Source organism: Pseudomonas morbosilactucae, from assembly GCF_023241715.1.
Taxonomy (GTDB): Bacteria; Pseudomonadota; Gammaproteobacteria; order Pseudomonadales; family Pseudomonadaceae; genus Aquipseudomonas; species Aquipseudomonas morbosilactucae.
The window spans coordinates 1-56,444 of record NZ_JALQCW010000023.1 but is presented as its reverse complement, the minus strand read 5'-3'; the positions used below and the strand labels follow the sequence as shown (position 1 = coordinate 56,444).

The following is a 56,444-nucleotide window of genomic DNA, read 5'->3' as shown; positions in this document are numbered from 1 at the left end:
GCGAAAAAATCTGCGATCAGGCTGGATTTCAGGGCATTACGCCCCTGGCTGGTGCGTAATGCCGAACATAAACAGTGCGCGGAGGGGGCGGTAGACGGGCTGCGTGGTGCTTGGGTTACGCCGGTGCACGCTGCCGGTTGGGTAAAAAAGTCCCGTTAACAGGGCAAAAAAAACCGTTCCCGGACTTTCTGCACTTTTTTTGTTCGCGCCAGGGTTGTGCAGGGCCCTGGCGCGGGCCCCTGGACTTAAACGGTTCAGTGCTTCACCCCTGGCGTGTCGCCTAATCGAAATAAAATGTCGCCTTATCAATGACTTTGAGCGCTGGGCGACTTTCTTCACGGCGATCCGGGTTTTGGGCATAGTGATTGCTAACCCTCTATCAGGGCTTGGGAAATTTCTTGCCAGCCCTCCCTGGCATTCAGGCCCCAGGCGGGCCCGCCGCGATCTTTCAAATCGACGTTCCCATTCAATCCCAAGGCTGACCCCTGCCATGCACCCATGGCGGTCAGGGCGCCCAGGGCTTGCCGGAAAAAAGGCGCACACCCTGCACCTTGTCCAGGGCGCCGATTCGCGGGGATTTTTCAGGCTGGATATCGACTACGCACAGTGAGGTGCTTCATTACCGGGTAGCAGACAAGCACGTAAGGCCGAACCTATTGGAATAGAAAAGTGTGCATAAAAAGCCGTTTAAACCACGGCGAGGAGTTGGGGTATGTCCCGTGCTTTTTTTAATGAAATGTATGACGCCAGCGGGGGCTGCCGCCCGCATTATCGAGAGTTCGCCCGCTGGTTGGCGGACACCCCTCTGGAGCTGCTGGAGCAGCGTCGCCGCGAAGCCGACCTGTTGTTCCATCGCGCTGGCATCACCTTCACCCTGTACGGCGACGAGCAGGGCACCGAACGCCTGATCCCCTTCGACATCATCCCCCGCAGCATCAAGGCCAGCGAATGGCAGAGCGTGGAACGCGGCTGTATCCAGCGAGTCCAGGCCCTCAACATGTTCCTCGCGGACATCTACCACGGCCAGCGCATCCTCAAGGAAGGCATCATTCCCGCCGAACAGGTGCTGGCCAACGAGGGCTATCAGATGGCCATGCGTGGCCTGGACCTGCACCGCGGCATCTACGCACACATTGCCGGGGTCGACCTGGTGCGTGATGGCGACGGCAGTTACTACGTGCTCGAAGACAACCTGCGAACGCCCAGCGGCGTGAGCTACATGCTCGAAGACCGCAAGATGATGATGCGTCTGTTCCCCGAGCTGTTTGCCGCCCAGCGCGTGGCGCCCATCGACCACTACCCGAACCTGTTGCTGGACACCCTCAAGAGCTCCAGCCCCCTGGACAATCCCACGGTGGTGGTGCTGACCCCGGGCCGCTTCAACAGCGCCTATTTCGAACATGCGTTCCTGGCCCGGGAGATGGGCGTGGAGCTGGTGGAAGGCGCCGACCTGTTTGTGCGTGATGACCGGGTGTTCATGCGCACCACCTCCGGCGCGCAAGCGGTGGACGTGATCTATCGCCGCCTCGACGATGCCTACCTCGACCCGCTGTCGTTCAATCCCGACTCCATGCTCGGGGTGCCGGGGCTGATTGCCGCCTACCGCTCGGGCAACGTGGTGCTGGCCAACGCTGTGGGCACCGGGGTCGCCGACGACAAGTCGATTTACCCCTATGTGGACGAGATGATCCGCTTCTACCTCAGCGAAGAGCCGATCCTCAAGAACGTGCCCACCTGGCAGTGCCGCAAGCCTGCCGAACTGTCCCATGTGCTGGCCAACCTGCCAGACCTGGTGGTCAAGGAAACCCAGGGTTCCGGCGGCTACGGCATGCTCGTGGGCCCAGCGGCCACGGCGGCGGAGATCGAGGATTTCCGCGCCCGGCTCAAGGCCCGCCCCGAGGCCTACATCGCCCAACCGACCCTGTCGCTGTCCACGTGCCCGACCTTTGTCGAAAGCGGCATTGCCCCGCGGCACATCGACCTGCGCCCATTCGTACTTTCAGGCAGCGAAACCCGCCTGGTGCCCGGCGGCCTGACCCGCGTGGCCCTGCGCGAAGGCTCGCTGGTGGTGAACTCGTCCCAGGGCGGCGGCACCAAAGACACCTGGGTAGTGGAGGACTGACACATGCTTTCAAGAACCGCTGCGGACCTCTATTGGATGTCCCGTTACCTGGAGCGCGCGGAGAACCTGGCGCGCATGCTCGAGGTCAGTTATTCCCTGTCGCTGATGCCCCAGGCCGGGCGGGGCGACGGTCGCGCCGAGCTGGCCATGTCGCTGCTGGCGGCCGGCACCCTGGATGACTACAACCAGCGTTACGGTGAACTCAACACCGAGCGCATGCTGCATTTCTTCGCCCTCGACGAGACCAACCCGGGGAGCATCTATTGCTGCCTGCGCGCGGCGCGCAGCAATGCACACGCGGTGCGCGGGCGCATCACCGCCGACATGTGGGAGAACATCAACGCCACTTGGCTGGAGATGCGCAACATCGCCAGCAACGGCCTGGGGCGCTACGGCATCAGCCAGTTCTGCGAGTGGGTCAAGGAGCGTTCGCACCTGTTCCGTGGCGCCACCTCGGGCACCATCATGCGCAACGATGCGTATTGCTTCATTCGCCTGGGGACCTTTATCGAGCGGGCCGACAACACCCTGCGCCTGCTGGATGCGCGTTATGAAATGTTCGGCGAGGAATCCGAGGAGGTCAGCGACAACTCGGCCCGTGGCTATTACCAGTGGAGCGCCTTGCTCCGCGCCTTGTCGTCGTTCGAGGCGTTCAACGAAATCTACCGCAACGCCCCGGGGGCCGAGCAGGTGTCCGAGATGCTGTTGCTGCGCGCCGATGTGCCGCGCTCCCTGCACGCCTGTGTCGAGGAGCTGGACCACATCCTCGCCAGCCTGCCGGGCAACAACGGCCGTCCGGCCCAGCGCCTGGCCGCCGAGCTGAACGCGCGGCTGCGCTACACCGGGATCGACGAGATCCTGGCCTCGGGGCTGCACCTGTGGCTCACCGAATACATTGCGCAGATCCGCCACCTGGGTCAGACCGTGCACGAATCCTATCTGGAGGTCGTATGAAACTTTCCATACGTCACGACACCACCTACAGCTACGCCGATGAAGTCTGCACCAGCATCCAGTTCCTGCGCCTGACGCCGCAGAACAGCGAGCGCCAGCGCATCCTTCAGTGGCACCTGGAGCTGCCGCGCCGGGTGCGCAGCCAGCTCGACCCTTACGGCAACATCCTCCATGTGCTGACCCTGGATGAACCCCACGGCGCGATCGTGCTGACGGCGTACGGCGAGGTGGAAATCGACCCGCTGCGGGACGTGGAGGGGGACGAGCAATCGCCGCTGCCATTCCTGCGCACCAGCCGCCTGACCCAGGCCGATGAGGCGCTGACGGCCTTTGCTGTGCAGCACTGCGGCGAGCGTCGGGACCGCCAGGCGCTGACCGAGCTGATGCAGGCCCTGGGCGCGCACATGCCCTACAGCCCGGGCGCCACCGAAGTCAGCAGCAGCGCCGCCGAGGCCTTTGCCGGCCGCGCCGGGGTCTGCCAGGACCACACCCATGTGTTCCTGGCCTGCGCCCGCAGCCTGGGGATTCCGGCGCGCTATGTGTCCGGCTACCTGTGCACCGAAGATCAGAGCCACCTGGCCAGTCACGCCTGGGCCGAAGCCTGGCTGGATGACGGCTGGTACAGCTTCGACGTGACCAACCAGCTGATCCGTCCGGAGCGCCACTTGAAGCTTGCGGTGGGCCTGGATTACCTCGACGCCTGCCCGGTACGGGGCATGCGCCGCGGCGGCGGGGCGGAGCAGATGCTGGCACGGGTCCAGGTCAGTTCCATGGTCCAGGTGCAACTGCAGTAGAACTTTGAGCGCCGCCTGCAGCCAGCACGGCGGCGCAACCCTCCACCTCGGCACTGCCGGGGTCATCAGGCGCCACAGGAGTAGCGACGATCAGCGTTCACGAACACCGCCAGCGTCTGGCATTGCAGGCCTATGTCGAGGCCCGGCCGGCTCTGCGTCAGCAGTTGGCCACACTGCCGCTGGCGCAGCACGCGGCCTACGTGCAGCAGGCCCTGGATGAGGAGGCCGCGGCGTTGCACATCGCGCCGTGGGAATTGCACTTGCAACTGCTGGCCAGCAGCCCCGAGGAACTGGCGGCCTTGCAGTTGGCCGCCCACCGCGAGATTGCCGAATTCGCCAATATGCCGTGGGCCGAGTACTGCGCCCTGACCGGGTGCAAGGCCTAGTCGCGGCTCAGCTCGCCCTGGGGTCTTGATAGTCCCGGCACCAGGAGCTGCCGTAACGGTCGAGCAAGGCTTGGCTCAACAGCTCGGTATCGGCAGCGTCGCTGAAGCGGAACAAGGTCCAGACCAGGGGCCGCACCAACTGGTCGCGCGTGCGGTACTGGGGGATATCGACAATGTGCTCGGCGTGCTGGTTGAACCACTGTTCGAGCAAGCGTTGAGAGGCGTCGTCCGCACCCAGCAGAAATACCCACAACACCCCCAGCAGGTCCAGGTCCCAACTGAGCATAGGGCGGTCGAAATCCACCGCCGCCAGAGGCACGCGATGCAGCAGGCCGGCCAGCTCGGCATGCAGCCAGGGGTCTTCGGCGAACTCGCTCTTAAGCTTGGCTTTTTTGCTCAGCATGCCCGGCTGGTGCGAGAAGCGCCTGGCCTGATTGAGCAGCGCCAGCTTGCGCGAGTACCCCGGCAACGACAGCTCGCCGTCGAACAGCAGGCGCATGACCCAGCGCTTGAGCCGGCAGCGCGGGTAGCTTTCTTGCTCCAGCACCACGGCGACCCGCGCGGCGGCCTGCGTCAGCAACGGCCAATGGAACGGCTTGTTGATGGGCGGGGTCTGGCCATCGAGCAGCAGGTAGTAATAGAAGTCTTCCAGGGTGCTGTCAGGCAGGTCCTTGGGGGGCTTTCTGCTCAGTGGGGTGATTGCCGGGTGATGCATACAGGCGTAGTCGTTGTAGCTCAGTCCTTGCTCGAAACTGGCTTGGCCGGAGGCGATAAAGCGCTCCACGGTCTGCGTGCTGGAGGTCATGGGCCGTCCTGGGCGAGAGGGGGCGCCAGTATAAGAAAAAACCGCCACGCCGTGGCCGCTCAATGTGGGGTCAGGTAGGCCTTGCGGTATTCGTCGGGGGTGTTGCCCATCATCTTGCGGAACATGCTGATAAAGGCCGAGGCGCTGCTGTAGCCAAGGTCCAGGCCGATGGTTTCCACGCTCTGGCCCTGTTCCAGCAGGGCCAGGGCCTGCACCACCCTCAGCCGTTGGCGCCATTCACTCAAGGACATACCCAGGTCGCGCTGGCTGCGACGCATCAGGGTGCGCTCGGTGGTGTTGGCGGCGTGGGCCAATTGCGGCAGCGAACGCGGGTCGCCGGGGTTGGCTTTCAGGGCCTCCAGCACGGGCCCCAGCAACGGGTCCACCGAGGACGGCAGGTAGCTGCCGGCGCACGAGGTGCTGGACAGCTTGTCCACCAGTACCTGCAACAGGCGCTGGTGCTGGGGGCTTTGCGGCAGCCCTGGCGGCGCCTGGCGCAGGTCATTGAGCAGGGCCAGGATCAGCGGGCTGACGGTCAGCGCGCAATGCTTGGCCGGCAACGCATCGCACAGCTCGACGGCCAAATACAGGGAGCAATGACAGGCCTGCTGGTGATTGAAGCCGATATGCTCGACATTCGGCGGCAGCCAGATGCCGTATTGGGGTGGCGCCAAGTAGTGGTGGTCATCGAGCTGGATCTCCATCACGCCGCTGTAGGAATAGACGAACTCGCCCCAGGCGTGGCTGTGCCGGGGGTAGGTGGCGTGGGCCGGCAATTGCGCGCTGCGAAAGAAAATCGGCGCCGGCAAGGCATCGTTGTACGGTGCAAAGTGCAGGTAGTGGGCAAGGTTGTTCACGATGGGCACCGGCTTGGCGGATAAGTGCGATGGATTGTCGGATTGGCACTATATCTAGAAAAACTGTCAGCCTGACAATCCCCCATCACGTTCCCCCGACCAAGGACCCACCATGGCACCCCGCCAGACACTCGATGGACCCGCCTTCGGCCTTATGGTGTTGCTCTGCGCCCTTTGGGGTTTTCAGCAGGTAACGCTCAAGGCCACCGCGATGGACATTGCGCCCATCCTGCAGATTGCCCTGCGCTCCGCCGGAGCTGCGTTGCTGGTGGGGTTGCTGATGAGCGTGCGCCGCGAAACCCTCGGCCTGGCCAGCGGCCATTGGCGTCCGGGGCTGGTGGTGGGCGGCCTGTTCGCCCTGGAGTTTCTCCTGGTGGGCGAGGGGCTGCGGCACACCACGGCCTCCCACATGGTGATCTTTCTCTACACCGCGCCGATCTTTGCCGCCCTGGGCCTGCACTGGAAACTGCCCTCTGAACGCCTCAAGGCGGCGCAATGGCTGGGCATCGCCGTGGCCTTCGCCGGGGTGGTGGTGGCCTTCACCCGTCCTGCCAGCGCGGCACCGTCGGCGAGCAGCCTGTTGGGCGATGGCCTGGGGATCCTCGCCGGCGCCGCCTGGGGCGCCACCACCGTGGTGGTGCGCTGCTCGCAACTGGCTACCAGCCCGACCACCCGCACCTTGCAATACCAATTGCTCGGTGCCGCCCTCTGGCTGTCCCTGGCGGCGCTGGCCACCGGACAACTCACGGTGCATTTCACGCCCGTGGTGTGGGGCAGCCTGGCGTTCCAGGTGCTGCTGGTGTCCTTTGCCAGCTTCCTGATCTGGTTCAGCCTGCTGCGCCGCTACCTGGCGTCGCGCCTCGGCGTCCTGTCATTCATGACCCCGCTGTTCGGCGTGGGGTTTGGCGTGTGGCTACTGGATGAGCCCCTGGAACCCAACTTCATCGTCGGCGCCTTGCTGGTGCTGGCAGGCATCGTCCTGGTGAGCGGCTATGAATGGCTGCAGCAGCGCCTGTCCACCCGCCGCGCCAGCACCAGTGACCACGCCAGCTGCGGACTGGCCGACGATAAAGGCCGTGCGGGGCGTTTGTAGGTGGGGTAGGGCGAAGACAACCCAGGCGTCACTCGCCCTGCCTGCAGTGGGCAGGCGCTTGCATGGTGCATCCCCGAGGATTGCCGTAGCCTTGCGGGCTTTGCACCGTTTGAGGGAGCTGCATGTCATCCGCTGTTGTGATTACCCCGGTCCAGCCTGACGAAATCGCCGCCACTCGGGATTTCGTCATGGCTGCCCGGGCGCAGATGTTTCCCTGGCTTGAGGCCGGGACGCTGCCCGTCGATCTGGCGGACTTTTCCGCGCATTACTTGACGCCGGGGCAGGGGCGTTTCCTGATCGCCCGCTGCGACGGCGAGAGGGTCGCTGCGATCGGTTACCTGCCGTATGACGGTCGTTTTCCCCAGCTCGATTTTGCCGGGCGCAAGGTGGTGGAAGTGGTGCGTTTGTTCGTCAGCCCCGAGCAGCGGCATGGGGGGCTGGCGGCGCGCTTGTATCAGGCGCTCAAGGTGTTGGCCGAGGCCGATGGGGTGCAGGTGCTGTACCTGCACACCCATCCATTTCTGCCGGGGGCCATCGCCTTCTGGCACAAGCAGGGTTTTACCACGCTGTGCGTCGATAACGACCCGCCGTGGCACACCACCCATATGCAGTGCGTGTTGGCCCAGGGCTGAAGGCCCGTCCCTTCAGTGGGGCGCCAGTGCTCGCTGGATAATCGCGCCGAGGCGCTCCCTGGCCCGTGGCGCCAAGCCTTCGGGCAGCTTCGGCATGGTCTCTATGGGCGTGCCCACCTGGATCAGCATCACCATGCCCATGGCCACATGGGGGCTGCACTGAATGCCGTAGAAACCGGGCACCTCGAAGGTCTGCTCCACGGGCTGGTTGAGCTGGCTTTTGAAGGCGCTGGCGCCGGGCGGCAGCAGGCCGTTGATGGAGGCGGCGTTGTGGCCGTTCTGGGTGGGGATGAAGCGCACGCTGTCACCGGGGGCCAGGCGCAGGAAGTCCGGCTCGTAGACCATGCTCCCGGCCGCGCCGCGATTGAGCATCTTGACCTCGTGCACGTCAGCCAGGGCCGAGGTGCCAAGGAGCAGGGCCAGCCAGGCCAGTTTGGGCTTGAGCAACATGCAGGGCTCCAGGCGTCAGTGGGAACGCAGGCGCAGGAAGCGGCTGCCATCCAGGGGGTCGATGATGAAGTGGCCGCGCACGCCGAATACGCTGTGCAGGCGTTCCGGGGTCAGCACCTCGGTGGGGCTGCCGAGGGCCACCAGGCGGCCGCCCTGCATCAGCGCCAGGCGGTCGCAGCCTAGGGCCTGGTTGAGGTCATGCAGGGCGATCACCGTGGTCACCGGCAGGTGCTGGACCAGTTGCAAAATGCTCAGTTGTTGCTGGATATCCAGGTGGTTGGTGGGCTCGTCCAGCAGCAGGACCCGCGGCCGCTGGGCCAGGGCCCGGGCAATGTGCACCCGCTGGCGTTCGCCGCCGGACAGACTGTGCCACCTGCGCCCTTGCAGGGGCAGCATGGCCACCGCCTCCAGGGACTCGCGGACAATTGCGTCATCCTCGGTGCTCCAGGGGGTCAGGGCCGACAGCCAGGGCGTGCGTCCCAACTCTACGGCGTCGCGCACGCTGATGGCGTCGTCGGTGCTGGCCTGCTGCTCGACCACCGCCAGCCACTGGGCGATCTGCCGCCGGCCGAGCCGGGCCAGGGGCTGCTCCATCAACCGCACTTCGCCCGCCTGGGGCCGCTGAATGCCCGACAGCAGCTTGAGCAGGGTGGATTTGCCGGAGCCGTTGGGGCCGACGATGCCCAGGGTTTCGCCAGCGCGGACGCTGAGGTCGATGTCCTGTAGCAGCGGTCGGCCCTTGATGGCATAGCTCAGGCCCGAACAGGCCAGCACCGTGGTCCGGGATTGGGGGTTCAAGGCGTTCATCGGGCGTGGCTCCCGCGGATCAGGATCAGGGCGAAGACCGGGGCGCCGATCAAGGCGGTGATCACGCCGATCGGCAACACCTGGCCCTTGATCAGGGTGCGTGACAACACGTCGGCGGCCATCAGGAACAGGGCGCCGCTGAGGGCGCTGAGGGGCAGCAGCCGGCCATGCCGCGGGCCCACCAGCAGGCGCATGGCGTGGGGGATCACCAGGCCGACAAAACCGATGGAGCCGACGATGGACACCAGCACCGCGGTCATCAGCGCGGCGCTGGCGATCAGCAGGATCTGCACCCGACGCACCGGAATACCCAGGGCCGCGGCCGAGTCGGCGCCAAAGGTGAAGGCGTCCAGCGCGCGGCGATGCCACAGGCACAGCACCAGGCCCAGTAGCACCACCGGCAGCGCCAGGCTGACCGATGACCAGCGCACGCCGCTGAGGTTGCCCAGCAGCCAGAACATGATGCCCCGGGCCTGTTCCGCGCTGGCCGACTTGGTGATCAGGAAGGAAGTCAGGGCGTTGAACAACTGCGAACCGGCGATGCCGGCGAGGATGATTTGCCCGGCCGCCGCGCCACCACGAGCGCTGCGGGCCAGCAGGGTGACCAGGGTAAACGCCGCCACGGCCCCGAAAAAGGCCCCGGCCGACAGTGACAGCGCGCCGGCCCCCAAGCCGAGAATCGCCACCAGCACGGCGCCGGTGGACGCCCCGGCGGAAATCCCCAACAGGTAAGGGTCAGCCAGGGGATTGCGCAGCAGGGCTTGCAGCACCACCCCGGACAGCGCCAGCCCGGTGCCGCAGGCGGCGGCCACCAGGGCCCGGGCCAGGCGGTAGTTCCAGACGATGCCTTCATCGATGGGATCCAGCACGTGGCCGGCGTCCCAGAGTTTGTTGGCCAGGACCTGCAGCACCACCTGCAGGTCGATGTGGGTTTCGCCGATGCTCACCGCCGCCAGGACTGCCAGCAGCAACACCAGGCTGACCCACAGGCCGTGCCCGAGCAGCGGCGCGCATGCCCGGGCGACGCCGAGGGCACTCATGGGTGCGACTGGAGGCGCTGGCTGGCCTGGGCCAGGGCGTCGATGCCGTCGAACAGGCGCAGGCTGGCCTGCATGGCGTGGGCGTCAATGATCAGGATGCGGTCGTGTTTCACCGCGTCCATGTTGCGGGTCACCGGGTCGTTCTTGAGGAATTGCAACTTCTTCTGGTAGTCATCGGCCGGGAAGCGACGGCGGTCCATGCGGGCGATGATCAGGAAGGTCGGGTTGGCCTTGGCGATGGTTTCCCAGCCGACAGTGGGCCATTCCTCGTCGGATTCGATGACGTTGCGCATGCCCAGGGTGTTGAGCATAAAGTCGGGAATGCCCTTGCGCCCGGCCACGTAAGGGTCGATATCGAGGTCGGCGCTGGAGAACCAGAATACCGCGGAGGGCGCCTGGCCCTGAGCCGGTGCCGCTTTGGCCACGGCGGCGGCGAGGCGGGCCTTGAGCTGGCCCACCAGTTGTTCGCCGCGCGCTTGCACGTCGAAGATCTGCGCCAGTTGCTCGATGCTCTTGTACAGGCTGTCGATGCGGAAGGTTTCCAGGCGCGTGCCGTCGGCGCCGCTGAGGTTGTCCTTGCCTTCGCAGTCCGACGGCATCAGGTACACCGGGATTTTCAGTTCTTCAAACTGCTCCCGGGTGCCGACCACGCCTTGGGCGCCGACCATCCATTCGAACTGCACCGCCACCAGGCCAGGGCGCTTGCCGATCACCGACTCGAAGCTCGGGTCGTTGTCCGCCAGGCGCTCCACGGCGTCGTTCTGCGTCTTGAACTCGGGCAGCACGTCGTTGAACCACAGGGAGGTGCCAGCCAGTTTCGAACCCAGCCCCAGGGCGTAGAGCATCTCGGTGCCGGACTGGCCGATGGTCACGGCGCGGGCCGGGGCCTGGTTGAAGGTCAGGCGGGCGCCGCAGTTTTCCACGGTCAAGGGGTACTGGGTCGCCGGGGCGGCGAGGGCCAGGGAGCTGAAGCCGGCAGCGGCCAGCAGGGTGGCAAGGCGGGGCAGGGACATGAAAGGCGATCTCCATTCGAACGCGTGCACAGGCGGAGCGCACAGGTTTGGAAAACACATCCCACGCCGCGGGCGAAAAAAGCCCGGGTACAGCGGATCGAGTCGTTGCAGACCGGCCGACGGATGTCCTTCCCGGACACCCCGCCGGTTAGTTGATGACGCTGGCCGGCAGGTCTCCTGACTGGCGCGTCATCACCTGGCTCCAGCCTTCCCGGGGTGACCCAGTGGCATGCTTCGGGAGCAGGCTCGGCGCCTACAGTTGCGGGGGCAGTTCCGTTTCAGCGCTCGCTTGGAGGCTGACGGATTCCCTATTATTTCCTTGCGGAAACCGGCGGGCAGCATGGTAAAGGATAGGCAGACGTCAGACCACGCTTGTTTTTGGCCAGCGGCGGCTGCGCTGCCGCACGGCTGAGTAAAAGGCGTTGAGAATCGCTACGAATTGCCACTGAAATGTTATAGAGTAACCGCCGTTTGCCCCTGGCCGCTCCGGCGGGGCGTCTTAATCCACCCTCTGCGTTGCGAAACCCCCATGACACACGCTGCTGTCCCTCACTCCGGCACCGCTGCCGGCCGCCTGCTTTCCATTGATGCATTGCGCGGGCTGGTGATCGTTTTCATGCTGCTTGACCATGTCCGCGAAACCTTTTTCCTGCATCGCCAGGTGATCGACCCCATGGATGTCACCAGCACCGAGCCGTCGCTGTTTTTTAGCCGGACCCTGGCCCACCTGTGTGCGCCGGTGTTTGTCTTGCTCACGGGGCTGTCGGCGTATCTGTTCGGTGAGAAGTACGCGGGCAAGGCGGATGTCTGCGCCTTTCTGTTCAAGCGCGGCCTGTTCCTGGTGCTGCTGGAAATCACGTTGGTGAACTTTGCCTGGACCTTCCAGCTACCGCCCACGGTGATCTACCTGCAAGTGATCTGGGCCATCGGTCTGAGCATGCTGGCCCTGTCGGCCATGGTCTGGCTGCCCCGGGCGCTGTTGCTGGTGCTGAGTGTGGGGATCATTGCCGGGCACAACCTGCTGGACGGCCTGCACTTTCCCCTGGAGTCGGCCCTGCATGTGCCGTGGGCGGTGTTGCATGACCGCGGTTGGATCGAGTTTTCCGACACCTTGCGCCTGCGCACGTCCTACCCGGTGCTGCCGTGGATCGGCGTGATCGGCCTGGGTTATGCCCTGGGCCCGTGGTTTGCTCGCGGGGCGGACGCGGCCCTGCGTCAACGGCGTTTGTGGCTGTGCGGTGTGGCCGGCCTGCTGGGCTTTATCGTCCTGCGCCTGGTCAACGGTTATGGCGAGAAGCCCATGGCCCAGGCGGACAGCGCGATGCAGGCCCTGATGGGCTTCTTCAACATCACCAAGTACCCGCCGTCCTTGCTGTTCATCACCCTGACCCTGAGCGTCGGCCTGTTGCTGTTGCTGTGGTTAGAGCGGCGCCAGGGCAGTGCCTGGATGCGGCCGTTGACGGTGTTCGGGTCGGCACCGATGTTCTTCTACCTGCTGCACCTGTATGTGCTCAAGGTCCTGTACCTGCTGAGCGTGACGCTGTTTGGCCTGAACCAGGGCCAGTACTTCGGCTTCGACGGCATCTGGGCCGTGTGGCTGGTCTCGGCCTTGCTGGCGGTGGCGCTGTACCCGCCGGTGCGCTGGTTCTCGGCGTTGAAGGCACGACGCCGGGACATCGCCTGGTTGAAGTACCTGTAGCCCCTGACCGCCCATCGCCCTTTGGGGCGCTGGGCGGTTTTTTTTGCCGAGCCAGGCAATGCTCGCTTGAACGGCCCAGTGCAACTCTTTACTGTATATAAACCCAGTATCGAGAATCGTCATGCAGCTGATCGACAAGTTGAGCATCCTCGCCGACGCGGCCAAATACGACGCCTCCTGCGCCAGCAGCGGTGCGCCAAAACGCAGCTCCGCCGGCCAGTCCGGGCTGGGCTCGACCAATGGCATGGGCATCTGCCACAGCTACACGCCAGACGGTCGTTGCGTCTCGCTGCTGAAGATCCTGCTCACCAACTTCTGCCTCTACGACTGCCAATACTGCGTCAATCGCCGTTCCAGCGACGTGCCCCGGGCGCGCTTCAGCCCTGAGGAGGTGGTGACCCTGACCCTGGATTTCTACCGGCGCAATTGCGTCAGCGGGCTGTTCCTCAGCTCCGGCATCATCCGCTCGGCGGACTACACCATGGAACAGTTGGTGCGGGTCGCCAAGTTGCTGCGTGAAGAGCACGAGTTCCGCGGTTACATTCACCTGAAAACCATCCCCGAAGCCGACCCGCTGCTGATCGCCGAAGCGGGGCGTTACGCCGATCGCCTCAGCGTCAACATCGAACTGCCCACCGACCAGGGGCTGCAGAGCCTGGCCCCGGAAAAACAACTGGGCTCGATCAAGCGGGCTATGGGCACCATCTACACCGGCGAGCAAACAGTGCTCAATGAGCCGCGGGCCCCGCGTTTTGCCCCGGCGGGGCAGAGCACCCAGATGATCGTGGGTGCCGACGACACCGACGACAGCACCATCCTCCACAGCGCCGAAAGCCTGTACGGCGACTTCCGCCTGCGCCGGGTCTACTACTCGGCCTTCAGCCCCATTCCCAACAGCCCGAAAAGCGTGCCTCTGGCCGCGCCGCCGCTGATGCGCGAGCACCGCTTGTATCAGGCGGATTTCCTGCTGCGCAGTTACGGCTTCAAGGCCGACGAGCTGCTCAAGGGGCCGGGGCACCTGGCCCTGGACATGGACCCCAAGCTGGCCTGGGCCCTGGACAACCGCAGCGTCTTCCCCCTGGACCTGAACCGCGCCGAGCCGAGCCTGATCGCGCGCATCCCCGGCATCGGCCTGCGCACCACCCAGCGCCTGGTGGAACTGCGCCGGGAGCGGCGAATTCGCTACGAAGACCTGGCCCGCATGCGCTGCGTGCTGAGCAAGGCCAAGCCGTTTTTCATCACCAGCGATTACCACCCGCAACAGGCCGAAACCAGCAGCACGCTGCTCTATCAGCAATTGCGCGAGCGGCCGCAACCGCAGCAAATGGGGCTGTGGGGATGATTCGCCTGGACTGCGACGAGCTGTTCGCCACCTGGCGCCAGCAAGCGCGCTGGTTGCTCAGCCATTCCATTGACCCGAGCCGGGTCAGTTGGTCCGATGCCCAGGTGCAGGACCTGTTTGCCACCGATGAAGAATGCCCGCCCGGGATGGGGCCGTTCCAGGCGCGAATTCCCCAGGCCTTGCTCGGCCTGCTGGAGCGCGCCGCCTGTTATCGCGGTGAGCAGCGCTGGAGCCTGTTGTACGAGGTGCTGTGGCGGGTCAGCCACGGTGATCGCACGGCCATGCTCAGCGGCGATCAACTGGGCAGCGAGTTGCAGCGGCGGATCAAGCAGGTGAGTCGCGAGGCGCATCACCTGCATGCGTTTGTGCGTTTTGTCGCGGTGCCACCCTGTCCGCAAATGCTGCAAGGGGCAGAGGTCGAGCTGGTGCAGCCGCACTACGTGGCCTGGCATGAGCCGGCCCATGACATCCTGGCCAGCGCCAGCGAGCACTTTATCGGGCGCATGGGCCGGCATCGCTGGATGATCGCCACGCCCCGGGACGGGGTGTATTACGACGGCCATGAACTGATTGTGCACCGCCAGTGCCCGCAGGCCTGGCAGCAGCTTGCACAAAGCGTCGAAGACCCCGGCGGCGAGATGTGGCTGGCCTACTACAGCCACATCTTCAACCCCGCACGGCTCAACCCCAAGGTCATGCAAGGGCATTTCCCGGCACGCTTCTGGAAGAACCTGCCGGAAGGGCCGCTGATTCCCGGGCTGATCAGCGAAGCCCGCCACGGCAAGCAGCGGGATGGGCAGGCCAGCCAGGTGGTCAACCGCCGTGGCAAACGTATTGGTAGCGGGCCCCAAGGGCCGATTTGAAATGGACGATCAAGGAGCGTCACGGATGGATGATGGCAAGGGCATTACCGAGGAGTTCTGGTCGAAGACCGTGAGCGACGACGCCAAGATGCTGTGGCGTGTGGGGAGTCGCGGGATGACGTTCCTGGCGGCGTTGCTGTTGCCCAAAACGGGCTTCAAGGGGGTAGATATCGCGGTCGGGGTACTGACCATGCTCATCCCCTTGCTGGTGATTGAAACGCAGCGGGCCTACTCGAAGTTTTCTCCGGGCTTTCTCGCTCGGGTGATCCGCGCCTGTGTCTTTGCCAGCGGCATCGCCATGGCCTGCCTGGGGCTGCTGATCTATTTCGGCATCGTATTGCCCCTGGTTTCGGGGATTGGCCTGCACTTTTTTCAGCAGAGCGTCAGCCTCAACGAAGATCCGCACAATAACGTGCAGCTCATGATGTTTTGGTGGATGGCCGGGTTGACCGTGGTGGCCCTGGTGTACAGCGTGGTCAGCAACTTTCGCGAGACGAAGATTTTCGAGATCGTCTATCACCTTCCACGCAACAAGGTGGAAGAGCTGATGCGCGGGCGACCCTTGCGTGCCAGCAACTGGCCGATGTTCGTCTGGTTCGAACTCTCGGTGCTGGTGGTCAGTTGTCTCTATACCTTCATGGCTGCGCAGACGGCGCTTCTGGTCGTCAATGGCTTGCAACAGGTGCTGGAGCTGCTGGAGGGGCGGTTGTAGCCTGGCAAGCCCGCCTTCGCCGGGGCGAAGGGCGGGACTGCAGTATGACCACTCAACTTGCCTGGGGCCGGGCCGGCCTCAGAAGCTGTACTTGAAGCTGGTCATCAGGTTGCGCGGTGCGCCGTAGTTCCCGTAGAGGCCGGCGTTGCTGTAGTACTCGCGGTCGAACAGGTTGTTCAGGTTGAGCGAGGCACTGAGGTTGCGGCTGATGTCGTAGCGGGCCATCAGGTTGGTGACGGCGTAGCTGCCCTGGGTAAAGGTGTGCAGGTCGTTGCCGACCTTGCTCTGCCAGTTGACCCCGCCGCCCACGGTCAGCTTGTCCAGCGGTCCGTGCAGGCGGTAGCTGGTGAAGGTCTTGAAACTGTTGCGCGGCAGGCCGGTGTTGATGCGCTGGTCATCGGCATCGGTGGTCACCGAGTAGGTGTAGCCCGCCGAAGCTTGCCAGCCTTCGGCCAGTTCGCCGTTGAATTCCAGCTCCACCCCCTTGGAGGTGGTGTCTTGCTCGGCGCTGTAGACGTTGTCGTGTTGCCAGATCGCCAGGTTGTCCTGTTGCAGCTTGTACAGCGCCAGGCTGGAATTCAGGCGGCCGTCGAAGTGGCTGCCCTTGATCCCGAGCTCATAACCCTTGCCTTCCATCGGGTCCAGGGGCTTGTTCTCTTCGCTGCGAACCCAGGACGCCTGGGGGTTGAAGATGCTGGTGTAGCTGGCGTACACCGACCAGGTGTCGCCCAGGTCGTAGACCACCCCGGCGTAGGGAATGAACACGCCGTTCTCTTCGCGATTGACTTGGGTTTCGGTGCCGCCGTACGGGCTGTCGGTGGTGTCGCGTTTCCAGTCGATGACCCGGCTGCCGAGGATCAGGCTCAGGTCGTCGGTCAGGCGAAAGCGCGAGGTCAGGTAGGCCGCGTACTGGTTTTCATCCATCGCCGACTTGCCGCTGACGGTGAACTCCGGTTTGGGCGAGTGGCCGTCCCAGTCGTTCAGGTCGTCGATGACCCCGGCCGGGGAGCCGGCGTAGTCGTAGCGCCAGCCGCCCCAGTTGGGCGTGCGCTCCTTGTACTGGGACAGGGTCACGCCGCCGATCAGCTCGTGCTCGCGGCCGAACAGGCTGAAGGGGCCAGTGACGTACAGGTCGAGGTTGTCCTGGCGCGGGGTGCCGGAGAAGCGCACCGGCAACTGGGTGGCGCCGCTGCCGTCCTTGTTGACGTCGCCCATGGCGAAGTTGAACACCTCGTCGAACTGGTTCTCGGCGTGGGTGAACTCGATCTTGCCGCTCCAGCCGTTGCCCAGTTGCTGCTCGATGGAGGCGAAGTAACTGCTTTGCTGGTGATCGTTGTAGGACCAGGTCGGCGCGGTGTTGGTGGAGCGCTTGAAGTCGGTGCGTTCACCGGTGCTGAAGCGCGTGGGCAGGCCGGTGCGCAGCGGCGAGTCGACGTCGGTGCGCTGGTAGCTGAAGCCCAGGGTCAGCAGGGTGTCTTCGGTGAGGTCGAACTCGCTGATGCCGTACATCAGTTGGGTCTTTTGCTTGAAGCGGTCGACCCAGGCGCTTTCGGTCTTGTAGTCGGCCACCAGGCGCCCGCGCACATTGCCACTGTCGGTCAGTGGCCCGGAGACGTCGACGCCGCCGCCATAGCGGTCCCAGGTTCCGGCCTGGCCGGTGATGCTGGCTTGGGCCTCGCTGGTGGGGCGCTTGCGGATCAGGTTGATGGTGGCCGACGGGTTGCCCATGCCGCTGATCAGGCCGCTGGCGCCGCGCACCACTTCCACCCGGTCATACATCGCCATGCTTTGGGAGTAGTTATCGAGGCGGGTGTTGGTGGGCACGCCGTCGATCTCGTAGTTCTGGATGGCGAAGCCGCGGGACCAGTAGCTGTCGGTTTCCGCGCCCAGGCCGTCGCGGGTGACGATGATGCCCGGGGTGGCTTCCAGGGTGTCGGTCAGGGTGCTGAGGTTCTGGTCGTCGATGCGCTGGCGGGTCATTACGGTGATCGACTGTGGGGTTTCCCGGGGCGTCAGGTTGAGCCGGGTCGAGCTGCTGGAGGAGTAGGTGGTGTACTCGCCGGTGCCTTCGGTGATGGAGCCTGGTGCCTTGCCTGAGATCGACACCGGGTTCAGTTCCAGGCTGCCGTCTGCGCTGCGGGCTTCCAGGGAGTAGTTGCCATTGGCGCCGCGCACGGCTTGCAGGCCGGTGCCGGCCAGCAGCAGGGTCAAGCCGCTGTCGACTGCATACCGGCCCTTGAGGCCGGGGCTGCTGCGGCCTTCGGTCAGGGTCGCCGGGTAGGACAGCAGAATGTGCGCGGTCTGGCCGAAACGGGCGAGGGCGCCGGCCAGGTTGCCCGGCGCAATGTCGAACTCCACTTGGGCCTGTTCGGCCGCCTGGGCCCAGGCCGGCAGCAGCACGGCGGTGCTGGTGGCGGTCAGGCAGACCAGGCCCTGGGCTACGGCGCCGGCGAGGTTTTGCTTGAGTGAAAAGGGCCGGTTGCGGCGTGGCTGTGCGGCGAATGACATGGGTTGCTCCCCCTGCAAATGAATGTTCTGGGGGTTAAGTCTCGCGAGCACGAAAAACAGACCACCTGTAGGCAAAAATATTTTTAACCCAGGTCGGTGCGGGGTTTCAGGGTCACCCAATAACGTGTGAATTGACGGACCTGCAGGTGCAGGGTCTCGGCCACGGCGAACAGCACGCGGTCGGTATCGCCCAAGGGAAAGGTCCCCGAAACCGGCAGCCTGGCCAGGCTCGGGTCGCAGGCCAGGTGGCCCGGGCGGTAACGCCCCAACTCCTCGAGAAACTCCGCCAGGGGCTGCCCCTGGGCCACCAGCATTCCCAGGCTCCAGGCCGGTTGCGGGTTGTTTTGGGCCTGGCGCAGCAGCAGGCCGTGACGATTGAAACGGGCCAACTCGCCGGCTGCCAGGGACAAGCTCGCGTGCCCGGTATCCCGCGGGCGCAGGGTCAGGTTGCCCTGGTAGACCACCAGTTCGGTGTGCCCGGCTTGTTGGCGCACACTGAAGCGCGCCGACGCGCTGTCGATCCAGCCTTCGGCGGTTTCAACGCTCAGGGGCAGGGCCGAGGTTTGCCGCGTCAATGTGAGCAGCAACTCGCCGCGCAGCAGTTTGATGCGCCGCTGCTGCTGATCGAAGCGCACCGCGATTGCGGTATCCGTGTTGAGCTGCACCTGGGTCTGGTCGGCCAGGGTGACGCGTCGTTGTTGGCGACCTGGGTGCTGTAGTCGGCGCTCCAATCCTGCATCAGGGCGGTGTCCCGTGCGGCCCAGGCCCCGGCACCGGCCGCCAGCAGCAGGCCCAGTTGCTTGAGGGCACGGCGGCGGCCGAGGTTCGGTGCCAGGGTGGCGCGGGCCAGTTCGCTGTGGCCCTGGCTGCGCACCTGCTGCAGGCGCTGGGTCAGGGCCTCGGCCCGTTGCCAGGCTTGCTCATGCTGCGGATGGGCCTGGCGCCAGCGTTGCCAGGCGGCGAGGGTGGCGGAACTGACCTCGGGTTCTTGCAGGTCGAGCTGCCATTGCATGGCCTGCTCGGCCATATCCAGGTCGAGGGCTTGGGGCGCGGTGCTCAAGGACGGTTTCACGAGAGCCCCAGGCTGTCGTCGAAGAGGATGCACTGGGCCCCGGCCTTGACGATGTAGCGCTTGACCGTGGTGACCGAGATTTGCAGGCGCTCGGCGATCTGTTCATGGCCCAGGCCATCGAGCTGCGACCAGAGAAAGGCCTGGCGTACTGCGGGCTCCAGGCGTTCGAGCACGGCATCCAGCTGGGTCAGGGTTTCCAGGAGGATGGCCTGGGTCTCCAGGTCTGGCACGACATGGGCGGGCAACTGCTGCAACGCTTCAAGGTAGGCCCGCTCCAGCTTCTGGCGCCGGTAGTGGTTGCTCAGTACGCTCTGCGCCACCTTGGCCAGGAAGCTCCGCGGCGCCTGGATCTGCACCGGCTCGGGCTTGGCCAGCAGCCGCACAAAGGTGTCCTGGGCCAGGTCGGCGGCGCTGTCGGAGCAGTTCAGCCGCAGGCGCAGCCAGTTCTTCAGCCACTGATGTTGCTGGCGATACAGCTGGGTCAGATCGCTGGCACTGGCTTGAGCAGGTGAAGGCATGGCGAAAAGATACCGGGGCAGGAAAGGCGCGAATGATAACGCTTATCATATAGATCGCTACCCTGGCTCGGCAAGATAAGTCTGATGCCCCTCGGAAATAGGCTGACAGTTGGGCTTGTCGGCATAAAAAAGCCCGCCCCTGGCAAGCAGGGGCGGGCTGGGTGGAGCCGGGCGCGATCAGACCTTGACGATCCAGCCCTCTGGCGCTTCCACGTCGCCGGTCTGCACTCCGGTCAGCTCTTTGTAGAGCTTCTGGGTGATCGGGCCGACTTCTTTTTCGCTGAAGAACACGTGCAGTTTTTCCTGGTACTCGATGCCGCCGATCGGCGTGATCACCGCAGCGGTACCGCAGGCACCGGCTTCCTTGAAGTCCGAGAGCTTGTCGATCAGCACGTCGCCTTCGATCACTTCCAGGCCCAGACGGGTCTTGGCCAGCTCGATCAGCGACAGGCGGGTGATGCCCGGCAGTACCGATGGCGAGTTCGGGGTGACGAATTTGTTGTCGTGGGTGATGCCGAAGAAGTTGGCCGAACCGACTTCCTCGATCTTGGTGTGGGTCAGCGGGTCCAGGTAGATGCAGTCGGCGAAGCTGGCCTTCTTGGCCTGGGAGCCGGGCATCAGGCTGGCGGCGTAGTTGCCACCGACCTTGGCGGCGCCGGTGCCTTGCGGTGCCGCACGGTCGTAGCTGGAGATCAGGAAGTTGTGCGGGGTCAGGCCGCCCTTGAAGTAGGCGCCGACCGGGATGCAGAAGATCGAGAAGATGAACTCGGGGGCGGTGCGCACGCCGATGTTGTCACCCACGCCGATCACGAACGGACGCAGGTACAGGGCGCCGCCGGTGCCGTAGGGCGGGATGAAGCGCTCGTTGGCACGAACCACTTCCTTGCAGGCTTCGATGAACTGCTCGGTGGACACCTGGGGCATCAGCAGGCGTGCGCAGCTGCGTTGCATGCGGGCGGCGTTCTGGTCCGGGCGGAACAGGTTGATCGAGCCGTCCTTGCAACGGTAGGCCTTGAGGCCTTCGAAGCATTGCTGGCCGTAGTGCAGGGCGGTGGAGCCCTCGCTGATGTGCAGCACATTGTCTTCGGTCAGGGAGCCTGAGTCCCAGGCGCCGTCACGCCAGTGCGACAGATAGCGTTTATCTGTCTTGATGTAGTCAAAACCCAACTTGTCCCAATTGATACTTTCGTTACCCATGACACCCTCTATCGCTTAACAACCGCCGCAACGGCTCAAGGCTTCTGACGTTTTTTTGGATGGGCACAACAATACTGCATTCCAGGGGTAAATCGCAGCCCGGGCGATGGGGGGAACGGCAAAAATCTTAGCCTGCTCACGATCTTTCCTCCTCCGCCACGGGGTGCCGATTCACGCCGCCGGTTTTTCTGTCTACAGATGCAAGGCGTGGCCCAGTGCGCGCAGCGCCGCTTCCTGTACCGCTTCACCCAGTGTGGGGTGGGCGTGGATGGTGCCGGCGATGTCTTCCAGGCGTGCGCCCATTTCCAGGGATTGGGCAAAGGCCGTGGACAGCTCGGACACGCCGACCCCCACCGCCTGCCAACCGACAATCAGGTGATTGTCACGGCGCGCCACCACCCGCACGAAGCCGCTTTTCGACTCCAGGGTCATGGCTCGGCCGTTGGCGGCGAAGGGGAAGCTCGACACCAGGCAGTCCAGCCCGGCCGCCTTGGCCTCGTCCGGGGTCTTGCCGACCACCACCAGTTCCGGGTCGGTGAAGCATACCGCCGGGATCGCCGCCGGGTTGAACTCGCGGTGCTGGCCGGCGATCAGCTCGGCGACCATCTCGCCCTGGGCCATGGCCCGGTGCGCCAACATAGGTTCGCCGCTCAGGTCGCCGATGGCCCAGACGTTGCGCATGCTGGTCTGGCAGCGGTTGTCGATCTTGATCGCCGCGCCCTGCATGTCCAGGTTCAGGGCTTCCAGGTTCCAGCCCTGGGTGTTGGGCTTGCGGCCGACCGCCACCAGCACCTGGTCGGTTTCCAGGTTCAGGGTCTCGCCGTCGGGCGCGCTGACCTGCAGGGTGCTGCTGGCGGCATCGAACCCCTGGACGCTGTGCTTGAGGTAAAGCTTGATGCCCAGCTGTTTCACCGACTCCAGCACGGGCTGGGTCAGCTCGGCGTCATAGGCCGGAAGCATGCGTTCCTGGGCCTCGACCACACTGACGTCCGCCCCCAGCTTGCGGTAGGCGATGCCCAGCTCCAGGCCGATGTAGCCGCCGCCCACCACGATCAAACGCTTGGGCAGGGCCTTGGGCGCCAGGGCTTCGGTGGACGAGATGATCGGCCCGCCAAGGGGCAGCATCGGCAGGTTGATGCTTTTCGAACCCGTGGCCAGCAGCAGGTGCTCGCACTGGATGCGGGTATTGGCGCTGCTGACCTCGACGGTCTTGCCATCGATCACCTGGGCCCAGCCCTGGATCACCTGGACCTTGTGTTTCTTCAGCAGGGCGGCGACCCCGGTGGTCAGGCGGTCGACGATGCCGTCTTTCCATTCCACGCTCTTGCCGATGTTCAGGGTCGGCGCTGCCACTTCGATGCCCAGGGCCGAGCCCTGGCTGTGATGGCGGGTCTGGTGGAACTGCTCGGCGACATGGATCAGCGCCTTGGACGGGATGCAGCCGATGTTCAGGCAGGTGCCGCCCAGGGACTGGCCTTCCACCAGGATCGTGGAAATGCCCAGCTGGCCGGCACGGATCGCGGCCACATAACCGCCAGGGCCGCCACCGATGATCAGCAGTTGCGTATTCAGAATCTGTTGCATGGGTGCTCCACGGATCATCAATCCACAAACAAGGTGGCGGGTTGTTCCAGCAGGCCGCGAATGGCCTGGATGAATTGCGCTGCGTCCATGCCATCAATCACCCGGTGATCGAAGGAACTGGAGAGGTTCATCATCTTGCGGATCACAATCTGGCCCTTGATCACCACGGGGCGCTCGACGATTTTGTTGACCCCGACAATCGCCACTTCCGGCAGGTTGAGCACTGGGGTGCTGACGATGCCGCCCAGGGCGCCGAGGCTGGTGAGGGTGATGGTGGAGCCGGACAGTTCGTCCCGCGCTGCCTTGCCGCTGCGGGCGGCCTTGGCCAGGCGCGAGATTTCCTCGGCATTGCCCCACAGGCTGCGGGCTTCGGCGTGGCGCACCACCGGCACCATCAGGCCGACGTCGCTTTGGGTGGCAACCCCGACATGCACCGCGCCGTGGCGGGTGATGACCTGGGCTTCATCGTCGTAACGGGCGTTGATCTGCGGGAAGTCCCGCAGGGCCACGACCAGGGCCCGCACCAGAAACGGCAGCAAGGTCAGCTTGCCGCGGCTGGCGCCGTGTTTTTCATTGAGCTGGGCACGCAGTTCTTCCACGGCGGTGACGTCCACTTCCTCGACGTAGCTGAAGTGGGCGGCGCGCTGGGTGGCTTCCTGCATGCGCTGGGCGATCTTACGGCGCATGCCGATCACCTGGACCTGCTCTTCATCGTGGCGCTCGGCGTAGGCCGGGCCTGCGGTCGAGTGGCTGCGCGACGGTTGGCTGTCCTGGGCCAGGTAGGCGTCCAGGTCTTCGTGGAGCACGCGCCCGGCGGGGCCGCTGCCTTGCACCAGGCGCAGCTGGATGCCCAGGTCCAAGGCGTGTTTGCGCACGGCCGGCGAAGCCAGGGGGCGTTCGTCGGCCTCTCGGGCCACCGGCGCCTGGGGCGCCGCGCGGCAGGAGGCGGGCTTGTTCTCGAGCGCGGTTTTTTCCACCGACGGCGTTGCAACGGCGGGTGCCGGCTGCGGCGCAGGCGCCGCTTCTTTTGCCGCCGCAGGGGCCTGGGCGGCCTCCTTGAGGTTGCCCGCGCCTTCCACTTCGATGCTGATCAGGATGCTGCCCACGGCCATCACTTCACCGGGCTCGCCGCCCAGGGAAATCACCTTGCCGTGAACCGGGGAGGGGATGTCGACCATGGCTTTGTCGGTCATCACGTCCGCCAGCACCTGGTCTTCAATCACCAGGTCGCCGACTTTCACGTGCCACTGCGCCAGTTCCACTTCTGCGATGCCTTCGCCGATGTCCGGCATCTTGATAACGTGCGTGCCCATTCAGACCTCCATGACCCGTTGCAGCGCCGCGCCCACTCGGGACGGCCCTGGGAAATACGCCCACTCCTGCGCGTGGGGGTAGGGCGTGTCCCAACCCGTGACGCGTTCGATCGGGGCTTCCAGGTGGTGGAAGCAGTGTTCCTGCACCAGCGACACCAGCTCGGCACCGAAACCGCAGGTGCGCGTGGCTTCATGCACCACCACACAGCGGCCGGTCTTTTTCACCGACTTGACGATGGTGTCCAGGTCCAGGGGCCACAGGCTGCGCAGGTCGATGACCTCGGCGTCGATGCCGGTTTCCTCGGCCGCCACTTGCGACACATAGACGGTGGTGCCGTAGGTCAGGATGGTCACGTCCTTGCCCGGACGGGTGATGGCCGCCACGTCCAGCGGCACTTTGTAGTAGCCGTCCGGCACTTGCGCCGACGGGTGTTTCGACCAGGGCGTAACGGGGCGATCGTGGTGGCCGTCGAACGGGCCGTTGTACAGGCGCTTGGGTTCGAGAAAGATCACCGGGTCATCGTTTTCGATGGAGGCGATCAGCAGGCCCTTGGCGTCGTAGGGGTTGGACGGCATGACGGTGCGCAGGCCACAGACCTGGGTGAACATCGCCTCGATGCTCTGGCTGTGGGTCTGGCCGCCGTAGATGCCGCCGCCGCAAGGCATGCGCAGGGTCATGGGCGCGGTGAACTGACCGGCGGAGCGATAACGCAGGCGCGCGGCTTCGGAAATGATCTGGTCCGAGGCCGGGTAGACGTAGTCGGCGAACTGGATTTCCGCCACTGGCCGCAGGCCGTAGGCGCCCATGCCGATGGCTGCACCGACGATGCCGCTTTCGGAAATTGGCGCATCGAAGACCCGCGAGGTGCCGTACTTGGCCTGCAGGCCCTCGGTGCAGCGGAACACGCCGCCGAAGTAGCCGACGTCCTGGCCGAACACCACGACGTTGTCGTCACGCTCAAGCATCACATCCATGGCCGAGCGCAGGGCCTGGATCATGGTCATGGTGGTCGTGGTCATGGCGGTGTCCAACTGGATAGCGTTGTTGTGATCGTTCATGTCAGATCCCCAGCTGCTGGCGTTGACGCTTGAGGTGCTCGGGCATGTCTTTGTAGACGTCCTCGAACATGGTGGCGGCGCTAGGGATCTGGCCGCCGGCGAGGGTGCCGAACTGCTCGGCTTCCTTCTGCGCGGCAATGACTTCGGCTTCCAACTCGGCACTGACCGCCGCGTGTTCCTCTTCGGACCACTGGCCAATCTTGATCAGATGCTGCTTGAGGCGGGCAATCGGGTCGCCCAGGGGGAAGTGGCTCCAGTCGTCAGCCGGGCGGTACTTGGACGGGTCGTCCGAGGTGGAGTGCGGGCCGGCGCGGTAGGTGACCCATTCGATCAGGGCCGGGCCGAGGTTGCGTCGGGCGCGTTCGGCGGCCCAGCGCGAAGCGGCGTAGACCGCGATGAAGTCGTTGCCGTCGACCCGCAACGAGGCAATGCCGCAGCCCACGCCGCGTCCGGCGAAGGTGGTGGCTTCACCGCCAGCGATGGCCTGGAAGGTGGAAATCGCCCATTGGTTGTTGACCACGTTGAGGATCACCGGTGCGCGGTACACGTGGGCGAAGGTCAGGGCGGTGTGGAAGTCCGATTCGGCGGTGGCGCCGTCGCCGATCCAGGCCGAGGCAATCTTGGTGTCGCCCTTGATCGCCGAGGCCATGCCCCAGCCCACCCCTTGCACGAACTGGGTCGCCAGGTTGCCGGAGATGGTGAAGAAGCCCGACTCGCGGACCGAATACATGATCGGCAGCTGGCGCCCCTTGAGCGGATCGCGCTCGTTGGACAGCAGTTGGCAAATCATGTCCACCAGTGGCACGTCGCGAGCGATCAGGATGCTCTGCTGGCGGTAGGTGGGAAAGCACATGTCATCGATGTTCAGGGCCAGGGCCTGGGCGCTGCCAATGGCCTCTTCGCCCAGGCTCTGCATGTAGAAGGACATCTTCTTCTGGCGCTGGGCGACCACCATGCGGTTGTCGAAGATCCGCGTCTTGAGCATGGCGCGCATGCCCTTGCGCAGGATCTCAACCGGCACGTCGGCGGCCCACTCGCCCAGGGCGTTGCCCTGGTCGTCGAGCACACGGATCAGGCCGCGGGCGAGGTCGGCGGTCTCGGCGGGTTCCACATCAATGGGGGGCTTGCGCACCAGGCCGGCATCGTTCAGGTGCAGGTAGGTGAAGTCGGTCTTGCAACCGGGACGGCCCGAGGGTTCGGGAACGTGCAGGCGCAGCGGTTCGTACGCTTGGTTCATGGCTTATTACGCTCGATCTTGTGAATTCTTGTAATTGGGCGCGCTTAGCTGACTGTCATTCCCTGGGTAAGGGAAATCTTGTCCTACAAACATCATAGGCCGGGCCAAGGAGAATATTTATCTGTGTTTCATTGCGCTGGCGGTTATTTGCAGATAAAAATTCTGCATAACCACAAAAAGAAGGTTGTTTTATCTCATGCGCAAACTGGACCGTACGGACATCGGCATTCTCAACAGCCTTCAGGAGAATGCCCGCATCACCAACGCCGACTTGGCCCGTTCGGTGAACCTGTCGCCCACCCCGTGTTTCAACCGGGTCAAGGCCATGGAGGAGTTGGGGGTGATCCGCGAGCAGGTGACCCTGCTGGATGCCGAGCTGCTGGGGCTGCACGTCAACGTGTTCATTCACGTCAGTCTGGAGAAACAGGTGGAGGAGGCCCTGCAGCACTTTGAAGAAGCCATCGCCGACCGCCCGGAAGTCATGGAGTGCTACCTGATGGCAGGTGACCCGGATTATTTGATCCGGGTGCTGGTGCCGACCATCCAGTCCTTGGAGCGCTTCATGATGGACTTCCTGACCAAGGTGCCGGGGGTGGCCAATATCCGCTCCAGCTTTGCCCTCAAGCAGGTGCGCTACAAGACCGCGCTGCCGCTGCCGGCCAATGGCCTGAGCTTGGGCAGCTAAGGCCGGACACAGGAGGCGGGCGGGGTTTTAGTGGGCGACCCCGGTCCACAGCTGTTCGAGGTAGTTGAAGTCCCAGTCCTCGGGGGCTTCACGGCCGATGATGCGTTCCTGGCCGCGCAACTTGGCCAGGTCGAGCACGCTTTGCTGGATCGGCAGGTTGGAGCGGGTCGAAAAGAACACCTTGACCTTGGGCATCAGCAGCGAGCTGGCATGTTGCTCCAGCACCACCCCCAGGCGTCCGCTTTGCAGGCGCACCAGGGAACCCACCGGGTAAATGCCGACGCTTTTGACAAAGGCCTGGAACACCCGGGTGTCAAAATGGCCGTCCCAGCCGGACATGCGATGGATCGCCTCGGCCGGGTCCCAGCCGCGGTTGTAGGGGCGGTTTGAGGTCACCGCGTCATACACGTCGCAGACTGCGCCCATCTGCGCGAACAGGCTGATCTGCTCACCTTCCAATTGGTGCGGGTAGCCGGAGCCATCGACCTTTTCGTGGTGATGCAGGCACACGTCGAGCACCAGTGCGTCCACCTCCTGGCTTTGTCGCAGAATCTCGCTGCCGGCCTGGGGGTGGTGCTTGATCTGGTCGTATTCGCTGTCCGATAGCTTGTGCGGCTTGTTGAGGATGCTGTCGGGGATGGTCAGTTTGCCGATGTCATGCAACAGCCCGGCCATCCCGGCCTGTTGCACTTGCTGGGCGGGCAGTTCCAGTTGGCGAGCGAGGGCGATCATCAGGGCACACACCGCCACCGAATGCATGTAGCTGTAGTCATCGGCGGTTTTCAGCCGCGCCAGGCTGATTAGGGCGTTGGGGTGGCGCAGCAGGGAATCGGTGATGCGCCCCACCAGGGCGCCGGCGTGCTGCATGTCCACGGCCCGGCCCAGGCGCACCTCCTGGAACATGTTCATCACTGCTTGCCGGGAGTGGGCGCACAGCGTGCGTGCCCGTTCCAGTTCCTCGCTCATGGGCACCTGGGGCGGGCGGCGCAGGGTGGGCGCGGACAGCGCCTCGTCATGCTCGGTCATAACCGGCTCGCTGGGCGCAAGGTCCAGGCCTTTGGCCGAGTCGATCCAGAGGTTGTGCATATTGGAGCGTTGCAGACGCTGGTAGTCCTGGGGGCTGTCGAGGATGAAGCCGGCTTTCCAGAACGAGTGGTCCAGCCAGGAACCGCAGAATTGATGGATGTACATGCCCATCCGCAATTGATTCAACGCGATGAGTTTCAGCATAAAGGCACCTGCAGCGGGAGTGTTGGTCGTGATCACGTCGACTCCTTGTCGCCTTGATGGCACTTTGACCTTTCTGCGCAAAAAAATGTGCGGTCGCGGAGAGAAAATATTTTCTGGCCACGGCCGAAAGCCCGTTGAAGCCACTTTTTTACCGACCTGGAACCGGCGCAAACCCGCGGGCTTGACCTTTATCAAAGCGGCCGCGGGTGTTTCCCGGCATGCTGCCGACCTTTCATCTGAATAAGGATTAGGCCCATGCCCGCCACTCAAGCACCTGCGGTCAAGGCCGGTTTACCCCTGGGATTGATGCTGGCCGTACTGGCGATGATCGGTGTGCTGCTGTTGCCCCTGCCCGCCGACTTGCCGATAGCAGGGCAGCGCATGCTGGCGATCCTGGCGTTTGCCGTGGTGGTGTGGATCAGCGAGGCAGTGTCCTACGAGGCCAGCGCCATCATGATCACCGCCCTGATGGCGGTGCTGATCGGCACCGCCCCCACCCTGCAGGACCCCAGCCAGACCTACGGCAGTTCCGCCGCCATTACCCTGGCCCTGACCGGGTTTTCCAACTCGGCCCTGGCCCTGGTCACCGGCGCCTTGTTTATCGCCGCGGCCATGACCCACACCGGGCTCGACCGGCGCATCGCTCTCATTACCCTGAGCCGGGTCGGCACCAGCACCCGGCGCATCCTGATCGGCGCCATTGCCGTGACCATTCTCCTCAGCCTGCTGGTGCCCAGCGCCACGGCCCGCAGCGCCTGCGTGGTGCCGATCATGATGGGGGTGATTGCCGCCTTTGGCGTGGATAAGCGCTCGAACATCGCCGCCGGGCTGATGATTGTGGTGGCCCAGGGCACCAGCATCTGGAACGTCGGGATCCAGACTGCCGCCGCCCAGAACCTGCTGACCCTGGGCTTTATGGACAAGATGCTCGGCCAGCGCGTGTCCTGGATCGACTGGCTGATTGCCGGCGCGCCCTGGGCCCTGATCATGTCCGTGGTGCTGCTGTGGCTGGTGCTGAAGTTGCTGCCACCGGAAAGCGACAGCATCCCCGGCGGCAAGGAGGCGGTGGCCCAGTCCCTGGCGGAGCTGGGCCCCATGAGCGGTCCGCAGAAACGCTTGCTCAGCGTGTCGGTGCTGCTGCTTCTGGCCTGGGCCACGGAAGGCAAGTTGCACGCCTTCGACACCACCACGACCACTTACGCCGGGCTGGTAGTCCTGCTGTTGCCACGGATCGGCATCATGACCTGGAAGGACGTGCAGGCGCGGATTCCCTGGGGCACGGTGATTGTCTTCGGGGTTGGCATCAGCCTCGGTTCGGCCCTGCTGACCACCCACGCCGGGCAATGGCTGGGCGGCCAGGTGGTGGGGCGCACCGGGCTGGATCAGCTCGGGCCGCTGGCGGTGTTTGCCATCCTTGGGGGCTTCCTGATCCTGATTCACCTGGGGTTTGCCAGTGCCACCGCGTTGACCTCGGCGTTGCTGCCGATCCTCATGGCGGTCCTGCAAACCCTGCCTGGGGACTTCAGTCGCCTGGGCATGACCATGCTCCTGGGGTTTGCCGTGAGCTTCGGCTTTATCCTGCCGATCAACGCCCCGCAGAACATGGTCTGCCTGGGCACTGAAACCTTCACCGCCCGGCAGTTCGCCCGGGTCGGGGTGATCGTGACCCTGGTGGGCTACCTGTTACTGCTGGTGTTCGCCGCCACCTACTGGAGCTGGCTGGGCTGGCTCTAGGCCGTCTTACAGGGGCTGGTACTGCAGGCTGAACGTCAGCTCGGTGCTTTGCCCCTGTTCCAACAGCCGCAGCCCCGGGTGCCCCGGCAGATGGTGGGCATTGACCGGGTGGCTGACCGGCTCGAAGCAGAAGAACGCCTTACCCGGCGGGCAGTACAGCAGGAAGTAGTCGGCGCCGCTGGCCTGGCACAGCAACTGGTAGCCGGCGCTTGCTTCGATGATCCGGCACTGGCCGTCCCACTCGGTAAAACCGTTGTCCACCAGGGTTGGCGGCAGGTCGTTGGCCTGGCGGAAATTCCATGCTGGCGGCAATGCGCCCAGTTCGGTGGGCAGGCGCGACTCGGCGCAATGCCAGACCTGCTCGGCATGGGCCTGCAAGCGACTGTCGGCCCGCCGCGGGAAGTAAGGGTGCAGGCCCAGGCCATGCCAGGCCGGCGCCGAATCCAGGTGAGTGACCTGCAGTTCAATGCTCAGGCAACCGTCCTTCAACTGCACCCGTTGCCGGGCGCGGTAGGCGAAGGGGTAGTCGGCGTGCAACTCCAGCAGCACGCTGTCGGCCTGCTGCTCCAGCACTTCCCAGGGTTGTTGCCAGGCGCTGCCGTGAATCGGCAGCGGGTCGCCGGGGTTGTTCGGCGTCAGGGGCAGCCAGCCTTCGGGGCACTGGAAGCCGCCCTGGGCGATGCGGTTGGACCAGGGGATCAAGCCATAGCAACCCAGCTTGCCCGGCAGGCCACTTTCAATGGCCGCCGTGTCGCTGTGGCGCAACAGCGGCAGGTCGCTGCCCAGTACGCTCCAGTTGACGATGGCGGCGCCTGTCTGGGGCGCCAGGGTCAGGCGGGTGAATGAGTCTTCGAGGGTCAGCAAGCGTGCAGGCATGCAACGGCACCAGGCAAGGGAAAGAGGGCCCGGGCCACCGCCTTGGCGGGGCCCGGGGTTTTCAGCGGTGCGCTCAGAGCACCAGGTTCGGCAACCACAGCGACAGCGCCGGAATGTAAGTCACGGCCATCAGCACCAGGAGCAGCACGGCGTAGAACGGCAGCAGGGCCTTGACCGTGCTTTCGATGCTGACCTTGCCCACTGCCGAGCCGACAAACAATACCGCGCCCACCGGCGGGGTAATCAAGCCGATCCCGAGGTTGACCAGCATGATCATGCCGAAATGCACCGGGTCCACGCCAATCCCCAGAATCACCGGCATCAGGATTGGCGTCAGGATCAGGATCAGCGGCGCCATGTCCATCACCGTGCCCAGCATCAGCAGCATGGCGTTGATGCACATCAGGATCACGTAACGGTTGTCCGACAGGGTCAGGAACATCGTGGTGATCTTCGACGGGATCTGCATCAGGGTCATGATGTAGCCGAAGCTGGCGGCGAAGCCGATGAGGATCATCACGATGGAAATGGTCCGCACCGTGCGATGCATCAGCTTGGGCAGTTCACGCCACTTGTAGTCGCGGTAGATGAACATGGTGACGAAGAACGCCCAGAGCACGGCAATCGCCGCCGACTCGGTGGCGGTGAACACCCCGGACAGGATGCCGCCGAGGATGATGACCATGGCCATCAGGCCCCAGAGCGCTTCGCCACAGATTTTCAGCGCCTGTTTCAGGGGGATGGTTTCGCCCTTGGGGTAGTTGCGTTTTTTCGCGAAGATCAGGCACAGCACCATCAGGCAGGCGCTCATCAACAGGCCCGGAACGATGCCCGCCATAAACAGCGAGGCAATCGACACCGTGCCGCCGGCTGCCAGGGAATAGAGCACCGAGTTATGGCTGGGCGGCGTCAGCAGCGCCTGCACCGAACCGCTGACAGTCACTGCGGTGGAGAAGTCCCGGGGGTAGCCCTTGCGTTCCATTTCCGGAATCAGCACCGAGCCTACCGACGCGGTGTCGGCCACCGAGGAGCCGGAAATCGCCCCGAAAAACGTCGAGGCCATGATGTTGACCAGCGACAGGCCGCCGCGCACGAAGCCCACCAGCACCCCGGCGAAGGCCACCAGTCGGCGGGACATGCCGCCCTCGGCCATGATGGCCCCAGCCAGCACGAAGAATGGAATCGCCAGCAAGGAGAATTTGTTTACGCCGCCGGCCACCTGGATCATCAGGGCCTGGAACGGAATGTCGATCCACCAGGCGCCGATCAGCGCCGACAGGCCCAGGGCATAGGCCACCGGCATGCCGAGAAGGATCAAGGCGATAAAGCTGCCCAACAGAATCAGCGCATCCATTTACGCGGCCCCTTCGTTTTCTTCGACCAGGTCGAAACGCACCACGCGGCGCTGGCTCTGGTCGCCCAGCAAGAGTTTTTCCAGGACAAACACCAGGGTCACGGCGCCGCCCACGGGAATCGGCATGTAGGTGATGCCCACCCGTAACGTCGGCAGGGCGCTCATGAATTGGTTCCAGGTGGCCAGGCACAGCTTGGTGCCCCAGATCGTCATGAACAGGCAGATGGTCGCCATCAACAGTTGCGCCAGCAGCGCTGCAGCGGCCTTGGCCTTGGGCGGCAGGCGATCGGTGACCATGGCCACCGCCATGTGGGCGCCGGCGCGGTAGCTGGCGGCGGCGCCGATAAAGGTGAACACCATCATCAGCAGGATCGCCGTGGGCTCCGGCCAACTGGAGCCGGTGCCCAGCACGTAGCGGGCGAACACGCCCCAGGGGATGATCAGGGAGATGGCCAGGATCGACAGCCCGGCGACCCAGATGCAGGTCATGTACAGGCGGTCATTGAGGCTCAGCACGAGCTTCTTCATCGGGTTTCACCGTAACCGGGCCGAGCGCCCACGCCTGCGCGCGGTCGTTCGGCCGGGCCTGCTAGCGGAAAGAGAGGGGGTTATTCGACGGCTTCGATGCGGGTCATCAGCTCGGCGTACGGGGCACCGTACTTCTGGCGGATGCTGGCGGTGGCGTCATAGAAAGGCTTCTTGTCCACGGTGATGAACTCGACGCCGGCGGCCTTGAGTTTGGCCTCGCTGCTGGCGGACTTGATGTCCCACAGTTGACGCTCTTCCAGCTGGGCGGCCTGGGCGGCCTTTTTCACCAGGGCCTGCTGCTCGGGGGTGAGCTTGTTCCAGGTCAGCTTCGACATCACGATCGGTTCCGGCAGGATCAGGTGCCCGGTCAGGCTGTAGAACTTGGCGCTCTGGTAATGGTTGTGCTCAAGCAGGGTCGGCGGGTTGTTTTCCGCACCGTCGATGACCCCGGTCTGCAGGGCGCTGAAGATTTCCCCGGTGTCCATGGCGATGCCGTTACCGCCCATGGCGTTGATGGTCTCGATGAACATCGGGTTGCCCTGCACGCGGATTTTCATGCCCTTGAGGTCGGCCAGGGTGCGCACCGGTTTCTTGGTGTAGAGGTTGCGGGTACCGCCGTCCATCCAGGCCAGGGCCACCAGGTTGAATTCGGAGTTGGTGATTTTATCGAGGATTTCCTGGCCGATTTCGCCGTCGATGACCTTGCGCATATGGGCCTGGTCACGGAACACGAACGGCATGTTGAACACGTTCACGTCTGGCACCACCGGGCCGATGATGCCCAGGCTGACCCGGGCCATCTGGATCGCCCCGACCTGAGCCTGTTCCACCACTTCCTTCTCTGAACCCAGCACGCCACCGGCGAACATTTTGAAGGTCAGCTGGCCGTTGCTTTCCTTGACCAGGGTTTTACCCAGGTTCTCTTCCGCCACCACGGTGGGGTAACCGGCGGGGTGGATGTCGGCGAATTTGATTTCCAAGGCCTGGGTCAGGCTTGAAAAACCGATGGCCAGCGGCAGGGCAGCCAGCAGCAGGGTGCGTTTGAAGTGCATGGTGAGTCTCCGTGTTGTTGTTCTTATTCCATGAGCGCGTCATGTTGTAGGTTGTCGTATGACTGTGCGGAGTGTTGTGGCCCATGGGGGAGTTTGTCAACGTTCATGGCTGAAAAAAATGCACGGATGGAACAGGTTTTTTGTGGTTTTGTGCCGTATTTAAGGCGATTTCTGCACAGAAAGGCGAGGCGGAACCGTAGGCTTGCGCTTGCGCCTATCTTTTCTAGTTGTGTGATGACATGGCTTTTTCTGTGGGGCGGGCGTCCAGATAAGGGACTTTCGGCAGCCCGGCGGGCACCCCGCTGCGGGCAAGGGCGTGTTGGGGGCAGGGCGTGCGGGTGAAAAAAATCAGCCTCGCTTCATCCCTTGAAATACTATTTAGCGGTATCGCGCCGACAGCAGTGGTCGGCGCACCGCACAAGGTCAGGTAATGGATCATTACGCCCCGCGCCAGTGGCAGCCCCACGAAAAGCCCAGCTTGCCCGGTTCCCCGTCGACCCCTTTGCACCCCACCCACAAGCGCCTGGCCTTTGCCCTGGTAGGGCTGCTGGTGGCACTCACTGGCGGCCTGGGCAACTCGTTGGTGATCGCCAACTTGCCGTACCTGCAAGGGGCGCTGGGGGCGACCACGGCGGAGATGGCTTGGCTGCCGGCGGCCTACGTGATGACCAACGTGTCGATGAACCTGCTGCTGGTGAAGTTTCGCCAGCAGTTCGGCCTGCGGGCCTTTACCGAAGTGTTCCTGGTGCTCTACGCCCTGGTGACTTTCGGCCATCTGTTCGTCAACGACCTCAATTCGGCGATTGCCGTGCGCGCCGCCCACGGCATGGTCGGCGCGGCGCTCAGCTCCCTGGGCCTGTACTACATGGTTCAGGCCTTTCCGGCGAAATGGCGGCTCAAGGCCTTGGTGCTGGGGCTGGGCACGTCCCAGTTGGCCTTGCCCCTGGCCCGGCTGTTCTCCGAAGACCTGTTGCAGATCGCCGAATGGCGCGGCCTGTACCTGTTCGAACTGGGCCTGGCGCTGACCTCCCTGGGCTGCGTGTTCATGCTCAAGCTGCCACCGGGGGACCGCTTCAAGACCTTCGAGAAACTCGACTTCCTGACCTTTGTCCTGTTGGCCAGCGGCGTGGCGCTGCTGTGTGCGGTGCTGTCGTTGGGCCGCATCGATTGGTGGCTGGAAGCGCCGTGGATCGGCCTGGCCTCGGCCGGCTCTATCGTGCTGATCATGGCCGGCTTGTGCATCGAACATAACCGCAGCAACCCGATGCTGATGACTCGCTGGCTGGGCAGCGGGGCGATCATCCGCCTGGCCCTGGCGGTGATCCTGATTCGCATGGTGCTGTCCGAACAGTCCACGGGCGCGGTGGGGTTTCTCCAGGCGCTGAACATGAGCAGCGAGCAGATGCGCCTGCTCTATGGCGTGATGCTCTTGGGCAGCATCGCCGGGCTGGCCACCAGTGCCCTGACCATCAACCCGGCGCACCTGTTTATGCCGCTGATCATTTCCCTGGCGCTGATGGCCGTGGGCTCGGTGATGGACAGCTTCTCCAGCAACCTGACGCGCCCGGCCAACATGTACCTGAGCCAGTTCCTGCTGGCCTTCGGCGGCACGTTTTTCCTCGGCCCGACCATGGTCCTGGGCACCCGCAACGTGCTGACCAACCCGCGCAACCTGGTGAGTTTCTCGGTGCTGTTCGGCATCTGCCAGAACCTCGGCGGGCTGATCGGCGCGGCCTTGCTCGGGACCTACCAGGTCATCCGCGAGAAGGTGCATTCCAGCCATATCGTCGAGCAATTGACCCTGCTCGACCCCCGGGTCCTGGCCCGGGTGCAGAGCGGCGGTTCGGCCTATGGTTCGCTGATCGCCGACCCGGACCTGCGCACCCTGCAGGGCATTCGCAGCCTGGCCACGGCCGCGACCCGGGAGGCCAACGTACTGGCCTATAACGACGTGTTCATGCTGATCGCGGTGATCGCCGTGCTGACCATGATCTGGATTTTCATTCGTAGCCTGTGGCTGCTGAGCACGACCCGAGCGGTCGAGCCGGCGGCCGCGCCCACTCAACCCAGCGGTGCCCCTTCTTCATGAGCGAACCCACCACCACGACCACCAACGCCATTGCCGCCACCCCCGAGGGCACGGCGCCACCGTCCAGCCCGGCCACTGCGCCGCGCTCGCTGCGGGTGCGCCTGCTTTCGTCCCTGGGCTTTGCCGCGGTGGCCCTGGCCGGTGTGCTGATTGTCTTGTACGCCTGGCAACTGCCGCCGTTCAGCAGCGCCATCGAAAGCACCGAAAACGCCCTGGTGCGTGGCCAGGTGACCATCATCGGCCCGCAGCTCAGCGGTTATGTGTTCGAGGTGCCGGTGCAGGACTTCCAGTTCGTCAAGGCGGGCGACCTGCTGGTGCGCCTCGACGACCGTATCTACCAGCAGCGCCTGGATCAGTCCCTGGCCCAATTGGCGGTGCAGAAGGCGGCGCTGGCCAATGTGCTGCAACAACGCAACAGCGCCGAAGCCACCATCAAGCTGCGCCAGGCCGCCCTGGCCGACAGCCAGGCCCAGGCGCGCAAGAGCGCGGCAGACCTGCGGCGCAATGAAGCCCTGGTCAGCGACGGTTCAGTGTCCCAGCGCGAGCTGGACGTGGCCCGCGCCGCCAACGCCCAGACCGTGGCGGCCGTGGCACAGGCCCAGGCGTCCCTGGAAATAGCCCGGCAAGACCTGCAAACGGTGATCGTCAATCGCGGGTCCCTGGAAGCCGCCGTGGCCAATGCCGAGGCCGCGGTGCAACTGGCCCGCATCGATCTGTCCAACACCCGGATCCTGGCCCCGCGGGATGGCCAACTGGGGCAGATCGGCGTGCGCCTGGGGGCCTATGTCAACTCCGGGGCGCAGTTGATGGCGTTGGTGCCCGACCAGTTGTGGGTGATCGCCAACATGAAGGAAACCCAGATGGACCAAGTGCGTATCGGCCAGCCGGTGAGCTTCACCGTGGACGCCTTGAACCACCGCCGATTCCATGGCCGGGTGCAGCGCATCTCACCGGCCACCGGCTCCGAATTCAGCCTGCTGCAAGCCGACAATGCCACCGGCAACTTCGTCAAGATCGCCCAGCGCGTGCCCGTGCGCATCAGCGTCGACCCCGACCAGGATGAAAGCCAACGCCTGCGCCCGGGCATGTCGGTGGTGGTGAGCATTGATACGGCGGGCCCAACCCCATAGCGCTGGCCGGCGCCTTGGAGGCCCAGGGCGGCCTCGATGGGGCACGTCGCGGCCGGCCTGTTTACGGCGACGGGTCCAGCAGGCCCATCAGCCGGCTGTCCCATTCCAGACAGCGAACATCGCGCCCGGCATCGTGGTAGTCGCGTTGCAGTTGTGACAGGTACTGCTTGCGGTACTCGCTGGGGGTCAGGGCGCAGTAGGTGCGAAAGGCCGCGATCAGTTGCTTGTGCTCGCTGAAGCCGCAGCTGTAGCTGATCTCGGTGATCGGCAGCGGTGTATGTTTCAGCAGGAAGCGCGCGCGGTTGATCCGTACCTGAGCCAGGTAATCCTTGAAATTGCAGCCGTTGACCTTTTTGAACAGCTTGGAAAAGTGGTGGTAGCTGAGGTGAGCCTGGGCGGCGACTTCCGCCAGGGGCAACTCCCGTTCGTAGTGGCAGTGGATGTAGTCAATACAGTGCTTGATCAGCTGTTGGTCTTTGCTGCGCAAGGGCTCCGGCGGCGGCTGGCGCGGTCCGGCGTTGGCCTGTTGCAGGCTGGACAACAGCAGGTAGATCAGCGCGATCCGCCGAAACGGATCCCGGTCGGTGCCCTGCAGTTGCTGTTCCACCAGTTGCTTGAGGGCGGCTTTGATTTCCCGGTCGCGCGCGCTGTAGTGAAGGCTGTCGGCCACCTGATAGTCGATCAGCAGGGCGGGCTGCAAATCATTGAACAGGTGGGGCGAGAACTGCACCGTGAGCAGTTGGCTATCGGGCTCCAAGGCTTGCAACTCGTGGATGCGCTCCTGGTTGATGTACAGCATGCCGCCAGGGCCCAACTCCTGGCTGTGCTGGTCGAGGCGGATGGCAAACCGGCCCTGGAGCACATGGATCAGTTCAGCGGCGGCGTGCCAGTGGGCCTCGCAGCGCTGCACCTGGGCTGCGAACAGGTTGATCTGCTGCCGATCGAACTCCACCAGTTCATGGCCGGGCAGGGTCGGCATGGGGTTGCGAGTCTGGGCGAAGGGCAGCATTTCAGGCGTCTCCAGTCAGTGGCGTCGGCGTGCAGGCTTTACTGTGGCCCGGTGAGCATGGCCGAGCCACCCGCCGGTGCGCCTGCCTCGGCGTCCAGGGCGGCCGCCAGCTCCTCGCGGGAAATATCCAGTTCGAGCATTTCCGTGAGGGTGATCAGTAAACCGCAAAACAGCTCCGGGGCGATCTTGCGCAGTTTTTCCCGGGTGTGTGCTTCCGGCATGCCGCTTTTGTCCGCGACCAGCTTCGCCACCCGTTCGAACAGCGGCGGGTTGTCCAGCAGTTGCACCAGGGAGCTGTGGAGGTTGACCGGTGGGTACAGCACCGGGGCCTGCACCTGGACCCTGGCCACGAGTTCGATGTGCCGCGAAGAACCCCCTACGCGCACCTGGTACTCGCCGCTGTCCACGACCCAGCGGGCGAAGGCGGGGTCGTAATAGGCGAAGTCCTGCCAATCCAGGTGCAGCTCGACGCAGCGACGTTGCCCAGGCTCCAGGGCCACCTTGGCAAAGGCCTTCAAGGCCTGGACCTCCCGGGGCAGGCGGCAGGCCGGCGGGGCCAGGTACAACTGCACCACCTCCTTGCCGAAACGTTCACCGCTGTTGCCCAGCTCCACGGTGACCGTCAGTGCTTGGCCGGGCTCCAGGGTGGCGCTGGAGGTGGCCAGCGAGTGGTACTCGAAATGGGTGTAGCTGAGGCCGAAGCCGAATGGGAACAAGGGCTCCAGGCGACGTTTATCGTAGTAGCGGTAGCCGACGAACAGCCCCTCGCTGTAGCGCTGTTGCAGGTTTTCCCCGGGGTAGGTGAGGAAGGCCGGGGTGTGTTCCAGGCAGTGGGGGACGCTGACGGTGAGTTTGCCGCTGGGGTTGACCAGCCCGAACAATGCCTGGGCCACGGCGCGGCCCATGCCCTGGCCGGCAAAGAAGGTTTCCAGCACGGCCTTGGCCTGATCCAGCCAGGGCATGACCACCGCATCGCTGTTGGCCAGGACCACAACCACATTGGGCTGGACCTTGGCCACCTGGATAATCAGTTGCTCGTGGCTGGGAAGAATATCGAGGTTCTGCCGGTCGCCGTTTTCACCGTCTTCACCAATCGCGGTGCTGACGAAGAGGATCGCCACATCGGCGGTTCGCGCGGTATCCAGGGCTTGCGCCATTGCCATGGGGTCGAGCTGATGGTCATCCGGGGTGCCCACTGCATAGCGGATATCGAAGGCTTCGGCCCCCAGTTCGAAGATCTCGTCCAGGGGCCGGTCCAGCAGATAAGGTCGAGTGGTGGCACAGCCCGAACCCTGGATCACCGGCGCCTGGGCCGGTTTGCCCAGCACGGCGATGCGTGGGGTTTTCCGTGGGCACAGGGGCAGCAGTTGATCCTGGTTTTTCAACAGCACCAGGGATTCCGCCGCCAGGCTCTGGGCCAGTTCGTGATGCTGATTGAAGTCGGCCCGGGTCTCGGGTTTGCGGCCGCGCCGAACCTTGTCGATCAGGGTCAGCATGCGCCGGCAGGACAGGTCCAGGCACTCCGGGGGCACCCGGCCTTGCTCGATGGCGGCCAGCAGTTCGCGCTGGTCGCGCTGGCTTTGCGGCATGCCCAGGTCATTGCCTGCCAGCAGCGACGCCGGCCGGTCCTTGATGCCGTACCAGTCGGACATCACCAGCCCCGGGTACTGCCATTCGTCGCGCAGCACCTGAGTCAGCAGCCAGTGATGCTGGGAGGTCTGCACGCCGTTGAGGCGGTTGTAGGAAGACATCAGCGTCCAGGGCTGGGCGCGGTCGATGGCGCGCTTGTAGCCGGCCAGGTAGATCTCGCGCAGGGCGCGTTCGTCCACCACCGAGTCCATTTCCGTGCGCCGGTACTCGGAGTTGTTGCAGGCGAAATGCTTGAGGCTGGCACCCACGCCCTGGTCCTGCAGGCCGTTGATCAGGGCTCCGGCCAGCTCGCCACTGAGGATTGGGTCCTCGGAATAGTATTCGTAGCCGCGCCCGGCCAGGGGCGTGCGGCGGATATTGATCCCCGGCCCCAGCAGCAGGCCGACACCGAAGTGCTGGCATTCCACGCCCAGGGCCTGGCCCATGCGGTACACCAGGTCCAGGTCCCAGGAACAGGCCAGGCTGGAGCCGTTGGGAAAGCACGTAGCGGGTTTCGACGCGCTGAACAGCGCCTCGGAGCCACTGGGCTGCGGGGTGTCGCCAGAGCTCTGGTTCACCACCTGGATAAAGTCCTCGAAGCTCCAGCTGGCACCGTCCTCGATCTGTTGGGTGCTGTAGCGAACGCCGTAGGTGCCGTCGGTCATGATGAAATCATCGATACCCAGGTGTTCCAGCCGGGCGCTGCGCCACAAGCCTTGGCCACTGAGCAGCTTGACCTTGTCGGCGGTACTCATGCGGGCCAGCAACGGGGCGTGGGGTTCGGTCATGGTGGGGAACTCCATAGGGTCAGGGGGCTAGGGCCGTTTGCTTGCGTTGTTCAATACGCTGCAGCAGGTTGCGGTAGCTCTGTTCGTCCAGGGGGTAGAACAGCACGAAGACAAAACCCAGGGCGAACATCAGGGCGGGCACCAGGGTCATCATCAGGGTGATGGCGTTGATGGCCTGGGCATCCACCTGGGCCGCCGAGTAGCCCGACAGTTGCAGCAGCAGGCCAGCCAGGCCGCCGCCCAGTGCCATGGCGATCTTGGTCACGAAATTGAAAAAACCATAGATCGCGCCCTCGGCCCGGTGGCCGTTTTTCCATTCGGCGTATTCCACGGTGTCGGCAATCATCGACCACATGGCGACGAACCCGGCACCCAGGGTGATGCTGTACAGGCCGATGCAGATCATGGTCAGGGGCAGGTTGTGATTGGCGAAGAAGTACTGGATCAACAGCCCGCCGATGCCCAGCAACAACACGCCGAGGGTCATTTTCTTCTTGCCCAGCCCTGCAATGAGCGTCTGCGAAAGCAGGGTGCCGAGGATGTAGGCAGCGGTCTGCAGGGCGAAGAACAGCGGGCTGAAACCCTCGTCGCCGATCACGTACTTGATGAAGTACACGGCGATGGCCATCCACAGGGTGTAGGCGATGTAGAAGAACAGGGTGAACAGCGACAGGTGGATCAGCGGCAGGTTATCGAACACCGCCCGCAGCATGTCGCGCAGCGAGGGTGAGGGCCTGTCCTGGCGTGTATCCACCCGTTCCCGGGTCATGCCGAAACAGGCGATCAGGCAGAAGGTCGCCAGGAGGGCGAACAGGCTGACCGCGAAGACGTAGCCGTCCCTGGGTTCGGTAAACAACGCCACCAGACGCTCGGCGCTGGTGGCCACGATCAGGTAGCCGATCACCGCCAGCACAAAGCGGTACACCGACAGTGAGGCCCGGGAACCTTCGTGCTGGGTCATGCGGTTGGTGAGCGCCGAGTAGGGCGTGTTGACGGTGGTGTAGGCCAGGCAATAGAGGGTGTAGCTGATCAGCGCGTAGGTGAATTTGAGCTCGATGTTCCAGGCGCTGAAACACAGGATGCTCAAGCCGGCCAGGGGCAGGGCGCCATACAGCAGGTAGGGGCGCAGTTTGCCGTGGCGACTGTGGGTGCGATCGACGGCATAGCCGACAAGGATATTGAACAGGGCATCGATTACCCGGGCTATGACGAAGATCAGGCTGGCCTCGGCGGCGGACAGTCCATAGATGTCGGTGTAGAAATACAACAGGAACAGCGAGACGAAACCGAAGGACAGGTTACAGGCCAGATCACCCAGGCCGTAGCCGATCTTCTCTTTGGCACCCAGGACCACATAGCTCTCGGTGATCCTGGCGGTTGGCGTAGTCATTATTGTTGTCCGCAGCAAGAGGAGCGCTGATTCTAAGAACTCCGGCTGTGGGCGACTTGTCGTTATTTGTGCGAATGCTGGGGCATTTTTGTGTCGCTGCCGAAGGGGGCGAGCCACGCCCCAGGCCCGGGCTTCAGGAGGTTGCCAGGCGCATGTGGATGACTGGAAATGGCCGGCCTTCGCCGTCGGTTTCCGAGCGTGCGTACTCGACGAAGCCGTAGTGACGGTAGAAACCATGGGCTCTGGGGTTCTGTTGGTTAACGTCGACGCTCAGGTGCTCGTGCAGGGTTTTGACATGGTCCAGTAACTGGCGGCCGATGCCCTGGCCGAGTTGGGCCGGTTCGACAAAGAGCATTTCAACCTTGTCGGCGGCCCGGGCGATAAAGCCGCCGGGGCGGCCATCGGGGTTGTCCAGCACCCACACTTCCAGGCCCGGCAGGTAGGCATCGCGCACCAGGGGGTAAAGCAACTGGATGTCCGCTTCGTCTAAAAAGTCATGCGTGGCGCGTACCGAGCGCAACCACAGCGTGGCCAGCGGCACATCGTCACTGGGGCGGCGGGGGCGAATGGGCATGGGCAGGTTCCATCGGGTCAGGGCAGGACGGGCGCTGCGCTTGAGGCGGCCCGAGGGTGTGCGGGCGTGAATGCTACCCCCGGTGTTTCCACTGGGGAAGGCATGCTCAGGAAGTTTCGTAGTTGTACGAGGCTGGATGCTAGTCTTGCCTAACGCTGTTGCCAGGGAGCCCATATGGGCAATCACAAGATCGAGATTCGTCGCAGTAACGTTGAAAAAATCCTCCTCGGCGCCGAGAAAGTCTTCGCCGAAAAAGGCTATGCCGGCACGGCCATGGCCGATATCGCCGAACAGGTCCAACTGCCGCGTTCCAACCTGCATTACTACTTCAGCACCAAGAGCGAGCTGTACAGCGCGGTGCTGTTCGATCTGCTGGAAGTGTGGAAACAGGACGCGTTGTGCTTCGAGATGTTCGATGACCCACGGGTGGTGCTCAGCAGCTACATCCGCGCCAAGATGAACCACTCCCGCAGTCGGCCTTACGGTTCGAAAGTCTGGGCCAACGAAATCATCCACGGCGCGCCAACCCTGGGCGAAGCGCTGGATGCCAGCCTGTATGACTGGGCCAAGATGAAAGAGGCGAAGATCCGGCAGTGGGTGGAGGACAAGCGCATCCTGCCGGTGGAGCCGTCGAGCCTGCTGTACATGATCTGGGCCTCGACCCAGCACTACGCCGACTTCGATCATCAGGTGATGATACTCAACGACCACCAAGCGCTGTCGGACATGCAGTTCGAACGGGCCGTGCAGACCGTCACCAGCGTCATCCTTCGGGGTATAGGGTTGGAGCCATAGAAGCAGCGGCAAGCGACAAGCGGCAAGTGGGCTCCAGGCTTGCCGCTTGCCGCTTGTAGCTGCTCTTACTACTTACCGCTTGCAGCTGCTTCCCTGTAAGGATTGCGCGGGTCGTGCAGCCAGTCGAGAAAGGGCTTGCCCGTGTCCTGGGGCACCATCTCGATGCAGTCCTGCACGGGGCAGGTGATCTGGCACAGGTTGCAGCCCACGCACTCATCGTCGATCACTTCATAGTGATGGGTGCCGTCCGCCTGCTTGAGGCTGGCAATCGCCTGGTGCGAGGTGTCTTCGCAGGCGATGTGGCAGCGGCCGCAGCCGATGCAGGCGTCCTGGTCGATCTTGGCGATGACCTGGTAGTTGATGTCCAGGTACTTCCAGTCGGTGGTGTTGCCCACCGCGCGCCCGGAGAAGTCTTGCAGGCTGTGGTAGCCCTGGCTGTCCATCCACCGCGACAAGCCGTCCTTCATCTCTTCGACGATGCGAAAACCATGGAGCATCGCCGCCGTGCACACCTGCACCGCGCCGCAGCCCAGGGCCACGAATTCCGCTGCGTCCCGCCAGCTACCGATGCCGCCGATGCCGCAGATCGGCAGGCCGTGGGTCTGCGGATCGCGGGCAATTTCCGCGACCATGTTCAGGGCAATCGGCTTGACCGCCGAGCCGCAATAACCGCCGTGGGTGCTCTGGCTGCCGACCATCGGGTGGGCCACCATGCGCTCCAGGTCGACGCTGGTGATGGAGTTGATGGTGTTGATCAGCGACACCGCGTCCGCCCCGCCGCGATAGGCGGCGCGGGCGGCGGTGCGGATGTCGGTGATGTTCGGCGTGAGCTTGACGATCACCGGCAGCGAGCAATAAGTCTTGCACCAGCGAGTCACCTGCTCCACGTATTCCGGCACCTGGCCCACCGCCGCGCCCATGCCCCGTTCCGGCATGCCATGGGGGCAGCCGAAGTTCAGTTCGATGCCGTCGCAGCCGGTGGCTTCCACCAGGGGCAGGATGGTTTTCCAGGATTCTTCGACGCACGGCACCATCAACGAAACGATCAAGGCGCGATCCGGCCAGTCCTTTTTCACCTGGGTGATTTCCCGCAGGTTGATCTCCAGGGAACGGTCGGTGATCAGCTCGATGTTGTTGATGCCCATGACCTCGCGGTTGGGCCCGAAGTGCGCGGAGTAACGGGACGAAACGTTGACGGCCGCCGGGTCCTCACCCAGGGTTTTCCAGACCACGCCACCCCAGCCGGCCTCGAACGCGCGGACCACGTTGTAGGCCTTGTCGGTGGGCGGCGCGGAGGCCAGCCAGAATGGGTTGGGGGCTTTGATACCGGCGAAGACAATCGAGAGATCGGCCATTTACGCAGCCTCCACATTGAGCATGAGTTGGGCATGCATGGCTTCTGCGGCCAGCTTGCCGTGTTGCACCGCCTGTACGGTCAGGTCCTGGCCGAGGCTGACGCAGTCGCCGCCGGCGTACACCCCGGGCAGGCTGGTGCGCAGTTGTTCGTCGACCTGGATGCGCTCGCCGGCGCGTTTCAACTCCCGCGCCAAGGGGTCGCTCAGGGCCGCACCGTCGAAGCCTTGGCCGATGGCCTTGAAGATGGCGTCGGCTGCCAGTTCGAAGGTTTCCCCGGTGGTCTGCAGGCGGCCCTCGGTGAGGCGGGTACGGGCAAAGCGCATGCCGCGCACCTGGCCCTGGTCGTTGAGCAACACCTCCTCGGGGGCGGCCCAGGTCAGTAGTCGCACCTGATTGGCCTTGGCAATGTCTTGCTCATGTTCGGTGGCGCCCATTTCTTCGAGGCCACGGCGATACACCAGGTTCACGTCGCGGGCGCCGAGGCGGGCCATTTGCACGGCCATGTCGATGGCGGTGTTGCCGGCGCCCAGGACGATGCAACGGTCTGCCAGGGGCAGTTGGCTGAGGTCGTCGGCCTGGCGCAGTTCACGGATGTAGTCGGTGGCGGCCAGGAGGCCGGGGGCGTCCTCGTGGGCCAGGCCCAACTGCTTGCTGGCGGCCAGGCCGAGGCCGAGGAACACCGCGTCGAATTGCTGGTGCAGGTCGGTCAGGGTCAGGTTGTCGCCGAGCTTCTGGCCATGGCGGATTTCGATGCCGCCGATCTGCAGCAAAAACTCCAGCTCCTTCTGGGCGAAGTCATCCACCAGCTTGTATTTGGCGATCCCGTATTCATTCAGGCCGCCGGCTTTTTCCCGGGCTTCGAAAATCACCACGTCGTGGCCGTGCAACGCACAACGATGGGCGCAGGACAGCCCGGCCGGGCCGGCCCCGACCACGGCGATCCGCTTGCCGGTGGCCGCCGCACGCTGGAACGGGTGCTGGCTGAAGTGCGCGTTGTCCACGGCGTAGCGTTGCAGCAGGCCGATCAGCACCGGGGCGCATTCCTCGGCGTTGTTTCTGACGCAGGCTTGCTGGCACAGAATCTCGGTCGGGCAGACCCGGGCGCAACTGCCGCCGAGGATGTTGGCCGAGAGAATTTTCTGCGCCGCGCCCTGCACGTTGTCGGTGTGGATATTGCGGATAAACGACGGAATGTCGATGTCGCTGGGGCACGCATTGACGCACGGTGCGTCGTAGCAATACAGGCAGCGCGAGGCTTCCAAGTGCGCCTGGCGGGCGTTGAGCGCGGGGGCCAGGTCGGTGAAATGGCCAGCGAGGGTGGCCCCGTCCTGAGAGGGATGGGGCAAATGGTTCAGGGTCTTGATCACGGTTCAGGCCTCACGGTTTTTTATCGGCTGCCTCTGACGGGCATCTGCTTGGCGTTACACACAACATCGCTTTAGGTAGGAGCTGGCTTGCTGGCGAAAAGGGCCTTGGGCCTTGTGTTGCCCTTGAGGACGCTATCGCTGGCAAGCCAGCTCCTACATAAGCCAGCTCCTACATAAGCCAGCTCTTACACAAGGATCAGCGTTTGACGGCGGTCGGTTTGTGCAGCTCGGCGCGTTTGCTCAGCAGGTCGAACACGGCCGGGTAGGCCGGGCGCTCGATGTAGCGCCCGGCACCGCGTTCGGCCCGCAGGTCGCCGTCGGCCCAGACCAGCTTGCCCTGGCTGATGGTGTGGCTGGGCACGCCGCGTACGGTCTTGCCTTCGAAGATGTTGAAGTCCACCTGCTGGTGGTGGGTCTTGGCGGAAATGGTCCGCGTGCCTTGCGGGTCCCAGAGCACCAGGTCGGCGTCGGCGCCCACGCGGATCGCGCCCTTGCGCGGGTAGAGGTTGAAGATCTTCGCGGTGTTGGTGGAGGTCAGGGCGACGAACTCCTGCATCGACAGGCGCCCGCTGTTCACCCCTTCATCCCAGAGCACCGCCATGCGGTCTTCGATACCGGCGGTGCCGTTGGGGATCTTGCTGAAGTCCTCACGGCCCGCGGCTTTCTGCTCGGCGCAGAAGCAGCAGTGGTCGGTGGCGGTGGTGTGCAGGTTGCCCGATTGCAGGCCGTGCCACAGCGCTTCCTGGTGGCCACGGGGGCGGAAGGGCGGGCTCATCACGTAACCGGCGGCGGTCTGCCAGTCCGGGTCGCGGTACACGCTGTCGTCCAGCAGCAGGTGCCCGGCCAGCACTTCACCGTAGACCGGCTGGCCCTTGCTGCGGGCGTAGGTGATTTCGTCCAGCGCCTCTTTGGTCGAGACGTGCACCAGGTACAGCGGTGTGCCCAGGGTTTCGGCAATGCGGATGGCTCGGCTGGCGGCTTCGCCTTCGACCTGGGACGGACGCGACAGCGGGTGGGCTTCCGGCCCGGTGATGCCCTGGGCCAGCAACTTGCGCTGCAGGTGGTAGACCAGCTCGCCGTTCTCCGCGTGCACCGTGGGCACGGCGCCCAGTTCCAGGCAGCGCTCGAAGCTCGCTACCAGGGTGTCGTCGGCGGCCATGATGGCGTTCTTGTAAGCCATGAAGTGCTTGAAGCTGTTGATCCCGTGCTGGCTCACCAGCTCAGCCATTTCCTCGCGGACCTGCTCGCTCCACCAGGTGATGGCGACATGAAAGCCGTAGTCGCTGGCGGATTTTTCGGCCCAGCCGCGCCACTGGTGAAAGGCCTCCAGCAACGACTGCTGCGGGTTGGGAATCACGAAGTCGATGATCGAGGTGGTGCCACCGGCAAGGCCCGCGGCGGTGCCGCTGAAAAAGTCCTCACTGGCCACGGTGCCCATAAACGGCAGTTGCATGTGGGTGTGGGGGTCGATGCCACCGGGCATCAAGTATTGGCCGCTGCCGTCGAGCACTTCGCATGCGGCGGGAATGTCCAGGTCGGTACCGATGGCCTGGATCACACCATTGGCGCACAAGACATCGGCTTTATAACTTTCATCATGGGTAATAACGGTGGCGCCACGGATCAACAAAGACATGCCGAGTTCCTCGCAGGCTTGACCGGCTTATGCCGGTTCTAAGTGTTTTGTAATGAGCATGCTGAGGGATTTTTTATTCCTGTCAGCGGTGTCAGGAATAAAAACTAGTCGCTGTTGGAAGAATGATCAAGATTATTTTTCATAAGCTTATATCGTTATTAAGTTATTGAAAAATAACGATAAAAATACAAAATCCGCAAAATGGTGCAGCCGTTCACCATTTTGACGCACTTGACAGGATCCAAATATGGTCAAGATTTCCTATGTGAAATCAGCTGCTTGAGGGGTGCTTGCCGCCTATAGGAAAGTGTTGAAAAAAATACCTGTGCACCAGATTGAGTCCTGACTGAACGGACAACTTGCCTTGCATTCGGCCTGAGTGGAGAGGCAACTAACCGAGGGCTGCTTAGTTGCACGGATAAAACTGATTAACATCAGTTGTTTACATGGATTTCAGTGATTCGGCAGAACCGTCAATGGGCAACCCGGCACGTTTATTGAGTGCCGCCGCTGACAGGTTGGCCGGTGGCTGAAAGTCGTAAGTTCTCCGGCCATCGTCCGGCTCGCGGTCCCCCCGCCAGCCGCCTGATGAGCAAAATAATCAAAAGAACAGTGGAGCGGCCATGCAACAGAACAGATCTCAAGTGACCGAGCGCGACGGCCTGTACGAGCTGGACGCCGGCAGTGATGTACTCGACAGCCCCCGTTACAACCACGACATCGCCCCGACCAAGGTCGCGGAACGCACCTGGAACAAATGGCACATCACCGCATTGTGGGTCGGCATGTCGATCTGCGTGCCCACCTACACCCTGGGCGGGGTGCTCACCGCCTACTTCGGGCTGTCGGTGGGGGAGGCGCTGCTGGCGATCCTCCTGGCCAACGTCGTGGTCCTGATCCCCCTGACCCTCAACGCCTTTCCCGGGACCAAGTACGGCATTCCGTTCCCGGTGCTGCTGCGTTCGTCGTTCGGCATCATCGGCTCCAACGTGCCGTGCCTGATCCGCGCCCTGGTGGCCTGTGGCTGGTTCGGCATCCAGACGATGTTCGGCGGCCTGGCCATCCACCTGTTCCTCGGCTCGGTCTTCGAAGGCTGGAAGGCCCTGGGCGGTACCGGCGAGGTGATCGGCTTCATGATCTTCTGGGCCCTCAACCTGTGGGTGGTGCTGCGCGGCGCCGAGTCGATCAAATGGCTGGAAACCCTGTCTGCACCCTTGTTGGTCCTGGTGGGCGCGGGGCTGCTGGTGTGGGCCTTGCCGAATGTCTCGCTGACCGAGTTGCTGGCCCAGCCGCCCAAGCGTCCGGAAGGCGCCAGTGTCACCAGTTACTTTATGGCCGGGCTCACGGCGATGGTGGGTTTCTGGGCCACCTTGTCGCTGAACATTCCCGACTTCAGCCGCTACGCGAAAAGCCAGAAGGCGCAGATTCTCGGGCAGATCTACGGCTTGCCCCTGACCATGTTCCTGTTCGCGGCCCTGGGCGTAGTGCTGACCGCCGCCTCGGCCAAGCTGGTGGGGGTGACCGTCTCCGACCCGGTGAGCCTGATCGGGCATATCCAGAGCCCGGGCTGGGTGGCCGTGGCCATGGCGCTGATCATCATCGCCACCCTGTCGACCAATACCGCCGCCAATATCGTCTCGCCCACCAATGACTTCCAGAACCTGGCACCGAAGCTGATCGGGCGCACCAAGGCGGTGATCCTCACCGGCCTGGTGGGCCTGGCGCTGATGGCCCACGAACTGCTGAAAAAGCTCGGCCTGCTGGTCTCCGACGTGAGCCTGGAGACGGTCTATTCCAACTGGCTGCTGGGCTATTCGAGCCTTCTGGGGCCGATCGCCGGGATCATGGTGGTGGACTATTTCATCATCAAGAAACAGCAACTGGACCTGCCCGGGCTGTACCGCGACGACGTCTACCCGGCGTGGAACTGGAACGGCTTTATCGCCTTCGGTGTGCCGGTGGTGCTGACCCTGCTGTCCCTGGGCAGCGACCTGTTCAGTTGGTTCTACAGCTACGGCTGGTTCACCGGTTCGGCCCTGGGCGGCTTGCTCTACTACGGCCTGTGCAGCCTGCGCAGCCCACAGACCGTGGCCGTCAAAACCCCAGTATGAACCCAGCCGCCACTCGTGCAGGCCCGCCGTGATGTTCAGCGTCACGGCGGGGGCGGGACGCGGAGCTCGGGAATCAGAAGCCGGGGCGTCGCTGGTTCCCACGCTCTGCGTGGGAATGCCCCCGCGGAGCAGGATCAGAAAACAATGAACACCCAGGCGTAGCCTGGGAACCATCAGAAAAAAAGCCTGAGGAGATCACCATGAACGCTGCCGTAGAGGTTCTGCAATCCAGCCATCAGCACATCAACCGCGACCGCCTGTGGCAGTCGCTCATGGAACTGGCCCAGCTCGGTGCCACGGTCAAGGGCGGGGTCTGTCGCCTAGCCCTGACCGACCTCGATCGCCAGGCTCGGGATTTGTTCGTGAAGTGGTGCGAGGAGGCCGGGTGCACCGTGACCGTGGACGGCATCGGCAATATTTTCGCCCGTCGCCCCGGGCGCAATCCGCAACTGCCGCCGGTGATGACCGGCAGCCATATCGACACCCAGCCCACCGGCGGCAAGTTCGACGGCTGCTTTGGCGTGCTGGCCGGGGTGGAAGTCATGCGCACCCTCAACGACCTCAAGCTGGAAACCGAGGCGCCCCTGGAAGTGGTGGTCTGGACCAACGAAGAGGGCTCGCGCTTTCCGCCGTGCATGATGGGCTCCGGGGTCTTTGCCGAGAAGTTCACCCTGGAAGACACCCTGGCCAAGACCGATGCCGACGGCGTGACCGTGGGCGATGCGCTCAATGCCATTGGCTACGCGGGTACGCGCAACGTCAGCGGGCACGCGGTGGGGGCGTATTTCGAAGCGCATATCGAGCAGGGGCCGATCCTCGAGGATGAGCGCAAGACCATTGGCATTGTCCTCGGCGCCCTCGGCCAGAAGTGGTTCGACCTCAAGCTGCGCGGCGTCGAAGCCCATGCCGGGCCGACCCCGATGCACCTGCGCAAGGACGCCCTGGTGGGGGCCGCGGCGGTGGTGGCGGCGGTCAACCGCGCCGCCCTCGGCCATCAACCCCACGCCTGCGGCACCGTGGGTTGCCTGCAAGCCTACCCAGGCTCGCGCAACGTGATCCCCGGTGAAGTGCGCATGACCCTGGACTTCCGCCACCTGGAGCCGGCCCGCCTGGATTCGATGATTGCCGAGGTGCGCCAGGTGATCGACAGCACCTGCGAAGAACACGGTCTGAGTTTCGAACTGACGCCGACGGCCGACTTCCCGCCGCTGTACTTCGACCCGGTGTGCGTCGAGGCCGTGCGCGGGGCGGCGCAAGGCCTGGGCCTGTCCCACATGGACATCGTCAGCGGCGCCGGCCACGACGCGATCTTCCTCGCGGAACTGGGCCCGGCGGGCATGATCTTCGTGCCGTGCGAAGGCGGCATCAGCCACAACGAAATCGAAAACGCCGACCCCGACGACCTGGCGGCCGGCTGCGCCGTGCTGTTGCGCGCCATGCTCGCCGCCTCCCAGGCCATCGCCCAGCGCTGAACTGTAGGAGCCGGCTTGCCGGCGAAGACGCCCGCCAGGCATGCACCGCCCAGGCCGACGCCTTCGCTGGCAAGCCAGCTCCTACCGGGGGCCTGGGGTGTTTTCACGAATCGGCCCACACCACCAATCCCGTAGGAGCCGGCTTGCCGGCGATGGGGGCCGCCAGGCATGCGCCGCCCAGGCCGACGCTTTCGCTGGCAAGCCAGCTCCTACGAGGGCATCGTGAGCCGCTTTGCCTGGCGTACACTGGCGAACTTTTCGCACTGGATGTCGACTATGCACAGGATGGCGCTCTGTCTGGCCCTGGCGCTGAGCCTGGGGGGGTGTATCGATTACAAATGGGGCCACGACTGGAAGGCCGACAGCCTCGGCGGTTGGCAGGACGCCAGCAAGGAAAGGTATGAACAAGGCACCTCGTTCAAGCTCGCCTGCGGGCCCGAGCCGCTGTATGTGAAAGTGACATCCGCGCCGTCCCACCACCTGATGTCGTTGCTGTTCATTCCCCTGGTCCCGGCGGCCACCGGCGATGACAACCACCTGAGCATCAACGCCCGCTACCCCAGCCTCTCGGCCTGCTCGTCGGCGGCGCAGAACCCCCTGGTGATCAAACTGGACAACCGGGTGATCAGCAATATCGGCTACGTGGCCGGCAACCAGGCGGGCAGTTGCGAGCTTCGGCTGGACGAGCGCGAGTTGCAGGGCGAGCGGGTGTCGATCGAGGTCAATCAGGCCGTGCTGCCTTGCGCCGTGGCGCCGCTGACCTTGAAGAAAAACAGCTTCTTCTGCCTGCGGCAAACCCAGTACGGCGGTTCCAAGCCCTGTAACCGTTAATACCGGTCAGCCGCACGAACCTAAGCTAATTCCTAAAAAGTATTTATTTTCTGTTTGTTAGATCGATTAGCTTTTAGCGACTTTCCTGTCTCCCAGAAGGTTCGCCCCCATGCGCCTGCCCTTTGCTTTGCGTCGTAGCGTGTCGATCACCGCCCTGGCCGCCCTGGATACCGCCAAGGTGGATGCCCGGGCCGTGCAGTTGTGGAGCCCGAAATCGTTGTAATTGACCGTTAGATCGCTTTCGCCTGTAGGAGCCGGCTTGCCGGCGAACAGGTCCCCCTCTTTTTTCTTGTTCACCGCTGGCTACGCCATCCCGCGTCTGGCGTCAGGAGTTCCCGTGTCTGCCGTTCACCCCCAACAGGCTTTCGCCGTCCCGCCCCCGGCCGCCACGCCAGCGAACCACACCGACGTGGTGCTGGAACTGCGTCAGTTGACCAAGACTTACGGCCGCCGCCGCGGCCAGAGCGCGCCGCCGGCGGTGCAGCAGGTCAGCCTCAAGGTGCGCCGTGGCGAAGTGCTGTGCCTGATGGGCACGTCCGGCAGTGGTAAATCGACCCTGTTGCGGCATATCAACCGCTTGATCGAGCCCAGCAGCGGCGAGGTGCTGATCGACGGCCAAGCCATCAGCCAACTGTCGACCCAGGAATTGCGCACCCTGCGTTCGCGGCGCATCGGCATGGTCTTCCAGCATTTCGGCCTGCTGCCCCATCGCACGGTGCGCGACAACGTGGCCTTGCCCCTGGAGCTGCGCGGCGTCGCCGAAGAGTCGCGTCAGGCGGCCGCCGATGTGCAACTGCAGGCTGTGGGCCTGGATGGCTGGGGCGACCACTACCCCCATGAGTTGTCCGGCGGCATGCAGCAGCGGGTCGGCCTGGCCCGGGCGCTGGTGACCGAGCCGGACATCCTGCTGATGGATGAACCCTTTAGCGCCCTCGACCCGACCATTCGCCGTGACCTGCAGCAGCACTTTCTGCGCCTGGTGCGCGAGCGTGGCATCACCACCTTGCTGGTGACCCACGACCCGGCCGAAGCCTTGCGCTTGGCGGACCGTATCGCGGTGCTGCGCCACGGGCGGCTGATCCAGGTCGGTACGCCCGATGAGCTGCTGGAGCATCCCGCCGATGCCGAGGTGGCGGATTTCTTCCAGGAACACGGCGCCGTGGCGGTGACGCCGACCCTGGCCACCCCGGCCAACCCGCTTCCCGCGGCCAGCCCCGACAGCTCGGCGTTCTCCCGAGGCCAGGCGCTGTTGCTGGGGCCTGCCGCGTTGGCCGCAAGAGGCCGTGGCGCCCTTTACTGGCTGGGCTTTGGCGTGGAGCTGGCGGCCTTGGCCGCGTTGGCTCATGGCCTGCTGCACAGCGCTTTTGCATGGGGTCTGTTGGGCGTGCTGGGGTTGCTGGCGAGCCGCTGGGCCAGCGTCCACCTGGCGTCGCGCCCGAGTCGCCAGGGCCGTTCCGATGCCCTGTTGCCCGCCCTGGTGCTGTTGCTCAGCCAGGGGCTGGTGCTGTGGCGGGTGCTGACCCCCGAGGCCAGTGGCCCGCTGCTGCAATTTCCTGCGGATCGCCAGGCCTTGCTGGCCACTGCCGAGGCCATCGACCAACTGATCGGCTGGTCCCAGGTGACCTTCGAGTCGAGTTTTGTCGGGGTGATCGTGGCTGTACGCACGGTGATTGAAAGCATTGAAAACCTCCTGGGCTGGCTGCCTTGGCCGGTGGCGGCCCTGGCCCTGGTGTTCCTTGCCTGGCGTTCCGCTGGCTTGGCCCTGGCCCTGACCAGTGCGGCCGCGTTGTTTTACATCGGCCTGTTCGGCTTTTGGGAACGGACCATCGCCACCCTGGCCCTGGTGGGCGCCTCGGTGCTGATCTCGCTGCTGATCGGCGTGCCGGCAGGCATTCTCCTGGCCAAGCGGGCCCTGGCCCGGCGCCTGATCACGCCCTTGCTGGACGTCATGCAAACCCTGCCGACCTTCGTCTACCTGATCCCGGCGGTGGCGTTCTTCTCCGTGGGCAAGACCCCGGCGGTGATTGCCACGGTGATCTTCGCCCTGGCGCCGATGATCCGCCTGACCGCCCTGGGCCTGCAGGAAGTGCCGAAAAATGCCGTGGAAGCGGCGGTGGCCCACGGTGCCACGCCCTGGCAGACCCTGACCAAGGTCGAGTTGCCCCTGGCCGCCGGTTCGCTGCTGCTGGGCATCAACCAGACCATCGTCATGAGCCTGTCGATGGTGGTGGTGGCGGCGCTGATCGGCGCCGGTGGCCTGGGCTACGACGTCATGACCGCATTACGCAACATCAAGGGCGGCGAGGGCATGTTGGCCGGTGTGGCCATTGTCTTCTGCGCGCTGATTCCCGATCGCATCATCCAGTCGACCTTGCGCAAGCGAGACCAGGCGTTCAATCACAAGTGAGGTGTTTCTTGAGCAAGTCATTCTTCCGTTCCTTCGGCGTGGCCACCGCGTTGGCCAGCCTGATCGCCGTGCCAGCCCTGGCCAAAGACAAGATCGTTATCGGCGAGCAGAACTGGACCGGCGCCATCGCCATCCAGAACATCCTCGGCGAGGTGATCAAGACCCGCCTCGACGGCGATGTCTCCTACCTCGCCGGCGACGTGGCCGTGCTGTTTGCCGCGGCGTCCAAGGGCGATGGCTCGGTGGACGTGCTGACCGATATCTGGCTGCCCAACCAGTCGGCGGCCTGGGCCAAATACGTCACCGGCCCCAAGCCGACCCTGGTGCCCAACAAACGGCCCTACGTCGGTGAGCAGGGCTTCTACATCCCCGGGTACCTGCAAGACAAATACGGCGTGAAGTCGGTGTACGACCTGCAAAAGCCTGAAGTGGCCAAGCTGTTCGAGCCCCTGGGGGGCGGCAAGGCCCAGTTGCTGGTCGGCCCGGCGGGCTGGGAATCGACCTACATCGGCCAGATCAAGGCCAAGGATTTCGGCTTTGCCAATCAATTCGAATCGGTGTCCACCGAGGCTTCGGTGACCTACGCCAAGCTCGCCACCGCCTACAAGGCCCAGCGCGGCGTGGTGTTCTACGCCTACACCCCGGACTGGATCTTCTCCGCCTTTGACCTGCGCCGCCTGGAAGAGCCGGCATTCGACGGCTACGCCCAGGACAACAAGAAAGGCGACCCGTTGTACAAGGCCGACGGTTGCTGGAAATTCATCAGCCCGACGGTGGACGCCGATTGGCTGAACAAGAGCCAGATCACTTGCGCCTACCCGGACGCCAAAGTGCATGTGCTGGCCTCCGTCGCCCTGCAGAAACGCGCGCCACGGATCGCCGCCTTCCTGGAGAACTTCAGCATCGAGCCTAACGTGCTGAATGACTTGATCCTCAAGATCGAGAAAGACAAACAACCGGCCGACGTTGCGGCCAAGGCCTGGGTCCAGGCCAACCCGGCGGTGGTGGATCAATGGCTGGGCGCCAGCGGTGAAAAAGTCGGGGCCATTCAGTGAGTCAGGCGTTGAATCCGATCACTGGCATTGCCACGGCAACCTTCGGCGCCGGCTGCTTCTGGGGCGCGGAAGCCGCGTTCCGGGCGCTGCCCGGGGTGCTCGAAAGCCGCGTGGGCTACGCCGCTGAAGCCGCGGACGGGGCGTTGCAGATCGAGGTGGTGCAGGTGGATTTCGACCTTCGGCGCGTGAGCTACACGGCCTTGATCGAGCACTTCTGGGGCCTGCACGACCCGACCTCGGTGGATCGCCAAGGTGAACATGATGGGGCGAAATATCGCTCCGCGATCTTCCACACCGATGCCGAACAGGCCGAACAGGCGAGGGCGGCCAAGGTTGCCCTGCAAGCGTCTGGGCGTCTCAACAAACCCGTGGCCACCGTGATCCTGCCCCTGGGCCGCTTTGACCTGGCGGATGAAGAGCACCAGCGTTATCTGGAGAAGAATGGTTTGAGCAGTTGTTCGGTTTGAGAGTCGTAAGCTGGAAGCCGCAAGCCGCAAGCCGCAAGCTTGGAGCTTGGAGCTTGGAGCTTGCGGCTTCACAGCCTAGCGCCTCGCTCTTATCCAACCCTCCACTGAATCACTTCCAGCACCGCGCAACCTTCTCGTGTCAGCAGGTGCACGCCACGGGTGATGCGGGTCAGGTCGCAATCGCTGATGTCTTTCAGTTTCAGGGTGGACAGGCTGTCCATCAGGTCGCGGACCACGGTGAAACGGTGGGCGGCGCTGCTGGCCAGGTCGCTCAAGGGGGCTTCGGTGTCGAGGTAGAACACCGGGTGTTCGGTGTCGTGGGTGTCGATGGGGGTGAAGCGGGGGAGGTGATGGTCAGTCATCGGTGCAGCTCCATTTTTCAGAGCAATCACCTTTTTGCCGATTGGGAGGAATAGGGCGGTGGAACGCGGAAAGACTGGCCGGAGGCAGGACAGCAGTGCACCAGAAGGTGTCCCGCGCATCACCGTCATGCCCCTCGATCGCTGGCGCAAAAAGCGACTGCAATGATGGTTTGATAGTCGATGCGTTCCTATATTCGACCGGCCAAGGTCGTTCGCGGATTGGGTTGCGAGGGGGGACTATAGGAGCGACGTCATAGCGCTGCAACAGGGTGGTTGGGGAGATGTTTGAGGGCTTGTTTCGTGGTGTTGGTGGCTGGTTTTGGTGAGGGGCATATCCGTTGCTGCGGGTTTGGTGGCTGGCGGTTTCGTCCTTACGGCGAGGGGGTGGGGTACATATCCGTTGCTGCGGGTGTGGCGACTTACGGTTTCGCTCTTACAGCGACTCACTTTTTTCAAACGC

At 64.1% G+C, this 56,444-nt stretch carries 49 protein-coding genes and 1 riboswitch; of the genes, 21 read left to right on the top strand and 28 right to left on the bottom strand.

All coding sequences use genetic code 11. The features are described from left to right. The first annotated feature begins 712 nt into the window (after positions 1 to 712). The 4 genes from M1B34_RS11365 to M1B34_RS11350 are packed head-to-tail and all read left to right on the top strand — an operon-like array spanning position 713 to position 4,256. Positions 713 to 2,122: a circularly permuted type 2 ATP-grasp protein gene (locus M1B34_RS11365; RefSeq protein WP_123331929.1), complete on the top strand. Its 1,410-nt coding sequence runs from the start codon at positions 713 to 715 to the stop codon at positions 2,120 to 2,122. Positions 2,123 to 2,125: 3 nt separating this feature from the next. Next, positions 2,126 to 3,076: an alpha-E domain-containing protein gene (locus M1B34_RS11360; RefSeq protein WP_123331931.1), complete on the top strand. Its 951-nt coding sequence runs from the start codon at positions 2,126 to 2,128 to the stop codon at positions 3,074 to 3,076. Further along, positions 3,073 to 3,870, top strand: a complete 798-nt coding sequence (locus M1B34_RS11355; protein ID WP_123331933.1) for a transglutaminase family protein — start codon at positions 3,073 to 3,075, stop codon at positions 3,868 to 3,870. Before M1B34_RS11360 ends, M1B34_RS11355 begins: the two co-directional genes overlap by 4 nt. Positions 3,871 to 3,923: 53 nt before the next feature. After that, a complete protein-coding gene (locus M1B34_RS11350; protein ID WP_279653251.1) occupies positions 3,924 to 4,256 on the top strand; it encodes a DUF6388 family protein in 333 nt (110 codons plus the stop codon). A gap of 7 nt (positions 4,257 to 4,263) precedes the next feature. Here M1B34_RS11350 and M1B34_RS11345 read toward each other — a convergent pair whose 3' ends face one another. Continuing rightward, complete coding sequence (locus M1B34_RS11345; RefSeq protein ID WP_268265185.1) at positions 4,264 to 5,061, bottom strand: hypothetical protein; 798 nt, start codon at positions 5,059 to 5,061, stop codon at positions 4,264 to 4,266. Positions 5,062 to 5,120: 59 nt separating this feature from the next. After that, on the bottom strand, positions 5,121 to 5,918 hold the full coding sequence (locus tag M1B34_RS11340; RefSeq protein WP_268262160.1) for an AraC family transcriptional regulator: 798 nt from the start codon (positions 5,916 to 5,918) through the stop codon (positions 5,121 to 5,123). Positions 5,919 to 6,030: 112 nt separating this feature from the next. On the opposite strand from M1B34_RS11340, the gene M1B34_RS11335 reads away from it, so the two are divergent. Together M1B34_RS11335 and M1B34_RS11330 are read left to right on the top strand one after the other, a co-directional pair. Then, positions 6,031 to 7,011, top strand: coding sequence for a DMT family transporter (locus M1B34_RS11335; RefSeq protein WP_268265184.1), 981 nt, complete (start codon positions 6,031 to 6,033; stop codon positions 7,009 to 7,011). Between the two features lie 122 nt (positions 7,012 to 7,133). Next, positions 7,134 to 7,643: a GNAT family N-acetyltransferase gene (locus M1B34_RS11330; RefSeq protein ID WP_268265183.1), complete on the top strand. Its 510-nt coding sequence runs from the start codon at positions 7,134 to 7,136 to the stop codon at positions 7,641 to 7,643. Positions 7,644 to 7,655: 12 nt separating this feature from the next. On the opposite strand, the gene M1B34_RS11325 is transcribed toward M1B34_RS11330, so the two are convergent. The 4 genes from M1B34_RS11325 to M1B34_RS11310 are packed head-to-tail and all read right to left on the bottom strand — an operon-like array spanning position 7,656 to position 10,953. Further along, positions 7,656 to 8,093, bottom strand: coding sequence for a pseudoazurin (locus M1B34_RS11325; protein ID WP_268265182.1), 438 nt, complete (start codon positions 8,091 to 8,093; stop codon positions 7,656 to 7,658). 15 nt (positions 8,094 to 8,108) lie between these two features. Continuing rightward, the gene (locus M1B34_RS11320) at positions 8,109 to 8,900 is read right to left on the bottom strand and encodes an ABC transporter ATP-binding protein (RefSeq protein WP_268265181.1); all 792 of its coding nucleotides are present in this window, start codon (positions 8,898 to 8,900) and stop codon (positions 8,109 to 8,111) included. After that, a complete protein-coding gene (locus tag M1B34_RS11315) occupies positions 8,897 to 9,940 on the bottom strand; it encodes a FecCD family ABC transporter permease (protein WP_268265180.1) in 1,044 nt (347 codons plus the stop codon). The genes M1B34_RS11320 and M1B34_RS11315 overlap by 4 nt, the downstream gene beginning before the upstream one ends. Beyond that, complete coding sequence (locus M1B34_RS11310; protein ID WP_268265179.1) at positions 9,937 to 10,953, bottom strand: ABC transporter substrate-binding protein; 1,017 nt, start codon at positions 10,951 to 10,953, stop codon at positions 9,937 to 9,939. Before M1B34_RS11310 ends, M1B34_RS11315 begins: the two co-directional genes overlap by 4 nt. Positions 10,954 to 11,103: 150 nt before the next feature. Continuing rightward, positions 11,104 to 11,301: riboswitch (cobalamin riboswitch) on the bottom strand. Between the two features lie 181 nt (positions 11,302 to 11,482). On the opposite strand from M1B34_RS11310, the gene M1B34_RS11305 reads away from it, so the two are divergent. The 4 genes from M1B34_RS11305 (at position 11,483) to M1B34_RS11290 (ending at position 15,569) form a co-directional block, all read left to right on the top strand. After that, positions 11,483 to 12,652, top strand: coding sequence for an acetyltransferase domain-containing protein (locus M1B34_RS11305; RefSeq protein ID WP_268265178.1), 1,170 nt, complete (start codon positions 11,483 to 11,485; stop codon positions 12,650 to 12,652). Positions 12,653 to 12,773: 121 nt separating this feature from the next. After that, positions 12,774 to 13,994, top strand: coding sequence for a putative DNA modification/repair radical SAM protein (locus M1B34_RS11300; RefSeq protein ID WP_123331955.1), 1,221 nt, complete (start codon positions 12,774 to 12,776; stop codon positions 13,992 to 13,994). Further along, positions 13,991 to 14,857 (top strand): TIGR03915 family putative DNA repair protein, encoded by an 867-nt coding sequence (locus tag M1B34_RS11295; protein ID WP_268265177.1) that lies wholly within the window; start codon positions 13,991 to 13,993, stop codon positions 14,855 to 14,857. The genes M1B34_RS11300 and M1B34_RS11295 overlap by 4 nt, the downstream gene beginning before the upstream one ends. A 25-nt stretch (positions 14,858 to 14,882) precedes the next feature. Then, the gene (locus M1B34_RS11290) at positions 14,883 to 15,569 is read left to right on the top strand and encodes a hypothetical protein (RefSeq protein ID WP_268265176.1); all 687 of its coding nucleotides are present in this window, start codon (positions 14,883 to 14,885) and stop codon (positions 15,567 to 15,569) included. 78 nt (positions 15,570 to 15,647) lie between these two features. Here M1B34_RS11290 and M1B34_RS11285 read toward each other — a convergent pair whose 3' ends face one another. The 9 genes from M1B34_RS11285 to M1B34_RS11245 all read right to left on the bottom strand — a co-directional run bounded on the left by M1B34_RS11285 (position 15,648) and on the right by M1B34_RS11245 (position 26,057). Next, entirely contained in the window at positions 15,648 to 18,077 is a 2,430-nt protein-coding gene (locus M1B34_RS11285; RefSeq protein WP_268265175.1) for a TonB-dependent siderophore receptor, read from the bottom strand. Between the two features lie 83 nt (positions 18,078 to 18,160). Further along, complete coding sequence (locus M1B34_RS11280) at positions 18,161 to 18,742, bottom strand: FecR domain-containing protein (protein ID WP_268262153.1); 582 nt, start codon at positions 18,740 to 18,742, stop codon at positions 18,161 to 18,163. Beyond that, complete coding sequence (locus M1B34_RS11275) at positions 18,649 to 19,149, bottom strand: DUF4880 domain-containing protein (protein WP_268262152.1); 501 nt, start codon at positions 19,147 to 19,149, stop codon at positions 18,649 to 18,651. Before M1B34_RS11275 ends, M1B34_RS11280 begins: the two co-directional genes overlap by 94 nt. Further along, positions 19,146 to 19,667 carry a sigma-70 family RNA polymerase sigma factor gene (locus tag M1B34_RS11270; RefSeq protein ID WP_268265174.1) on the bottom strand — a complete coding sequence of 174 codons (522 nt, stop codon included), beginning with the start codon at positions 19,665 to 19,667 and terminating at the stop codon, positions 19,146 to 19,148. The genes M1B34_RS11275 and M1B34_RS11270 overlap by 4 nt, the downstream gene beginning before the upstream one ends. Before the next feature lie 177 nt (positions 19,668 to 19,844). Continuing rightward, entirely contained in the window at positions 19,845 to 20,864 is a 1,020-nt protein-coding gene (locus M1B34_RS11265) for a branched-chain amino acid aminotransferase (RefSeq protein ID WP_123331967.1), read from the bottom strand. Between the two features lie 192 nt (positions 20,865 to 21,056). After that, positions 21,057 to 22,448 carry a dihydrolipoyl dehydrogenase gene (gene lpdA, locus M1B34_RS11260; RefSeq protein WP_268265173.1) on the bottom strand — a complete coding sequence of 464 codons (1,392 nt, stop codon included), beginning with the start codon at positions 22,446 to 22,448 and terminating at the stop codon, positions 21,057 to 21,059. A gap of 17 nt (positions 22,449 to 22,465) precedes the next feature. Further along, positions 22,466 to 23,761, bottom strand: coding sequence for a dihydrolipoamide acetyltransferase family protein (locus M1B34_RS11255; RefSeq protein ID WP_268265172.1), 1,296 nt, complete (start codon positions 23,759 to 23,761; stop codon positions 22,466 to 22,468). After that, positions 23,762 to 24,820 carry an alpha-ketoacid dehydrogenase subunit beta gene (locus M1B34_RS11250; RefSeq protein ID WP_123331973.1) on the bottom strand — a complete coding sequence of 353 codons (1,059 nt, stop codon included), beginning with the start codon at positions 24,818 to 24,820 and terminating at the stop codon, positions 23,762 to 23,764. A gap of 1 nt (position 24,821) precedes the next feature. Next, positions 24,822 to 26,057 (bottom strand): 3-methyl-2-oxobutanoate dehydrogenase (2-methylpropanoyl-transferring) subunit alpha, encoded by a 1,236-nt coding sequence (locus tag M1B34_RS11245; RefSeq protein WP_123331975.1) that lies wholly within the window; start codon positions 26,055 to 26,057, stop codon positions 24,822 to 24,824. 196 nt (positions 26,058 to 26,253) lie between these two features. Here M1B34_RS11245 and bkdR point away from each other — a divergent pair, with 196 nt between their 5' ends. After that, a complete protein-coding gene (gene bkdR, locus M1B34_RS11240) occupies positions 26,254 to 26,742 on the top strand; it encodes a Bkd operon transcriptional regulator BkdR (RefSeq protein WP_123331977.1) in 489 nt (162 codons plus the stop codon). Between the two features lie 27 nt (positions 26,743 to 26,769). Here bkdR and M1B34_RS11235 read toward each other — a convergent pair whose 3' ends face one another. Then, positions 26,770 to 27,972, bottom strand: coding sequence for a cyclic di-GMP phosphodiesterase (locus tag M1B34_RS11235; protein ID WP_268265171.1), 1,203 nt, complete (start codon positions 27,970 to 27,972; stop codon positions 26,770 to 26,772). A gap of 255 nt (positions 27,973 to 28,227) precedes the next feature. Here M1B34_RS11235 and M1B34_RS11230 point away from each other — a divergent pair, with 255 nt between their 5' ends. After that, positions 28,228 to 29,706: a DASS family sodium-coupled anion symporter gene (locus tag M1B34_RS11230; protein WP_123331981.1), complete on the top strand. Its 1,479-nt coding sequence runs from the start codon at positions 28,228 to 28,230 to the stop codon at positions 29,704 to 29,706. Between the two features lie 6 nt (positions 29,707 to 29,712). On the opposite strand, the gene M1B34_RS11225 is transcribed toward M1B34_RS11230, so the two are convergent. The 4 genes from M1B34_RS11225 to M1B34_RS11210 all read right to left on the bottom strand — a co-directional run bounded on the left by M1B34_RS11225 (position 29,713) and on the right by M1B34_RS11210 (position 33,516). Then, positions 29,713 to 30,582 carry an aldose 1-epimerase gene (locus M1B34_RS11225; protein ID WP_268265170.1) on the bottom strand — a complete coding sequence of 290 codons (870 nt, stop codon included), beginning with the start codon at positions 30,580 to 30,582 and terminating at the stop codon, positions 29,713 to 29,715. Positions 30,583 to 30,655: 73 nt separating this feature from the next. Then, complete coding sequence (locus M1B34_RS11220; protein WP_268262148.1) at positions 30,656 to 31,936, bottom strand: TRAP transporter large permease; 1,281 nt, start codon at positions 31,934 to 31,936, stop codon at positions 30,656 to 30,658. Further along, the gene (locus M1B34_RS11215) at positions 31,937 to 32,464 is read right to left on the bottom strand and encodes a TRAP transporter small permease (protein ID WP_123331987.1); all 528 of its coding nucleotides are present in this window, start codon (positions 32,462 to 32,464) and stop codon (positions 31,937 to 31,939) included. It abuts the gene before it with no gap. An 80-nt stretch (positions 32,465 to 32,544) separates the two neighbouring features. Further along, positions 32,545 to 33,516 (bottom strand): TRAP transporter substrate-binding protein, encoded by a 972-nt coding sequence (locus M1B34_RS11210; protein WP_268262147.1) that lies wholly within the window; start codon positions 33,514 to 33,516, stop codon positions 32,545 to 32,547. Between the two features lie 430 nt (positions 33,517 to 33,946). Between M1B34_RS11210 and M1B34_RS11205 the strand changes: the two genes are divergently transcribed. Both M1B34_RS11205 and M1B34_RS11200 read left to right on the top strand, forming a co-directional pair. After that, complete coding sequence (locus M1B34_RS11205) at positions 33,947 to 35,605, top strand: MFS transporter (protein ID WP_268265169.1); 1,659 nt, start codon at positions 33,947 to 33,949, stop codon at positions 35,603 to 35,605. After that, on the top strand, positions 35,602 to 36,735 hold the full coding sequence (locus M1B34_RS11200) for an HlyD family secretion protein (RefSeq protein WP_268265168.1): 1,134 nt from the start codon (positions 35,602 to 35,604) through the stop codon (positions 36,733 to 36,735). Before M1B34_RS11205 ends, M1B34_RS11200 begins: the two co-directional genes overlap by 4 nt. A 61-nt stretch (positions 36,736 to 36,796) precedes the next feature. Here M1B34_RS11200 and M1B34_RS11195 read toward each other — a convergent pair whose 3' ends face one another. The 4 genes from M1B34_RS11195 to M1B34_RS11180 all read right to left on the bottom strand — a co-directional run bounded on the left by M1B34_RS11195 (position 36,797) and on the right by M1B34_RS11180 (position 42,125). Beyond that, positions 36,797 to 37,744: a helix-turn-helix transcriptional regulator gene (locus M1B34_RS11195; protein ID WP_268265167.1), complete on the bottom strand. Its 948-nt coding sequence runs from the start codon at positions 37,742 to 37,744 to the stop codon at positions 36,797 to 36,799. Between the two features lie 38 nt (positions 37,745 to 37,782). After that, the gene (locus tag M1B34_RS11190) at positions 37,783 to 40,161 is read right to left on the bottom strand and encodes a glycoside hydrolase family 3 C-terminal domain-containing protein (RefSeq protein WP_268265166.1); all 2,379 of its coding nucleotides are present in this window, start codon (positions 40,159 to 40,161) and stop codon (positions 37,783 to 37,785) included. Between the two features lie 19 nt (positions 40,162 to 40,180). Next, positions 40,181 to 41,551 (bottom strand): MFS transporter, encoded by a 1,371-nt coding sequence (locus tag M1B34_RS11185; RefSeq protein WP_268265165.1) that lies wholly within the window; start codon positions 41,549 to 41,551, stop codon positions 40,181 to 40,183. 133 nt (positions 41,552 to 41,684) lie between these two features. Then, on the bottom strand, positions 41,685 to 42,125 hold the full coding sequence (locus M1B34_RS11180) for a GNAT family N-acetyltransferase (RefSeq protein ID WP_268265164.1): 441 nt from the start codon (positions 42,123 to 42,125) through the stop codon (positions 41,685 to 41,687). A gap of 174 nt (positions 42,126 to 42,299) precedes the next feature. Here M1B34_RS11180 and M1B34_RS11175 point away from each other — a divergent pair, with 174 nt between their 5' ends. Then, positions 42,300 to 42,920: a TetR/AcrR family transcriptional regulator gene (locus tag M1B34_RS11175; protein WP_123332003.1), complete on the top strand. Its 621-nt coding sequence runs from the start codon at positions 42,300 to 42,302 to the stop codon at positions 42,918 to 42,920. Between the two features lie 68 nt (positions 42,921 to 42,988). Here M1B34_RS11175 and preA read toward each other — a convergent pair whose 3' ends face one another. The 3 genes from preA to hydA all read right to left on the bottom strand — a co-directional run bounded on the left by preA (position 42,989) and on the right by hydA (position 47,279). Beyond that, positions 42,989 to 44,275 (bottom strand): NAD-dependent dihydropyrimidine dehydrogenase subunit PreA, encoded by a 1,287-nt coding sequence (preA, locus tag M1B34_RS11170; RefSeq protein ID WP_268265163.1) that lies wholly within the window; start codon positions 44,273 to 44,275, stop codon positions 42,989 to 42,991. Next, a complete protein-coding gene (locus tag M1B34_RS11165; RefSeq protein ID WP_123332007.1) occupies positions 44,276 to 45,643 on the bottom strand; it encodes an NAD(P)-dependent oxidoreductase in 1,368 nt (455 codons plus the stop codon). Between the two features lie 196 nt (positions 45,644 to 45,839). Next, positions 45,840 to 47,279 (bottom strand): dihydropyrimidinase, encoded by a 1,440-nt coding sequence (gene hydA / locus M1B34_RS11160; protein WP_123332009.1) that lies wholly within the window; start codon positions 47,277 to 47,279, stop codon positions 45,840 to 45,842. 623 nt (positions 47,280 to 47,902) lie between these two features. Between hydA and M1B34_RS11155 the strand changes: the two genes are divergently transcribed. The 6 genes from M1B34_RS11155 to msrA all read left to right on the top strand — a co-directional run bounded on the left by M1B34_RS11155 (position 47,903) and on the right by msrA (position 55,622). Next, entirely contained in the window at positions 47,903 to 49,390 is a 1,488-nt protein-coding gene (locus M1B34_RS11155) for an NCS1 family nucleobase:cation symporter-1 (RefSeq protein WP_123332011.1), read from the top strand. Between the two features lie 200 nt (positions 49,391 to 49,590). After that, entirely contained in the window at positions 49,591 to 50,862 is a 1,272-nt protein-coding gene (locus M1B34_RS11150) for a Zn-dependent hydrolase (RefSeq protein ID WP_268265162.1), read from the top strand. A gap of 276 nt (positions 50,863 to 51,138) precedes the next feature. After that, the gene (locus tag M1B34_RS11145; RefSeq protein WP_268265161.1) at positions 51,139 to 51,693 is read left to right on the top strand and encodes a hypothetical protein; all 555 of its coding nucleotides are present in this window, start codon (positions 51,139 to 51,141) and stop codon (positions 51,691 to 51,693) included. Between the two features lie 337 nt (positions 51,694 to 52,030). After that, entirely contained in the window at positions 52,031 to 54,100 is a 2,070-nt protein-coding gene (locus M1B34_RS11140) for an ATP-binding cassette domain-containing protein (RefSeq protein ID WP_268265160.1), read from the top strand. Then, entirely contained in the window at positions 54,097 to 55,155 is a 1,059-nt protein-coding gene (locus M1B34_RS11135) for an ABC transporter substrate-binding protein (RefSeq protein WP_268263764.1), read from the top strand. The genes M1B34_RS11140 and M1B34_RS11135 overlap by 4 nt, the downstream gene beginning before the upstream one ends. Before the next feature lie 17 nt (positions 55,156 to 55,172). Then, positions 55,173 to 55,622 carry a peptide-methionine (S)-S-oxide reductase MsrA gene (gene msrA / locus M1B34_RS11130; protein ID WP_268265211.1) on the top strand — a complete coding sequence of 150 codons (450 nt, stop codon included), beginning with the start codon at positions 55,173 to 55,175 and terminating at the stop codon, positions 55,620 to 55,622. Between the two features lie 89 nt (positions 55,623 to 55,711). On the opposite strand, the gene M1B34_RS11125 is transcribed toward msrA, so the two are convergent. After that, positions 55,712 to 55,984: a hypothetical protein gene (locus M1B34_RS11125; protein WP_268265159.1), complete on the bottom strand. Its 273-nt coding sequence runs from the start codon at positions 55,982 to 55,984 to the stop codon at positions 55,712 to 55,714. Positions 55,985 to 56,444 lie beyond the last annotated feature (460 nt).

Excerpts from the sequence above, each read along its gene's own strand:
- M1B34_RS11365 (WP_123331929.1), top strand. The coding sequence starts at position 713 with ATGTCCCGTGCTTTTTTTAATGAAATGTATGACGCCAGCGGGGGCTGC.
- M1B34_RS11360 (WP_123331931.1), top strand. The coding sequence starts at position 2,126 with ATGCTTTCAAGAACCGCTGCGGACCTCTATTGGATGTCCCGTTACCTG.
- M1B34_RS11355 (WP_123331933.1), top strand. The coding sequence starts at position 3,073 with ATGAAACTTTCCATACGTCACGACACCACCTACAGCTACGCCGATGAA.
- M1B34_RS11345 (WP_268265185.1), bottom strand. The coding sequence starts at position 5,061 with ATGACCTCCAGCACGCAGACCGTGGAGCGCTTTATCGCCTCCGGCCAA.
- M1B34_RS11335 (WP_268265184.1), top strand. The coding sequence starts at position 6,031 with ATGGCACCCCGCCAGACACTCGATGGACCCGCCTTCGGCCTTATGGTG.
- M1B34_RS11330 (WP_268265183.1), top strand. The coding sequence starts at position 7,134 with ATGTCATCCGCTGTTGTGATTACCCCGGTCCAGCCTGACGAAATCGCC.
- M1B34_RS11325 (WP_268265182.1), bottom strand. The coding sequence starts at position 8,093 with ATGTTGCTCAAGCCCAAACTGGCCTGGCTGGCCCTGCTCCTTGGCACC.
- M1B34_RS11320 (WP_268265181.1), bottom strand. The coding sequence starts at position 8,900 with ATGAACGCCTTGAACCCCCAATCCCGGACCACGGTGCTGGCCTGTTCG.
- M1B34_RS11315 (WP_268265180.1), bottom strand. The coding sequence starts at position 9,940 with ATGAGTGCCCTCGGCGTCGCCCGGGCATGCGCGCCGCTGCTCGGGCAC.
- M1B34_RS11310 (WP_268265179.1), bottom strand. The coding sequence starts at position 10,953 with ATGTCCCTGCCCCGCCTTGCCACCCTGCTGGCCGCTGCCGGCTTCAGC.
- M1B34_RS11305 (WP_268265178.1), top strand. The coding sequence starts at position 11,483 with ATGACACACGCTGCTGTCCCTCACTCCGGCACCGCTGCCGGCCGCCTG.
- M1B34_RS11300 (WP_123331955.1), top strand. The coding sequence starts at position 12,774 with ATGCAGCTGATCGACAAGTTGAGCATCCTCGCCGACGCGGCCAAATAC.
- M1B34_RS11295 (WP_268265177.1), top strand. The coding sequence starts at position 13,991 with ATGATTCGCCTGGACTGCGACGAGCTGTTCGCCACCTGGCGCCAGCAA.
- M1B34_RS11290 (WP_268265176.1), top strand. The coding sequence starts at position 14,883 with ATGGATGATGGCAAGGGCATTACCGAGGAGTTCTGGTCGAAGACCGTG.
- M1B34_RS11285 (WP_268265175.1), bottom strand. The coding sequence starts at position 18,077 with ATGTCATTCGCCGCACAGCCACGCCGCAACCGGCCCTTTTCACTCAAG.
- M1B34_RS11270 (WP_268265174.1), bottom strand. The coding sequence starts at position 19,667 with ATGCCTTCACCTGCTCAAGCCAGTGCCAGCGATCTGACCCAGCTGTAT.
- M1B34_RS11265 (WP_123331967.1), bottom strand. The coding sequence starts at position 20,864 with ATGGGTAACGAAAGTATCAATTGGGACAAGTTGGGTTTTGACTACATC.
- lpdA (WP_268265173.1), bottom strand. The coding sequence starts at position 22,448 with ATGCAACAGATTCTGAATACGCAACTGCTGATCATCGGTGGCGGCCCT.
- M1B34_RS11255 (WP_268265172.1), bottom strand. The coding sequence starts at position 23,761 with ATGGGCACGCACGTTATCAAGATGCCGGACATCGGCGAAGGCATCGCA.
- M1B34_RS11250 (WP_123331973.1), bottom strand. The coding sequence starts at position 24,820 with ATGAACGATCACAACAACGCTATCCAGTTGGACACCGCCATGACCACG.
- M1B34_RS11245 (WP_123331975.1), bottom strand. The coding sequence starts at position 26,057 with ATGAACCAAGCGTACGAACCGCTGCGCCTGCACGTTCCCGAACCCTCG.
- bkdR (WP_123331977.1), top strand. The coding sequence starts at position 26,254 with ATGCGCAAACTGGACCGTACGGACATCGGCATTCTCAACAGCCTTCAG.
- M1B34_RS11235 (WP_268265171.1), bottom strand. The coding sequence starts at position 27,972 with ATGCTGAAACTCATCGCGTTGAATCAATTGCGGATGGGCATGTACATC.
- M1B34_RS11230 (WP_123331981.1), top strand. The coding sequence starts at position 28,228 with ATGCCCGCCACTCAAGCACCTGCGGTCAAGGCCGGTTTACCCCTGGGA.
- M1B34_RS11225 (WP_268265170.1), bottom strand. The coding sequence starts at position 30,582 with ATGCCTGCACGCTTGCTGACCCTCGAAGACTCATTCACCCGCCTGACC.
- M1B34_RS11220 (WP_268262148.1), bottom strand. The coding sequence starts at position 31,936 with ATGGATGCGCTGATTCTGTTGGGCAGCTTTATCGCCTTGATCCTTCTC.
- M1B34_RS11215 (WP_123331987.1), bottom strand. The coding sequence starts at position 32,464 with ATGAAGAAGCTCGTGCTGAGCCTCAATGACCGCCTGTACATGACCTGC.
- M1B34_RS11210 (WP_268262147.1), bottom strand. The coding sequence starts at position 33,516 with ATGCACTTCAAACGCACCCTGCTGCTGGCTGCCCTGCCGCTGGCCATC.
- M1B34_RS11205 (WP_268265169.1), top strand. The coding sequence starts at position 33,947 with ATGGATCATTACGCCCCGCGCCAGTGGCAGCCCCACGAAAAGCCCAGC.
- M1B34_RS11200 (WP_268265168.1), top strand. The coding sequence starts at position 35,602 with ATGAGCGAACCCACCACCACGACCACCAACGCCATTGCCGCCACCCCC.
- M1B34_RS11195 (WP_268265167.1), bottom strand. The coding sequence starts at position 37,744 with ATGCTGCCCTTCGCCCAGACTCGCAACCCCATGCCGACCCTGCCCGGC.
- M1B34_RS11190 (WP_268265166.1), bottom strand. The coding sequence starts at position 40,161 with ATGACCGAACCCCACGCCCCGTTGCTGGCCCGCATGAGTACCGCCGAC.
- M1B34_RS11185 (WP_268265165.1), bottom strand. The coding sequence starts at position 41,551 with ATGACTACGCCAACCGCCAGGATCACCGAGAGCTATGTGGTCCTGGGT.
- M1B34_RS11180 (WP_268265164.1), bottom strand. The coding sequence starts at position 42,125 with ATGCCCATTCGCCCCCGCCGCCCCAGTGACGATGTGCCGCTGGCCACG.
- M1B34_RS11175 (WP_123332003.1), top strand. The coding sequence starts at position 42,300 with ATGGGCAATCACAAGATCGAGATTCGTCGCAGTAACGTTGAAAAAATC.
- preA (WP_268265163.1), bottom strand. The coding sequence starts at position 44,275 with ATGGCCGATCTCTCGATTGTCTTCGCCGGTATCAAAGCCCCCAACCCA.
- hydA (WP_123332009.1), bottom strand. The coding sequence starts at position 47,279 with ATGTCTTTGTTGATCCGTGGCGCCACCGTTATTACCCATGATGAAAGT.
- M1B34_RS11155 (WP_123332011.1), top strand. The coding sequence starts at position 47,903 with ATGCAACAGAACAGATCTCAAGTGACCGAGCGCGACGGCCTGTACGAG.
- M1B34_RS11150 (WP_268265162.1), top strand. The coding sequence starts at position 49,591 with ATGAACGCTGCCGTAGAGGTTCTGCAATCCAGCCATCAGCACATCAAC.
- M1B34_RS11145 (WP_268265161.1), top strand. The coding sequence starts at position 51,139 with ATGCACAGGATGGCGCTCTGTCTGGCCCTGGCGCTGAGCCTGGGGGGG.
- M1B34_RS11125 (WP_268265159.1), bottom strand. The coding sequence starts at position 55,984 with ATGACTGACCATCACCTCCCCCGCTTCACCCCCATCGACACCCACGAC.